The sequence below is a fragment of the Antarctobacter heliothermus genome (assembly GCF_002237555.1).
GTDB classification, from domain to species: domain Bacteria; phylum Pseudomonadota; class Alphaproteobacteria; order Rhodobacterales; family Rhodobacteraceae; genus Antarctobacter; species Antarctobacter heliothermus_B.
The window spans coordinates 2,485,001-2,541,541 of sequence record NZ_CP022540.1; the positions used below are offsets into that span (position 1 = coordinate 2,485,001).

Sequence of the window (56,541 nt, forward strand, 5' to 3'; positions counted from 1 at the left end):
TGAAGAGCAAACCCGGGGAACTGAAACATCTAAGTACCCGGAGGAAAGGAAATCAATTGATACTCCCCTAGTAGCGGCGAGCGAACGGGGATCAGCCGAGCCTTGAGAGTGACTAGAATGTGCTGGGAAGCACAGCCATAGCGGGTGATAGCCCCGTATAGGAAGCTCAATGGGACGTATTAAGTAGGGCGGAACACGTGAAATTCTGTCTGAAGATCGGAGGACCACCTTCGAAGGCTAAGTACTCCTTGCTGACCGATAGTGAACCAGTACCGTGAGGGAAAGGTGAAAAGCACCCCGACGAGGGGAGTGAAACAGTTCCTGAAACCGAACGCCTACAATCAGTCGGAGCTTGACTGGACTCTAATGACAATCTCAGCCATGTCAGCGCTTTATCGAAAGCGGTTATTGAGCGGCAATCGCCGTCAAGTCGCCGATAAGATAAGGCAAAAAACATGGCGGATGGAACCTTTGCAGTGCTACTGATCGTGCTCGGTCTGACCGACATGACACAGGATCACTGCGGAACGACAGATGGCTGCCTCGGGCAGTCGGATGTCACACCACGGCTGGCCGTCTCGGCTGGTGAAGTGGTGAAACGGCGGGCCAAACCTGCTGCTGAAACCTACATGCGCTACGATCTGGGGCACCGCAACGGTCCCTTCGGCCATGCGGTCGGGCTTTCAGTTGGCGAAAAGGGAGAGGCCTGGGTCGGCTACGGCGCGACCTACCGGATTGATCTGTGGCAGAGCGGCTTCTACGTCGAACTGCACACGATGCCGGGGCTGTACTTCGATAACGGCGGCTTTGATCTAGGTGGAATGCTTGCATTCCGGTCAGGGATCGAGCTGGGCTTTGAAACGTCCCGCGGCTGGCGCTTTGCGCTGAGCTATGACCATCGGTCAAACGCGGAGATCTACGAGGCCAATCCCGGTATCGAAACGGTGCAATACCGTGTCTCCATCCCGAGCAGATAAGGTTATCATTAGTGTCCAGTCTTGTGACGGCGTACCTTTTGTATAATGGGTCATCGACTTGGTCTATCTAGCAAGCTTAAGCCGATAGGTGTAGGCGCAGCGAAAGCGAGTCTTAATAGGGCGTCGAGTTAGATGGATCAGACCCGAAACCGAGTGATCTAGGCATGACCAGGATGAAGGTAAGGTAACACTTACTGGAGGTCCGAACCCACACCTGTTGAAAAAGGTCGGGATGAGTTGTGCCTAGGGGTGAAAGGCCAATCAAACTCGGAGATAGCTGGTTCTCCGCGAAATCTATTTAGGTAGAGCGTCATCCGAATACCCCCGGGGGTAGAGCACTGGATGGGTAATGGGGCCCCACAGGCTTACTGATCCTAACCAAACTCCGAATACCGGGGAGTACTAGATGGCAGACACACTGCGGATGCTAACGTCCGTAGTGGAGAGGGAAACAACCCTGACCTACAGCTAAGGCCCCCAATTCATGGCTAAGTGGGAAAGCAGGTGGGACGACCAAAACAACCAGGAGGTTGGCTTAGAAGCAGCCATCCTTTAAAGATAGCGTAACAGCTCACTGGTCTAAATAAGTTGTCCTGCGGCGAAGATGTAACGGGGCTCAAGCCATGAGCCGAAGCTTAGGATGCGTGAGCATGGTAGCGGAGCGTAGTGTGATATAGCTTCATGTCTCTTTATCCCTTCGGGGAGACCGGAGACACGAAGCTTTCGATGAAGCCGGCGCGTGAGCGATCCGGTGGAGAGATCACTAGTGAGAATGATGACATGAGTAGCGACAAAGAGTGTGAGAGACACTCTCGCCGAAAGTCCAAGGGTTCCTGCTTAAAGCTAATCTGAGCAGGGTAAGCCGACCCCTAAGGCGAGGCCGAAAGGCGTAGTCGATGGGAACCAGGTTAATATTCCTGGGCCAGGAGGATGTGACGGATTGTGGCGGCGTGCGTGCCTTATCGGATTGGCGCGTATCCAAGACAGTCCCTGGAAATAGCCCTCCATTAGATCGTACCCTAAACCGACACAGGTGGACTGGTAGAGAATACCAAGGCGCTTGAGAGAACGATGTTGAAGGAACTCGGCAAAATACCTCCGTAAGTTCGCGAGAAGGAGGCCCGGCGTAAGAGCGTCGGGGGCACAAACCAGGGGGTGGCGACTGTTTATTAAAAACACAGGGCTCTGCGAAGTCGCAAGACGACGTATAGGGTCTGACGCCTGCCCGGTGCCTGAAGGTTAAAAGGAGGGGTGCAAGCTCTGAATTGAAGCCCAGGTAAACGGCGGCCGTAACTATAACGGTCCTAAGGTAGCGAAATTCCTTGTCGGGTAAGTTCCGACCTGCACGAATGGCGTAACGACTTCCCCGCTGTCTCCAACATCGACTCAGCGAAATTGAATTGCCTGTCAAGATGCAGGCTACCCGCGGTTAGACGGAAAGACCCCGTGCACCTTCACTACAGCTTCGCACTGGCATCAGACACAACATGTGCAGGATAGGTGGTAGGCTTCGAAGCAGGGACGCCAGTCTCTGTGGAGCCTCCCTTGAGATACCACCCTTGTTTTGTTTGATGTCTAACCGCGGTCCGTTATCCGGATCCGGGACCCTGCGTGGTGGGTAGTTTGACTGGGGCGGTCGCCTCCTAAAGCGTAACGGAGGCGCGCGAAGGTTGGCTCAGAGCGGTCGGAAATCGCTCGTTGAGTGCAATGGCAGAAGCCAGCCTGACTGCAAGACTGACAAGTCGAGCAGAGTCGAAAGACGGCCATAGTGATCCGGTGGTCCCAAGTGGGAGGGCCATCGCTCAACGGATAAAAGGTACGCCGGGGATAACAGGCTGATACTGCCCAAGAGTCCATATCGACGGCAGTGTTTGGCACCTCGATGTCGGCTCATCTCATCCTGGGGCTGGAGCAGGTCCCAAGGGTATGGCTGTTCGCCATTTAAAGAGGTACGTGAGCTGGGTTTAGAACGTCGTGAGACAGTTCGGTCCCTATCTGCCGTGGGTGTAGGAGATTTGAGAAGAGTTGCCCCTAGTACGAGAGGACCGGGGTGAACGATCCACTGGTGGACCAGTTGTTATGCCAATAGCAGTGCTGGGTAGCTATGATCGGAAAGGATAACCGCTGAAGGCATCTAAGCGGGAAGCCCCCTTCAAAACAAGATCTCCCTGAGGACCGTGGAAGACCACCACGTCGATAGGCCAGAGGTGTAAGCACAGCAATGTGTTCAGCTGACTGGTACTAATGGTCCGATAGGCTTGATTTGATCCAGTAACAGCAAGGTTAATCACCGAGCTCTACGGACAAATAAGCATACTACACCGTAAACACAGTAAACTTCGACCTGGACAACGACCTCGCCCCAAAAGCGACGGTGTTGATTGATTGACGATGCATCACAAATGCATCGTCCTGGTTTTTCCTTGGTTTGGTGGTCATAGCACGAGCAAAACACCCGGCTCCATTCCGAACCCGGCCGTTAAGTGCCGTCGCGCCAATGGTACTGCGTCTTAAGACGTGGGAGAGTAGGTCGCCGCCAAACCTAGAAAAAACCAGATACTCTATACGACAACCAATACAAAAAGCCCCGTAGGTGAAAACCTGCGGGGCTTTTCTCATAAATCAAAAATGACGTGCCTATAACTTCGAAGAACAGTCGTGAACCAGGTCCAGAAAACGACCCTGAATCGCTGTCGGAAACCAACAGGAACGAAAAGTCAGACCAATCGGCCGCGCCGGTACGTCCGGTTGAACCACAAGTTTGACCATCAATCCTTGACGAATTTCCGCCGCGGCCTGGCCACCTGATACACACCCCAGCATATCGCTTTGTCTCAGGGTTTCTCGCATCAAGAGGACCGAACCGCTTTCGATAACGTTTCGGGGCGGTGCCATTCCACGATTCTGAAAGAAGGATTCAAACTGGTGCCGGGATGGCGCTTCCTGTCGAGGAACTATCCAAGTCTTCTGTGCCAGTGCGTCGATCGAGGGGGAAGGGCCTCGGGTCATTGGATGATCTGGGCCCGCCACGAAACATAAACGATCTTCGAAAAGCGGGCGTTGTTCTACCTCCGCCATGGGTGGCGGATCCCGTAGAGCGCCCAAAATCATGTCGATCTTGCCCGAAACCAACCCGGCCAGCAGATCATCGTAGCGACCGTCCAATACGGAAATAGGGATGCCTGGACGTTCCTTTTGAAAGGCTACCAAAACAGACGGCAGCAGGTTGGAGCGGCATAGTGGCAATGCGCCGACCACAATTCTTCCCCCAATGCGACCATCGAATTCGGCCAGATCTGCTTCGGCTTGATCCAACTCGGCAAAGGCAAGCCGGGCGGCACGGCACAGTGTGAGACATGCGCGACGCGGGACAAGCCCACTCGCCGCGCGGTCAAAAAGTGGTCGCGCGGCCGCCCGTTCAAGATCGGTGATTGCGCGTTGAACCGTTGGCTGGGACAACCCAAGTCGTCGAGCTGCCAATGTAACATTGCCGTTGTCCGCCGTCGCGATGAGCGCAATCAATTGGGACTGTGTGACCACACGCGAGAGGCCAGCAGCCATCGATTCTAGCGCCGGGTCCAATCGATCCAGTGCGCGGCGGACCCGGGCCAATAAGACCGCGCCGCGATCCGTGGGAAAGGCACCAGTGCTGCTGCGCTCGAACAAGGGGCTGCCCACTGCGGCCTCCAGCTTGTGAAGAGCATGAGTCACGGCGGTTTGGGACAGGCCGTGGAACTGCGCCGCTCCGGTTAGTGAGCGGGTGTCAGCAATCGCCGGAAGCAGGCGCAAGTGCCGGAGATTTCTGGGGATGACTTGTTTGGTTGGCATTCCTGCTCTGCTCCGACGCTCATCGATTTCGGCAGGATCAACGAAATCCGCGGAAATGCCACCAAGATGGCCAAGTTAGCCAACATTGCCAAGAAGCAGCGGAGGGATTCTTGGAACCTCAACTTCTTCCAAGTGTCGAGGGTACCTGGAACGAATACAGCCAAGGTCAGGACCAGCATGAGATATGCGCGAAAGTTGGTGATGCCCTGAGGGGCGACATATCATGGCGGTGTCGAAGCGCCGTCAATTCTCAACCGAGAAAGGGATATGCCACATGCAAGAGAATACCATCACCCAGCTATCTGATCCATCCGGGATTTCGCCGGACCCGCTGACCGACCTCATCCGGGACGGCGCGCGCAAGCTGATCGAGCAGGCGATTGAGGCGGAACTGTCCACGCTGCTTGGCGCCTTTGCCGATCACAAGCTTGAGGATGGTCGCGCAAGACTGGTTCGTCATGGGCACCTGCCCGAGCGTGAGATTTTGACCGGTGTCGGGCCTGTTGCCGTGACGGTGCCGCGTGTGCGGGACCGCAAGCCGGGCACGGACAAGATCGCGTTCACGCCCAGCATCCTGCCGCGGTATCTGCGCAAGGCAAAGTCGGTCGAAGAGCTGCTGCCCTGGCTTTACCTGAAGGGCGTGTCCACCGGCGATTTCAGTGAGGCGCTTGCCGCCCTGCTGGGGCCACACGCCAAGGGCCTCTCGGCCACTACGATCACGCGGCTGAAAGCGGACTGGTGGTCCGAGTACGAGGCCTGGGAAAAGCGTGACCTCGGCACCCGGCGGTTTCTCTACATCTGGGCCGACGGCGTCTATTTCAAGCCGCGAAGGGCCGAGGAAAAACAATGCGTTTTGGTGATCGTGGGTGCGGATGAATACGGCCGCAAGGAGCTGCTGGCCATGACCGACGGCTTCCGCGAAAGCACTCAGAGTTGGCGCGAGGTTCTGCTCGATCTCAAACGCCGCGGACTGAAGCAGGATCCCAAGCTCGCCATAGGCGACGGCGCCCTGGGGTTCTGGGCGGCACTGCGCGAGGTCTTCCCCTCGACACAGGAGCAGCGGTGCTGGCTCCACAAAACCATGAACGTGCTCAACGCGCTGCCGAAATCGGTGCAAGCCAAGGCCAAGGCGCACCTGCACGACATCTGGCAGGCCGAAACCCGAGCCGCGGCGTCGGCCGCCTTCGACTTCTTCGTCGATGCCTACGGCGTGAAATGGGACAAGGCAGTCGCCAAGTTGGTCAAGGATCGGGATGCACTACTGACCTTCTACGACTACCCGGCCGAACACTGGAAACACATCCGGACGTCAAATCCGATCGAGAGCACGTTCGCCACCGTCAGACACAGGACGAAACGCACCAAGGGCTGCCTCAGCCGCAAGACTGGGCTCGCCATGGCTTTCCGGCTGATGATGTCTGCTCAGACGAAATGGCGAAAACTCGACGGGCGGAATCGCCTCCCGGAGGTCATCAGCGGGGTTGAGTTCCGCGACGGCGTCCGCCAACTTCAAAACGCCGCCTGATCACGCGTCACCAACTTCTGCGCATATCTCGACCAGCATGGCGAAAACGTCGAGAAAATTAGTCTATGAAGTTCGAACCCGCCGTTCAGTTCACTGTCCAAGCTGATTTGTTTTTGGCGATGTCCTATCGGTGATTGCAGCAAGACAATCTGGTTCAGCTCACAGGGGTGGCGCGCGGCGGCGCGTTCTGGCTTTTCACGGGTCAGCTGCGTTCCTCATCGACCAATTTCTTGTAGGCCGCCCGGATTCGGTGAAACACCGGCCCGGCTTTCCCGCCGCCGATCACGCGTCCATCGATCATGAAAACAGGGGTCTGAGCTCCAAAGGTGCCGGTGAGAAAGGCCTCATCCGCACCGTAGGTGTCGACCAGTGAATAGTTCCGCTCAAACACAGGGATGTCCAAGGTCATACACAGGTCGATCACTTTTTGGCGGGTGATGCCGTTCATGCAATAGTCACCGGTTGATGTCCAAACGGCCCCGCCGCGAACGATAAAGAAGTTGCAGGCGTTGGTCGTGTTCACAAACCCGAAAGGGTCCAACATCAGCGCCTCATCCGCGCCTGCGCGGACTGCATGGTTCAGCGCAATGATGCAGTTGAGTTTGGAGTGTGAGTTCAGCTTGGCATCCTGCGTCAGTGGCAATCCTCGATGATGGGGTACAGTGAACAGAGAAATGCCGCGTTCAATAACACTATCATCGGGCTTCGAATGCTCGGCAATGATGACAATGGTGGGACCGTATATGCTCAGATGTGGGTGTTGGAATGGTTTCTTCTTGCGCCCGCGCGTGACCATTAGCCGGATATGCACATCTGTCGTCATGCCGTTGGCATCCAGCGTATCCCAGATGGCTTGTGTCAGGTCAGCTCGCGTTTTGCCGATGTCCAGATCCAGATACAGCGCCGCCTCATACAGGCGGTCCAGATGCGCGTCCAGAAAGGGGATATGGCCGTCATACAGGCGCAACCCCTCCCAGATGCCATCCCCAAGAAGAAAGCCGCTGTCGTACACCGATACCTGCGCCTCGTCTCGGTGCACAATCTCCCCGTTGACGTAAATTCGGATATCGTCATTGCGTGCATCGGGCGCGGCGTCATGAGTTGAAACATGGCTGTCGGTCATGGGGCTGTCCTGTTTGAAATCGTGCGAACCGTGGCATGGCCTACGCGTGGTGAAAAGGCCAACAGGCTTGTCGGGTTGAGATGGTCAGGCTATTTATCCGGTATGACGGATGATCCAGATGCCATTTTGGCCAAACTGCCGACCAGACTGAAAGATGCCCGCCGCGCGCAAGGGCTGTCACTGGATGCCGTGGCCAAATTGTCGGGCGTGTCCCGTAGCATGGTCAGTCAGATAGAGCGGGGGGAATCCTCGCCCACCATCGCGACGCTTTGGAATCTGACGCGCGCCCTGCAGGTCGATTTTGCCGGGCTACTGGAAGAGGCGCCTGCACGACAGATCGAAGTTTTGCGCGCCGATGATGTGCCCTCCATCGAGAACCGCGGTGCAGGCTGTACCATCCGTATTCTGTCTCCGCCCGAAGAGGCGGGGCGGCATGAGGTGTATGAGTTGCGGTTCTCGGCAGGCGGGATGCTCGATAGCCTGCCGCATACCCGCGGCGCCCGCGAACACCTCAGCGTGATCGAGGGTGAGATCGAAGTGACCAGCGCGGGCGGGGCCGAACGGCTCGGCCCCGGTGATACTGCACGCTACGCTGCCGACGTCGCACATCGCATCGCTGCTGTTGCGCCGGCACGGGCATTTCTGGTGGTTCAAGATGCGTGATTCTGCCGGTACGGCGGAAAAAAATCCGTAATACTGAAAATCCTCTATTTGGGATTTTAATCCGTTATGTTAGCGTTTCCGACAACGGAGGCTGACATGACAAAACGATTCCTGACCCATTTGACTGACACGCTAGCCCAGATCGATTCTGAGGGGCTGATGAAGCGCGAGCGCTTGATCAGTTCACCGCAGGGCGGTGAGATCGTGGTGGATGGCCAGAGTAAGATTTGTCTGTGCGCCAACAACTATCTGGGCCTTGCCAATCATCCGGATCTGATTTCTGCCGCGAAATCTGCAATGGACCCAAAGGGATACGGCATGGCCTCTGTTCGGTTCATTTGCGGGACGCAAGATCTGCACCGCGAACTGGAAACCCGGCTAGCGCGGTTTCTGGGCAAGGACGACTCGATCTTGTTTGCCGCTTGCTTCGACGCCAATGGCGGGCTCTTTGAGCCACTGCTGGGACCAGAGGATGCCATCATTTCGGATGCGTTGAACCATGCCTCTATTATCGACGGCATTCGCCTGTGCAAGGCGCGGCGATATCGTTACGCCAATTCCGACATGGCGGATCTGGAGGCGAAACTTCGGAAAGCCCGTGAAGAAGGTGCACGGTTTATCATGATCGCCACGGATGGTGTGTTCTCGATGGACGGGTATCTGGCGAAGCTGCCTGAAATCACTGCGCTGGCAGAGAAGTACGATGCGCTTGTCATGGTCGACGATTGTCACGCGACCGGTTTTATGGGGCAAAAGGGGCAGGGGACACCAGCGCATTTCGGCGTGGATGTGGACATCCTGACTGGCACGCTGGGAAAGGCTCTGGGCGGGGCCATTGGCGGCTATATTGCCGGGCCGCAGCCGGTGATCGACCTGCTGCGCCAGCGGGCGCGACCCTATCTGTTCTCCAACGCTTTGCCGCCTGCTGTTGTCGCGGCGGGAATTGCGGCGATCCGGTTGGTCGAAGAAAGCGATGACCTGCGCGCCAAGCTGTTCGAGAACGCCGCATATTGGCGCGCCGGGCTGACCGATCTGGGTTTTGACCTGTTGCCGGGGGAGCACCCGATCATTCCGGTCATGTTGGGGGAGGCGCAACTGGCGCAGGACATGGCGGCGCGGCTGTTCGACAGGGGTGTCTATGTTTCGGGTTTTTTCTTTCCGGTGGTGCCGCGCGGACAGGCCCGCATCCGCACACAGATGAGCGCGGCCCTGACGCGCGAACAGTTGGACCGCGCGCTGGCCGCCTTTAGCGAGGTCGGCCGAGAACTAAAGGTGATCTCATGAGCAATCAGATGAAGGCACTGGTCAAGGCCAAGCCCGAGGAAGGTTTATTGATGGAACGCGTTCCGGTGCCAGAGATTGGCCCGGATGATGTTCTGATCAAGATTAAAGCTACCGGCATCTGCGGAACGGATATCCACATCTGGAACTGGGATGATTGGGCGCAAAAGACGGTGCCGGTGCCGCTGGTCACAGGCCATGAGTTCGCCGGTGAGATTGTCGAAGTTGGCCGTAATGTGGACGACCTCAAGATTGGTCAACGATGCAGCGGTGAGGGCCACCTGATCGGCAAACATTCACGCCAGAGCCGCGCGGGCAAGTTCCACCTCGATCCTCAAACGCGGGGGATTGGCGTGAATGAACAGGGGGCCTTTGCCCAGTTTCTGCGCCTGCCTGCCTTCAACGTGGTGCCCTTGCCGGATGAGATCCCCGACGAGATCGGGGCCATTCTTGATCCGTTGGGAAATGCCGTCCATACGGCGCTCAGCTTTGATCTGGTGGGAGAGGACGTGCTGATCACTGGCGCGGGGCCTATCGGCATCATGGCGGCGGCGGTCGCGCGACACGTCGGCGCGCGGCATGTGGTGATCACGGATGTGAACCCGGACCGGCTGGCACTGGCGGAAAAGGTGACTGACGTGGTGCCCGTCAACGTGGCGACAGAGAATCTGCGTGACGTGACTGCGCGGCTCAAGATGCGCGAAGGATTCGATGTAGGGCTGGAGATGTCTGGCAACCAAGTCGCGCTGGACCAGATGGTCGAGACGCTGGTGATGGGCGGGCGGATTGCCCTTCTGGGCATTCCACCGGGGAAATCGCCGGTGGACTGGTCGCGGATCGTGTTCAAGGCGATCACGATCAAGGGTGTCTACGGCCGGGAGATCTTTGAAACCTGGTACAAGATGATCGCCATGCTGGAAAACGGGTTGGACGTATCCAAGGTGATCACACACCGCTTTGCCGTCGACCGCTTTCAAGAAGGCTTTGCAGCGATGAAATCGGGAAAGTCCGGCAAGGTGGTGCTGGACTGGGTTTGACGCCCTCGGACAGCCTTGAAATAGCGGCGCACGCCCCAAAGTCCATGACCTTGGGGCGTGGTCGTTCAGGCCTCGAGGCCCAGTTTGTAGACATGTATCTCAAACGTCGGATGCTGTTCCGCGCCGATGACGCCCGGTCGGGCATGGCGGTAGGTCGCGCGCCAGTAGGGTTGGATGACGACCCCTTCGTCCTGCATAATCTTTTGCAGCTTGGCTGACTGCTCGCGCCGGACGTCGGCATCTGCGATGGCCATAGCCTGCTTCAGCGTCTCATCGAATTCGGCATTGGCAAAGCCGGTTTCGTTCCACGCCTCGCCTGACCGATAGGCAAGCGCCAGAACCTGCACGCCAAGGGGGCGTTGCGCCCAATCGGTTGCCGAGAACGGGTAGTCGGCCCAATCGTTCCAGAAAGTGTTGCCGGGAATGATCGTGCGCCGAACCTTGATCCCCGCATCGCGCAACTGCGCGGCAACGGCATCACAGGTGTCGCGCCTCCAGTTATCGTCAATCGAAATCAGTTCATGCTCAAAATCCGCAAGTCCAGCTTCGGCCATCAGTTCTGCGGCCTTGGCCGGATCATGCTCTGGCGCGGGCAGTTCAGCGTATTCCGGGTGGATCGGGCAGACATGGTGGTTTTCCGCCAACTCTCCCTGATCGGCATAGCCAAGTTCAAGGCAGACGGCGTTCGACACTGCCAGCGCCAGTGCACGCCGCACGCGAACGTCCGCATAAGGCGTCTGGCCGTCGATAACCGCGTTCTGATTGCTGCGGATCACAACCGTGTTGGCTGTGAGGGTTTCGGATTTCTCCCAACCGATGGTGTCGAACAGTTCGACAAATTCGCCCAGCGACTCATACAGCATGTCCACTTCGTCCGCTTCGGCGGCGGAGAAATGCGTCACTTGATCGGTGCCGAAGTCGATGTATTCAATCCGGTCCAGATAAGGCCCCCGAAGACGTCAGCGCCCCACCATGTGTGATCCTCATTGCGGACCATGACCGACTTAACCCCGACCTCCAGTTCCACCGGGATAAAGGGGCCGGTGCCCTTGCGGTCGGCCATTGGGTCGCCGCTGAAGTCCTGCGGTACGATTGCGGCGGGATAGTCCGAAAACCCGGCAATCAACGTGATGTCCGGTGTCGGCAGGTTCAGTGTCACGGTCAATTCGTCCGTGGCGACGATCGCGCCCTCAATAGCCAGTTTGGTTTCCGGGTCGACCAGTGTGGCCATGCGGGATGCCATCGAGTTACCTTCGACCGTCTGATCGCACCAGCGTGTGATGTTGAAGGCGACGTCGGCGGCGGTAAAGGGCGTGCCATCGTTCCAGGTGACACCGGGGCGTACATTCAGGGTGTATTGCGTGGCATCCGCGTTGACCTCCCAGCTCTCCAACAGCATTGGCTTGAAACTGCCGTCGCGCTGATACTCGACGAGGTATTCCAACCAGCCGCGAGAAAAATTGGACATTTGCGGCCAGTCGTAGGTGCGCGGGTCCTTGAGTGCGCGTACGTCGGACTGGATGCGCAATGTGCCGCCCTGTGCGGGCTGGGCGTGGGCTTCGGTCGGCATGGCAACACCGATCAGGCTGTAGGCGGCAGCGGTTGTCAGACCAAGAGATGTGGCGCGCGTCAGAAATTCACGTCGCGACACGTCTCCCCGTTGATGTTCGATGGCAAGGGATTGCGCGGCAGGGTGAAGAGAGGGAGTAACCATGAGGGCTCCAATCGGTATTTGGCGTGATTTCGGCGCAAGATGCACCGAACAGGGGACGGCGGTCTGTCAGGCCTGAACCGAGTCCAAAAACATGTCACCCCGGTTCGGGCTATCAGTATAGGTAGATAGCTCTGCGGCTGGAGGGTCAAGCAACCAAGCCGGATGCCCAGCCCGACAAAAGTCGCGCCAATAGGGCATATCGGATCGCGCCGCGGCAGTTTTCATCAGCCGGGTCGAACAAGGCAACCGCGTTGAACCGTTTTGGGGCGTTGCCCACCTTGTCGATCCGCAGCAAAAACAGCGGCTCACCCTGTGCGCCACTGCGTTGTAGCGAGCCTGCCCATTGGCATCTGTCAGCCCCCTGCGTTCGAGGATCTTGTCATGCCCGTCTTAGTGTTCTTGCAGACCGGCCACATGCACCAATTGATACACCCGGTTGGGCTGGTCCAGCGCCTCTGACAACTGCACCACATGGCGGTCTTCAACATATTCAGGCAGCGATTGCGCTAAGTCGGCGACGGGCGCAATTCGCACCGGCAAGTTCCGACGGTGTTTCAGCCGCAGTTCTAACTCCGAGTAGATATCGTCCGGGTCCAGGGTTTCAACAACCGAGAACCCTTCCACCACCTCTTGAAGTGCCTCGAAGCGGTTGCGATTGCTTCGGAAAAATTTGTGTACCACAGAATCGGAGATCATCGGAAAAACCCGGTTGCCGTCGTCTCCGGTACTGGCGGCGCTCCGCAACTGGTTATCGGTGGACAGATTAGCCCGGTGCAGTTTCAGGAACTAGTTGGCAAGATCGGGGCTGTGCACCAGCGCCGCGCGAAGCTGCGGCAGCCTGAAGAGTATGCGACATGGCCATTTTGATTGATGAAAACTCCAAGGTCGTTGTGTAAGGGCTTTCGGGCCGCATTGACCAGTTCTATGCGCAAGAGATGATCGCATCCGGCGCCGGGGTCGTCGCGGGCGTCACCCCGGAAAACGGCGGCAGCGCGGTACTGAACCGACCTGTTTTTCAATACCGTGCGCGAGGCGGTGGAGGCGCCCGGGGCTGAAGCCTCGCTGCTTTCTTTGTGCCGCTCTTCTCCGCCTATGCAATGATGGAGGCGGTGGACGCGAGCCATGCGCTGTCTGGCGCGAATGATCAGTGTTTCGCAGCTGTGCTCAGGCATTGCACGAAGGCCCGGATCTATCGACCGCGAACCCGATCTTTGCCGAGATCGATCACCCGGAAATCGGCCGTTACCTGACGCCGGGAACACCGTTTTCGTTCGAGGGGGTTGTCCCGGACACACCGCGACCTGCGCCGCGATTGAGGCAGCATACTGAAGAGGGGCTGGCCGATGTGGCGGACCTGTTGTCGGGAGTGGTCGGCAAACTGATGGGTGATGGGTGATGGGGTGGTGATGCAGCCGTGTGGAGATTCTCGCATGGCTTTATAAGTTCGCCTCATGAATTTCCCTAAGTGGGCCATGCCCAAAAGATGCAAAGTAATGGGCGTCCGGTCAGGCGCGGGCGGCGGCGGCCCGGCGTACCGTATCGGCGAGGCGCTGAAATTGGTCTGACAGTGGGCTGGACCTGCGCCAGACCATGCCGATGGTCCGGGCCGGTTCGGGGGCGGCGAACCGGGCAACCGCCACCCGCGCCGAAGGTGTTTCCACCGGTACGGCCATTTCCGGGATCAGCGTCACCCCCAGCCCGGCGCCGACCATCTGCACGAGCGTCGTCAGGGAGGAGCCGTCCAGCCCGTCGCGCGGCGTTGTCGCGTTCAACTTGCAGAAACTTAGCGCCTGATCGCGAAAGCAGTGCCCCTCTTCCAGCAGCAACAGGCGCATCTTTTGCAACGCCTCGCCGTCTGGAACCGGGTGATCCGTCTCGGCCTCGGGGCGGACAAAGACGAATGCCTCATCAAACAGCGCCACCTCGTCCAGCCCTGGTTCTCCCACCGGTAGGGCGAGAATGGCGCAGTCGATCCGGCCCTCGTGCAGTTCACCTAACAGGCGCGGGGTCATGGTTTCACGGATATGCAGGTCCAGCCCCGCATGGCTTTGCGCAAGTTCCGCAAAAAGGGCGGGCAGCAGATAGGGCGCCACTGTTGGGATCACGCCCAGTCGCAGCCGTCCGACAAGATCGCCCTGAGCCGCGCGGGCAAGATCCTCTAGTTCATCCACCGCGCGCAGAATTTTAATGGCGCGCTCCAGACAGGCCTCGCCGAGCGCCGTCAGCCGCACCTGCCGCGCGCCGCGTTCGAACAGTGGCGCGCCAAGGTCTGTCTCAAGATCACGGATCTGTACTGACAGGGCGGGTTGGGAAATAGAGCAGGCCGCCGCCGCGCGTCCGAAATGGCCGTGCCGGGAAAGAGCCTCAAAATATCTCAGTTGGCGCAGGGTCAGATTTTTCATAGGAAAAACTTATAGAGGTGATGAGAAAATACAACTTAAAGATATGGCTGTGCCTTGTTAGAAGCATTCTAGAGTAAGAGGGGGCGAGTCGCCAAACCCGGGCGTCCTGCCCGGATTCCGTCGGCCCTTCTATCAAAGATCGAGAGACCGGGGCTGGCATGGACCTGCACCGGGGTTTTAGACCAAGGGAGACCATCATGGACGGCAATGATATCGGAGCGGGCAAATGCCCAGTCATGCACGGCGCAATTACGGAGACGGGCACAACCGTTACAGATTGGTGGCCAAAGTCGCTGAACCTGGACATCTTGCATCAGCATGACACCAAGACCAATCCGCTGGGTCAGGATTTTGATTACCGGACCGAGGTCAAATCGCTGGACTTCGACGCGATCAAGGCGGACGTCAAGGCGCTGATGACCGAGAGCCAGGATTGGTGGCCTGCGGACTATGGCCACTATGGCGGCCTCATGATCCGTTTGGCGTGGCACTCTGCCGGGTCGTACCGTCTGGCCGATGGTCGTGGCGGCGGCGGTGCTGGCAACATCCGGTTCGCGCCGCTCAACAGCTGGCCGGACAACGGCAACCTGGACAAGGCGCGCCGCCTGCTGTGGCCGGTCAAGAAGAAGTACGGCAACAAGGTGAGCTGGGCCGACCTGATCCTGCTGGCGGGCACCATGGCCTATGAGTCGATGGGTCTGAAGACCTTTGGGTTCTCTTTTGGCCGCGAAGACATCTGGGCGCCGGAAAAGGATGTCTACTGGGGTGCAGAGCGTGAGTGGCTGGCGCCGTCGGATGAGCGGTATGCCGACGTGGGCAAGCCCGACACGATGGACAACCCGCTGGCCGCTGTCCAGATGGGCCTGATCTATGTAAACCCCGAGGGCGTGAACGGCGTGCCTGATCCTTTCAAGACTGCGGCCCAGGTGCGTGAAACCTTTGCCCGGATGGCGATGAATGATGAGGAAACCGCAGCGTTGACCTGTGGTGGCCATACTGTCGGCAAGGCGCACGGCAACGGTGACGCGGGTGCGCTGGGCGCGGAGCCCGAAGGTGCGGACGTCGAGGCGCAGGGCTTTGGTTGGATCAACACCAACCTTGGCGGCAAAGCAGCCAATGCGGTCACGTCTGGTATCGAAGGGGCTTGGACCACAGAGCCGACCAAATGGGACATGGGCTATTTCAAGCTGTTGTTCGGCTATGAGTGGGAACTGACAAAATCGCCCGCCGGGGCCAACCAGTGGCGTCCCGTCAACATCAAGGAAGAAGACATGCCGGTCGATCCGTCGGATGCGACCAAGCGCGTCATGCCGATGATGACCGACGCCGACATGGCGATGAAGATGGACCCGACGTATAACGCGATCTGTCAGAAGTTCATGGCCGATCCGGCCTATTTCGACGACACGTTTGCCCGCGCCTGGTTCAAGCTGACCCACCGCGACATGGGAACGCGTGACCGCTACATCGGTCCGGATGCACCCTCCGAAGATCTGATCTGGCAGGATCCGATTCCGGCGGGATCGACCGGCTATGATGTGGACGCGGTCAAGGCCAAGATCGCGGACAGCGGCTTGTCCGTGGCCGAGATGGTGTCGACAGCCTGGGACAGCGCGCGGACCTTCCGCCAGTCGGACCTGCGCGGTGGTGCCAATGGCGCGCGCATTCGTCTGGCCCCGCAAAAGGACTGGGAGGGCAATGAGCCCGCGCGTCTGGCCAAGGTGCTGTCGGTGCTGGAGCCGATTGCAGCGGCGGCAGATGCGTCGGTTGCGGATGTGATCGTGCTGGCGGGCAATGTCGGTGTCGAGAAGGCCGCCAAGGCGGCGGGTTTTGACGTCAAGGTGCCCTTTACGCCGGGTCGGGGCGACGCGACGCAAGAGATGACTGACGCCGATAGCTTTGACGTGCTGGAACCGGTCGCCGACGGGTTCCGCAACTGGCTGAAGAAGGACTATGTGGTCAGCCCAGAGGAACTGATGCTGGACCGTGCCCAGCTGATGGGGCTTTCGGCACCAGAAATGACCGTTCTGCTGGGCGGCATGCGCGCGATGGGCACCAATTACGGCGGTACGGCGCATGGCGTGTTCACGGACCGCTCCGGGGCATTGACCACCGACTTTTTCGTCAACCTGACGGATATGGGGTTCAAGTGGGTTCTGGGCGACGATGGCATCTATTCGATCCAGGACCGCGCGTCGGGCGCACCTCGCTGGACCGCAACCCGTGTCGATCTGGTTTTCGGCTCAAACTCGATCTTGCGTTCCTACGCAGAGGTCTACGCCCAGGACGACAACGCTGGAAAGTTCGTGGCGGACTTTGTGGCAACCTGGACCAAGGTGATGAACGCGGATCGCGTCGACGCCTGATCTGTTAATATTGTATTGAAAAGGGGCGTTCCGGGAAACCGGGGCGCCCTTTTTTGATGGCGGGTAGGCGGGATGGGACTCGGGCCACAGGGGCCCATCGCCCACCCACCAACCCTTGGCTTGCGGGCCTTACGGCGCGGGTCGCGTTGCTGGATATGTTACGAGATTCTCGACGTGGGGATATTCTGTAACTTTTTCTTGCGCGAATCTCTGCGCTGGATTAATCCGACCATGTGGTCGATTAATGGGAGGGTCGTCTGACATGGACGCGTTCATCTGCGACGGAGTGCGTACGCCGATCGGGCGATACGGCGGGGCATTGTCTTCGGTTCGGGCCGACGATCTGGCGGCGCTGCCGATCAAGGCGCTGATGGCGCGCAACCCTTCGGTGAACTGGAGCGCGGTGGATGAAGTCATCTACGGCTCTGCCAATCAGGCTGGTGAAGACAACCGCAACGTGGCCCGCATGGCGGGGCTGTTGGCGGGGCTGCCAGAGGATGTTCCGGGCACCACTGTGAACCGGCTTTGCGCCAGCGGCATGGACGCGGTGGGTTTCGCGGCACGCGGGATCAAGTCGGGCGATTATACGCTGTGCATTGCGGGCGGTGTGGAGAGTATGAGCCGCGCGCCCTTTGTGATGCCCAAGGCCACCGCCGCCTTTACCCGTGCTAATGAAGTTTATGACACCACCATTGGCTGGCGTTTTGTGAACCCCAAGATGAAGGCGATGTACGGCACGGATTCCATGCCGCAGACCGCCGACAACGTCGCATCTGACTATGGCATCAGCCGTGCCGATCAGGACGCTTTTGCCGCGCGGTCGCAGGCGCGGTGGGCCGCGGCGCAAGAGGCGGGGTTGTTCGCGGATGAGATCGTCCCGGTCGAGGTGCCGCAGCGCAAGGGCGATCCGGTCGTTGTCGACACTGATGAACATCCGCGCCCCGGCACCACGGCCGATAAGCTGTCCAAGCTGAAGGGCGTGAACGGCCCGGATCTGAGCGTGACGGCGGGCAATGCCAGCGGCGTGAACGACGGGTCGGCGGCCTTGTTGCTGGCCTCTGAAATTGCTGCCCGTGCGAATGGTCTGACGCCGATGGCGCGGGTTCTGGGCATGGCCTCTGCCGGAGTGGCGCCGCGTGTCATGGGGATCGGTCCGGTGCCGGCCAGCCGCAAGGTGCTGGAGCGATTGAACCTCACTATAGACCAGATGGATGTGATAGAATTGAATGAGGCCTTTGCGGCGCAGGGGCTGGCCACGTTGCGTGAATTGGGCGTGGCGGACGATGATCCACGTGTGAACGCGCAGGGTGGGGCGATTGCGCTAGGCCATCCGCTGGGCATGTCCGGCGCGCGTCTGGTGCTGACTGCAGCGCACCAGTTGCGGCGCAACGGCGGGCGTTATGCGCTCTGCACCATGTGTGTGGGCGTCGGCCAGGGGGCGGCGATCGTCCTCGAACGGGTATGAAGATACGAGCAGGGAGGCTCAGATGTACGCACAGATGATCAAGTCGGAAGCGTCTCGGGAAGACCCGGAGAAGCTCGCCGAATTTCAGGCCCGCATCGACGCGGGCGACAAGATCGAGCCCAAGGACTGGATGCCGCTGGGCTATCGCAAGACGCTGATCCGGCAGATCGGCCAGCACGCGCATTCCGAGATCGTCGGCCAACTGCCCGAAGGCAACTGGATCACCCGTGCGCCGACGCTGGAACGTAAGGCGATCCTGCTGGCCAAGGTGCAGGATGAGGCGGGGCATGGTCTGTACCTCTATTGCGCGGCCGAAACGCTGGGTGTGACCCGCGATGAGCTGACAGAGATGCTGTTGGACGGGCGGATGAAATATTCGTCCATCTTCAACTATCCGACGCTGACATGGGCCGACATGGGCGCGGTTGGCTGGCTCGTGGATGGTGCGGCAATCATGAACCAGGTGCCGCTGCAGCGGACGTCCTTTGGCCCGTATTCGCGCGCCATGATCCGCATCTGCAAGGAAGAGTCGTTCCACCAGCGGCAGGGCTACGACATCATGATGAAGATGGCGAACGGCACGCCCGCGCAGAAGAAGATGGCACAGGATGCGCTGAACCGCTTTTGGTATCCGTCGCTGATGATGTTCGGCCCCTCGGACAAGGAATCCGTGCATTCGGAACAGTCGATGGCGTGGAAGATCAAGATGAACACCAATGACGAGCTGCGTCAGAAGTTCGTCGATCAGACCGTGCCGCAGGCGGAATACCTTGACCTGACCGTTCCGGACGAAAACCTGAAATGGAACGAGGACACCGGGCATTACGAGTTTTCGCAGCCCGACTGGTCCGAATTCTTTGACGTGCTCAAGGGCAACGGCCCGTGCAACCGCGAACGTCTGGCGGCGCGGAACAAGGCCTGGGACGATGGAAAATGGGTGCGCGATGGGCTGCTGGCCCACGCCGAGAAGAAAGCCGCAAGAAAGGTGGCCGCAGAATGAGCTCTCCGAATTCCGCATATCCCGACACGCCCGAAGCCACCAAACCCAAGTGCCACGAATGGCCGCTGTGGGAGGTGTTTATCCGCGGTCAGCACGGCATGAGCCATCGCCACGTTGGCAGCCTGCATGCGCCTGACGCCGAGATGGCGGTCAAGAACGCGCGCGACGTCTATACCCGCCGCAACGAAGGGGTTTCGATCTGGGTGGTCGAGGCGCGCCATATCGCGGCCTCGTCGCCCTCGGACAAGGGGCCGCTCTATGAGCCGTCCGAAAGCAAGGTCTATCGTCACCCGACCTTTTTCGATATTCCCGACGAAGTGGGGGCCATGTGATGAACCGCGAAGAGGCGTTTTTCGAATTCCTCTGCCGGATGGGGGACAATCCCCTGATCCTTGGCCACCGGGTCAGCGAATGGTGCGGTCTGGCGCCTGTTCTGGAAGAGGACATTGCGCTGGCCAATACCGCGCTGGACCTGATCGGCCAGACGCAGATGTGGCTGGGCCTTGCCGGAGAGGTCGAGGGGGCGGGGCGCTCTGCCGATGATCTGGCGATGCTGCGCGACGTCTGGGATTTCCGCAACGTGCTGCTGGCGGAACAGCCGAACGGGGATTTCGGCCAGACCATGATGCGGCAGTACCTGTTCGACCAGTTCCATGTGCTGTTGTTGCAGCGGCTGGCAGAGTCGTCGGACGAACGGGTGGCCGGGATCGCGGCGAAGTCCGTCAAGGAGGTGGCCTATCACGTCGAACGCTCGCGCGACACGGTGATCGGGCTTGGCGACGGCACCTCGGAAAGCCACCGCAGGATGCAGGCGGCGCTGGACCTGCTCTGGCCCTTTGCCGGTGAGATGTTCACCGATGACGCGGTCAGCGGCCAGATGGCAGAGGCCGGGATCGCGCCGCAACCGTCGACATTGCGCGCCGATTGGGATGCGGCAGTACGGGACACGATGGCAGAGGCCACGCTGGTCATTCCTGAAAGTGATTTTGCCCATGCCGGCGGCAAGACCGGCACCCGGCACACCGAACATCTGGGCCACCTGCTGACGCAGATGCAGTGGTTGCAGCGGGCCTATCACGGCGCGACCTGGTAGGCGGCCATGACAGCGACAGTGGATCAGATCTGGGGCTGGCTGGACGAGGTGCCGGACCCCGAGATCCCCGTGATCTCGGTCGTCGATCTGGGCATCGTGCGCGAGGTCACGCTGGAGGGCGATACCGTCAAGGTGGCGGTGACGCCGACCTATTCGGGCTGTCCGGCGACGCGCGTGATCTCGATGGATATCGAGACGGCGCTGCGCGATCACGGGCTGGACAAGATCCAGATCGAGACGCGCATCGCGCCGCCCTGGACCACCGACTGGCTGTCCGACAAGGGCCGCGCCAAGCTGGAGGATTATGGCATTGCGCCGCCGTCGCCTGCGGGTGGCCCGGACCATTGCCCGCGTTGCGGGTCAAAGAATGTCACCCGTGTGAGCCAGTTCGGCTCTACCCCCTGCAAGGCGCATTGGCGGTGTAGCGACTGCCTTGAGCCTTTCGATTATTTCAAATGCATCTGAGGAGGGTGGCCGATGCCGCGCTTTCATGAGCTGACCGTGCGGGACGTCAAAAAGACGATCCGCGACGCTGTTGTGGTGACGCTGGAGCCGAAGAACGGCGAGGCGTTCGATTTTATCCAAGGCCAGTACCTGACCTTTCGGCAGGAGATCGAGGGCGTGGAACTGCGCCGCTCCTATTCGATCTGCGCCGGGCGTGGTGAGGGGGTGCTGCAAGTCGGCATCAAAAAGGTCGAGGGCGGCGCCTTTTCCACATGGGCCAACGATGTGCTGCAACCCGGCATGGTGGTCGAGGCGATGGAACCGATGGGATCGTTCCACACGCCCCTCGATGCCGCAGCACGGCGCAGCTATTTGGGTTTTGCCGGCGGGTCGGGGATCACCCCGGTGCTGTCGATCCTAAAGACCGTGTTGGCCACGGAACCGCGGTCGGATTTCACGCTGGTCTATGCCAACCGGGGCGTGAACACGATCATGTTCCGCGAGGAATTGGAGGATCTGAAAAACCTCTACATGGGGCGGCTGAACGTGATCCATGTACTGGAATCCGACGCACAGGACATCGAGCTTTTTCAGGGCCGGGTGGACGCGGAAAAATGCGCGGCTTTGTTCGAACACTGGATCGACGTGCAAAACGTCGACACGGCGTTTATCTGCGGGCCGGAACCGATGATGCTGGGCATTGCCAAGGCGCTGAAGGAACACGGGCTGGCGGATGCGCAGATCAAGTTTGAACTGTTCGCCAGCGCCCAGCCCGGTCGGCTGGAACGCAAGGCGCGTGACGTCGACGCCGGAACTCAGGCGGCGCGGACGCAGGCGACCGTGACGTTGGACGGCACCGCGCGCAGCTTTGAGATGGACAAGGACATCTCGATCCTCGACGCGGCGCTGCAAAACGCGATGGACGCGCCCTATGCCTGCAAGGCCGGGGTCTGCTCCACTTGCAAATGCAAGGTGTTGGAAGGCGAGGTCGAGATGGTCGCCAACCACGCGCTGGAGGATTACGAGGTGGAACGCGGCTATGTTCTGTCCTGCCAATCCTTCCCGCTGACCGACCGTGTGGTCGTCGATTACGACCAGTAAGGGAGAGGGACATGACGGACGAGATGAACATTGCCGACTACCTGTCTCAGGGCGGCAAGCTGACCAACCCTGCCAATGTGCCGCCGCGCTACCGAGCTGAACTGATGAAGCTGATGAGCATCTTCGTCGACAGCGAACTGGCGGGGGCGGCAGGCTTTGCCGATGTGATCAACGACGGTCCCGGAATCAAGGAACGCATCGCCGCTGCGCGGATCGTTCTGGAAAAGACCGATCACGCCGATAAGGTGCTGCGCCTGATGGGCGAGTTCGGGGCCAATACCGACCGCTATGTCGGCCACCACCCCTGGACGGACCGCCTGCCGCGCGACACCGCGCCGGGCAGCGCACGGTCGGCCCATGACATGCGGCTGTCGGTCTTCAACTATCCGCTGGCGGGCTGGGCCGATGCGGTGGTGATGAACCTGTGTATGGGCCACGCGGTGGCGGTGCAACTGGACGACATGATGCGCGCCTCGTACCAGCCGCTGGCCGAGGCGATCCGTGAGGTTGCCCCGCGAGAACGGCGGCACACGGAGCTGGCCGAAGAGGGGCTGGCGCGATTGGCCGAGCAGGGGCAGAGCGCGGCGATTGCCGACAGTCTGGCCTATTGGCGTCCGCGCGTAGCAGCGATCTATGGCGATCCGTCTGACGACCGCATGGCGCAGCTACAGGCGTGGGGGCTGCGGCACGCCACGGCCGCTGAGATGCGGGATGCTTGGGAAACGCGGCTGGGCGCGGGATTGGACCGGCTGGGCCTGACACAGGCCGCCTGAACACACACAGCAGACAATGACCGGCCAAGGCTGGCAGCACAGGGGGGAAGGATGAGCCTTCTACAGATCAATAGTTTCGCGGCTGGCCAATGGGTTGCGCCCGGTTCCGGCGCGCGTGAGATCGAAAATGCGGTGACAGGCGCGGTGATGGCGCAAGCGGGCAATGACGCGCTCGACGTGGTCGCCATGCTGGACTACGCGCGGACCACCGGCGGACCGGCTTTGCGGGCGATGACGTTTCACGAGCGGGCCAAGATGCTCAAGGCGTTGGCGCAGCATTTGGGTCAGCACAAACAGGCGCTGTATGACCTGTCGTTCAACACCGGGGCCACGGCCAAGGACCACCTGATCGACATCGACGGCGGCATCGGCACGATGTTTGTCTTTGCCTCCAAGGGGCGGCGCGAAATGCCGGACGGGCATGTCTATCTGGACGGTGAGGTCGAACAATTGTCCCGTTCGGGACAGTTTGTCGGTCATCATATCTGCACGCCGTTGCAGGGGATTGCTGTCCATATCAACGCTTTCAACTTTCCCGTCTGGGGGATGTTGGAGAAACTGGCGCCGACCCTCCTGGCCGGAGTGCCGGCCATCGTCAAACCGGCAACGGCAACTTGTTATGTTACCGAATTGGCGGTGCGGCTGATGCTGGACAGCGGCATCCTGCCTGCGGGTGCACTGCAACTGGTTTCGGGCGGATTGGGCGACATGCTGGACCGGCTGACCTGTCAGGATGTTGTCAGCTTTACTGGCTCAGCCGATACAGCGTTCAAGCTGCGCTCTGCGCCACATATTCTGCGCAACTCGATCCGGTTTGTCGCCGAACAGGACAGCCTGAACGCCTCGATCCTTGGGCCGGATGCGACGCCCGGCACGCCCGAGTTCGACCTCTTCGTCAAAGAGGTCCACCGCGAGATGACCGCCAAGGCGGGGCAGAAATGCACCGCGATCCGGCGGATCATCGCGCCCGACGCGCAAGTCCCGGCGTTGATCGAGGCATTGTCAGACCGTTTGTCAAAGACCTTGATCGGCGACCCGCGCAATGAGGCGACTCGCATGGGGGCGCTGGTGTCGAACAGCCAGAAACGCGACGTGCTGGCCAAGGCCGCGCTGATCGGCGCAGAGGCAGAGCGTGTCTATGGCGATCCAGACAGCTTTGACGTGGTCGGGGCCGACGGCGGCAAAGGCGCGTTTCTGCCGCCGATGTTGTATCACTGTGTCGACCCGGATGGTGCGCAACGAGTGCATGACACAGAGGCGTTCGGCCCCGTGTCCACTATCCTTGGCTATCGCGACATCGACCATGCCGTGCAGCTGGCAAATCGCGGCGGCGGGTCGCTGGTGGCATCGGTCATCACCCATGACCCAGCGGTCGCGCGTGAGGTCGCGCTGGGCGCAGGCGCGTTCCACGGTCGGATCTACATCAACGATCGCACCAGCATGAAGGAAAGTACCGGCCACGGATCGCCGCTGCCGCATCTGGTCCACGGCGGCCCCGGTCGTGCGGGCGGGGGCGAGGAAATGGGCGGTGTGCGCGGCGTGATGCATTACATGCAGCGAACCTCTGTTCAGGGGAGCCCCGAGATGCTGGCCGCCATCGGTGGCCGCTGGATCCCCGGCGCGCCCGAGATTGCGGCGCAAGCGCATCCTTTCACCCGTGGCTTTGATGATCTCGAGATTGGTGAGACGCTGAAGGCCGGTCCGCGCGTCATCACGCTGGACGACATCGAACACTTCGCCGAATTCACCGGCGACACGTTCTACGCCCACATGAACGATGAGGCCGCCGCGCGGAACCCGTTTTTTCCCGGACGTGTGGCGCATGGTTACCTGCTGCTCAGCTTTGCGGCGGGCATGTTTGTCGAGCCGAATGAAGGGCCCGTGCTGGCCAATACCGGCCTTGACGGGCTACGTTTCATGAAACCGGTCGTGGCGGGCGACGCGCTGAACGTTCGATTGTCCGTCAAGCAAAAGACTCGTCGGACAGATGAATACGGCGAAGTGCGTTGGCATGTGACGCTGACCAATCAGGCCGGCGAGGCGGTGGCAGAATACGAACTGCTGACCATGAACGCCTACAGCGCCTGAGCGCGGACGGAGGACGATGGAGGTAGAGACGTTTGCGGCGGCGGTGGCCGATTTGCGGGGGGATGTGTCCCCGCGCGTCTGGTCACTGCTTGTCACTGTCTTTGGCGATCTGGCCCGCGACGGCGCGGCCATCCCAGCCGCGGTTCTGGGGGAAATCACCACGCGCATCGGCATTCGGCCAGAGGCCATGCGCGTTGCCCTGCACCGGCTGCGCAAGGACGGCTGGATCGACAGCACCCGACAGGGCCGCAGCAGCCTGTACCGGCTGACGGCGGAGGGGCGGGCGCAGACGGTGGCGGCCAGCCCCCGCATCTACGCGGTGGACCCGCCATCCGAGACGGCGTTCCTCGTGCTAACTGATCCGTTGTCGCCTCTGGTCTGGTCGGACAAGGACGTCTGGGTCACGCCCCACGCGGTGCTGACGGCGCGTCCGCCGCAAGGGGCTGAGACCTTTGCCACACCTCTGAGCGCCTCACAGCCGTTGCCATGCTGGATAAGGGCGAAAACCTGTGACGAGGCCACGGTGGCGTTGTCAGCAGACTTGGCGGCGAGGCTGGGACGGCTAGAAGACGCGCTGAACCGTGCAGATTTTCTTGATCCGATGCAGACAGCGGCCTTGCGGGTGCTGATTGTCCACAGTTGGCGCCGCATTGTCCTGAAGGCACCGGACCTGCCGGATTTCGTTTTGCCCGACACTTGGGCCGGTCCGGACTGCCGCGCGCGGATGAACAGGTTACTTTGCCGCCTGGCCCGCCCCACGCCCGAGACATTGGCGCAGGTCACATAAGTCAGGCGGATTGGCTTGTCGTGTTGTCACTGACCAATCGGTCAGTTAATTTGTGCTCAAAGCCGCGGGATCGCGCCGGGGCAGGCAGCGAGGAGACACCGTGGCACGCCCCATCGCCAAGGACCACGACGAAAAGCGCGCGCAGATCCTGAACACGGCGGCGCATGTCTTTGCTGTCGAAGGCTATGACCGCGCCTCGATGAACCAGATCGCCGCTGCCTGCGGCATCTCCAAGGCCAATATCTATCACTATTACGCCGGCAAGGACGCGATGCTCTTTGACCTGCTGGACAACTACCTGTCCGAGCTACGCAACCGGGTCTGCGCCCCGCCAGAGGCGGGAACCACGCCAGAGGACCGGCTGTTGCAGACCGTGCGCGCCGTGTTGCGGGCCTATCAGGGGGCGGATGACCATCATAAGGTGCAGGTCTCGGCGCTGGATGCGCTGCCGGAGGACAAACAAAAGGTGTTGCGCGCCTATCAGCGCGACATGGTGGCCCACCTGTCTGGCATTCTGTCGGAGGTGTCGCCAGACGATCTGGGCCGTGATGCGCGCAAACTGCGCTCTGTTACCATGTCAGTATTCGGGATGCTGAACTGGTACTACATGTGGAATTCTGGCGCGGGCAGCGAGGCCCGTGAAGACTACGCGCAGCTTGTCACCAACCTGGCGCTCAAGGGGTTGCATGGGTTGTAAGGGCCAAGCGGGGGCGTTCAGGCTTCTCGGTCTCTGTATGTGTCAAACCGCAAAGGCAACGCGAAACGCCTCCAGCGCCGTTTCGGGATCGCCTTTGGCATAGCCTTCGAAACCGACCGGTCCGTCATAGCCCATATCGTGCAGGGCACGGGCAATAACCGGCCAGTTCATTTCTCCCGTGCCCGGCTCGAACCGGCCGGGGTTATCGGCGACCTGCACCTCACCGATCCACGGCAGGCAGGCCTCGGCCCAGCGGATCACGTCGCCTTCGCCGATCTGTGTATGATAAAGATCAAGGTTGATCCGCAGCTGCGGCCGGTTGACGGTCGAGACCAGCGATAACACGTCACCTGTTGTGTTGAACGGACAGCCGGGGTGTTCCCTCAGGTTGAGGTTTTCCAGCGTAAACGTGACACCCTCTTCCTCGGCCATGTCGCAGATCCGGTGCAGCGTGTCACGCGCGCGCAGCCACATGCCGGGCGCAACGTGGTCCCTGTGCTGAACCGGAAGACCCATGTCGCCCAGCCCGGTGCCGTGCAGGTTCAGCCGATCAACGCCCAGCCGTTTGCCCACCTGCGCCGTCTCACGCGCGGATGTCAGCAACAGGTCGGCGCCCTCGGCATCTGCCAACCGCCCCTCCAGATATCCGTTCATGATGGTGAAATGCGCGCCGGTCTTTGCCAGCGCGTCCAGATCCCATTCAGGCCAGTTCCAAAGGCCGACGCCAAAGCCCATTTCGTGCAGACGCGCGGCGCGCCAGGCGATGGGTTTGTCCTGCCATAGCATTTCGGCGCATGCCGCAAGTTGAAAGCTCATCTCAGTTGTCCTGTGGTTTCAAGTCAGCCGGGGAGACCGGCAAGTCGTGTTGCGGCAAGGCGACAGATTTTTTCAGCCATTTGCACGCGGTCAGCATCATGTCCTCATGTTGGGTCGACGGTCGTCCGCAGACGATTGCAGTATTGTCGGTTCCGCTGCTTACCATGGTCGATCCCAAGGGTGATGCACACAGTCGAGGGTTTTGATCACAGCGGTCCTCACTCTTGTCCTCAGGGTGTTCTGTTGCAAAGGGCTGCTGGCAAGATGCCAGCGGTAGGCGTCAGGTCAAATGTCTCGACAGGTCATTCTTGATGTGAAACGCCTCAGCTTTACATGACGGGACAGGCCTTACCTGTCGGATCGGGATGTCGTTGGGGCGGCGGCGGCTATGATAGCCGTACGTCAAAATCCGCCGTTTTATTGCCAATCTGTTCTTTCCTTGCGAAGAAAGGTGGAGCCTTTGCAGGTGGTCCTTCGCCTTGAGTTTGTGGGTTCGAAACGGTTTGTGTGTCCAAAACCCCCATGGTCAGTGCCGATCTGCGCATTGCCTCTTGAATTGATCATGATGAATTGGTTGCATCGGTGGGATGCCGACACACCGCAGTTTCTCATGACGAATCTCAAGGGCCCGGGGCCCCTGACACAGGGCCGTGCCCGCCGGTCGCGCCCCGTTCTGGTGGCGGACGCGATCAAGGACTGGGTGGTGGAGCGTGGGTTACAGCCGGGCGACCGATTGCCCGGTGAGGCCGATCTGATCGCCCGGTTCGCCATGTCCAAAGGGACAATCCGCGAAGCGATGCGCCTGTTGCAGGCGCAAGGGTTGGTAGTGACCAAGACCGGGCCGGGCGGCGGCAGCTTTGTCGGTGAGGTCGGCAAGGACCGCGCCCATGCGTTGCTGGGCAACTACTTCTACTTCCGAAATATTTCCATTGATGACATCTATCAGGTGCGGATTGCGTTGGAACCCGACCTCGCCGCATCATTGGCCGGGCGGCTGAGCGTGGACCAACTGGCGGAACTGGACCAGATCATGACCGCCTATGCTGCCCCCGCCGCTGACGCCGAAGAAGAACGCGCCCAGCATGTTGCCTCACTGAAATTTCATGCGCGGTTGGCAGAGTTTGCGGACAATGCGTTGTTGGGGTTCATCATCGGTTTCATGGCGCAGATTCTTGCGGATTTGACAGTCTACAAACGCTTGTATTCCAAACCGAACCATGAGTTGTGGAAGCAAGGACGTGACCATCAGGCCGGGCTGGTGTCCGCGCTCCGTGACGGCGATGCCGAGGCCGCGCGCGCAATCATGCGCGAGCACATGCAGATGGCCCGCCGCCTGATGGAAGATCAGGAGGCGGTGGTCATGAAACGCTTCATGGCGGAATAGCGGTGCAGGGGCTGGCAGAGGAACTACGGCGTCTGGTGGCCGAGGCGCGAACAGCGCAGGACTGGGGTGCGCCTGCGGACTACATCCCGGAACTGGCCAAGGTGGACCCAGAGCAGGTGGGTGTTGCGGTCTGTCTGGCCGATGGGCAAGAGATCGGGGCAGGGGACGCGGACGTGCCCTTTTCGATCCAGAGTATCTCAAAGGTGTTCTCATTGGCTGCCGTGCTGGGCCGTCTGGGCGATGACCTTTGGCGGCGGGTCGGGCGCGAGCCGTCGGGCACCGCCTTTGACAGCATCTTTCTGCTGGAGCAGGAACAGGGGCGGCCGCGTAATCCGTTCATCAATGCGGGGGCCTTGGTGACGACCGATGCGCTGCTGGGGGGACGTGAGCCGCGTCAGGCGCTGTCAGAGATCATGTATCTGGTGCGCGCGGCGGCAGAGGATGACGACATCCATATCGACAAGGCGGTGGCAGAGTCAGAAAAGGCCACGGCGAGCCGCAATACGTCCTTGCTCTACTACCTGAAATCTCACGACAATCTGAGATGTCCGCCAGAGATGGTTCTGGGCACCTACGCCCATCAATGCGCTATTGAGATGACCTGCCACCAGTTGGCGCGGTCGGGTCGGATGTTGGCTATGATACCGGGGGCTCCGGCGATGATCTCGTCACACAGGGCGCGGCGTATCAATGCCCTGATGATGACCTGCGGGCAGTATGATGGATCGGGAAACTTTGCTTTTCGCGTCGGTCTTCCGGGAAAAAGCGGGGTAGGGGGCGGCATTCTGCTGGTTGCGCCGGGGCGGGCCTCGATCGCGGTATGGTCGCCGGGGTTGGACGGCTACGGCAATTCCAAGGTTGGAACCTGGCTGGCCGAAAGGATCGCAGATTACACAGGCTGGTCGGTTTTTGCCCCATAAGGCGCGGCGCGCTCTGGCTCGTTCAGGGTCGGGACAAGAACCGCCCAGTCGGCATAGTCGCCGGTCGTGGCGCGGTCATGTAGCGCGCGCAGATCATCCAGCGGGGTTGGTGAATAATCGATCCGTAGCGTCAACGGAGCCATGTCGCGGCCCACGATCAATAAAGCCGCCGACAGTAGACCCCGGCTGTCGCCGCCCGCCGCAAATGCGGCGTCCAGCGCCGCCATCAGGCGCAGGTCCAACGATCCCTGCGCGTCCTGATAGCCCGCTAGGGCGGCATCCAGAACCGCCTCAGAAGACAGCAAGTTGCCGGTAACGATCACTCCGTCGCCCTGACGTGCGCCCGCTGTCGCGATGCTGTCCGCGCCGGTGAAATGACCCACACCACCCTTTGGGTCCAGCGTCGCCAACTGGCGATGCCCGCGCCCGCTGTCGACCTTTGTCACCTGATCCGCAGCGTCTTGCGCGCTGGTTCCGGCCTTCATCAGCGCCAGTGTGTCGGTCCCCCACATGGTCGATGGCAGCGATCCTTGCGAGGCGGACATCCCCGATTCGGCATCGCCGTGCAGCACCCAGCCCCCGACGCACAGACTGCCGGTTGTGGCAGCACCGCCGTAAAGGCCTGATTTTTCATCGTAGGCCATGATCGAAATCGTCATGTGCGGGCCTCCTGATCATGAGACTTGAATTTATCATGAAAATTTGGCCTGATGCAATTTATCATGAAAAATAAAAATCAAAGACAACAGCGGAGGTAACGCAATGTCGCTCATTTCAATTACGCGTCGCGGGGTGTTGGCCGCCGGGACGGCGCTTGCGCTTTCCATCGGCGCGATGTCGGGCGCACTGGCGCAGTCGCCGCCGGGGGTTCTGATTGTCGGCCAGATCGCCGAACCCAAGTCACTTGACCCATCGGCCATCACCGCACTCAATGATTTCCGGATCGCCTTCAACGTCTATGACGGTCTGGTGCGCTACAAGGACGGCACGCTGGAAGTGGAACCGGCGCTGGCGACCGATTGGACCATCTCCGAGGACGGCACCGAATACACTTTTAACCTGCGCGAGGGCGTCAGCTTTCACGATGGCAGCCCCTTCACTGCCGAGGCGGTGAAATTCACGTTCGACCGGATGTTGAAGGAAGATCATCCCTATTACGACACCGGGCCATTCCCGCTGAGCTTTATGATGGGCGCGATCAGCGCGGTCGACGTGGTGGATGATCTGACGGTGAAATTCACTCTGAACGAACCCTACGCGCCGTTCCTGTCCAACCTCGCCTATTCGCCCGGTCTGATCGTGTCGATGGAAGGTGTGAAACAACACGGGGCGGAATTCGGTCGCAACCCCGCCGGCACCGGCCCGTTCAAATTTGCCGAATGGCGCTCGAACGAGGCGGTGGTGGTCGAGGCCAACGCCGATTACTGGGACGGCGCGCCGGAATTGCAGGCGATTGTCTTCCGCCCCATCACCGACGCCAACACCCGCACCGCCGAGATGCTGGCCGGTGGGATCGACCTGATGGTCGAAGTGCCGCCCGTAGCGCTGTCGGAGTTTCAGGGCGACGCCTATACCGTGCATGAGCAGGCCGGGCCGCACGTCTGGTTCCTGATCCTGAACGCCAAAGAAGGCCCCTTTGCGGACAAGCTGGTTCGGCAGGCGGCAAACTATGCGATCAACAAGACCGCGCTGGTGGATGAGGTGCTGGAAGGTACTGCCGCCGTCGCCGCAGGGCCGACGCCGCCGGCCTTTGCCTGGGCCTATAACGAGGATCTGGAGCCCTATCCCTACGACCCGGAAAAGGCCAGGGAACTGCTGGCTGAGGCCGGTGTCGAGGGCGCGGAACTGACGTTCTATGTGACCGAAGGCGGATCGGGCATGTTGGACCCGATTGCGATGGGCACGGCCATTCAGGCGGATCTTGAGGCCGTGGGGTTCGACGTCAAGATCGAGACCTACGAGTGGAACACCTTCCTTGGTAACGTGAACCCGGGGCTGGAAGGCAAGGCAGACATGGCCGAGATGGCCTGGATGACCAATGACCCCGATACGTTGCCTTTCCTCGCCCTGCGGACCGAGGCGTGGCCGGACAAGGGCGGGTTCAACTCTGGTTATTATTCCAACCCGAAGGTTGACGAATTGCTGGAGGCTGCCCGTGTCGCCACCGATCAGGACGAACGCGCGCGTCTTTATAAGGAAATGCAGGTGATTGTGCAGGAAGATGCGCCTTGGGTCTTTGTCGCGAACTGGAAACAGAACGCGGTGACCAGTGACAAGGTCGAAGGGTTCTCTTTGCAGCCGTCGTTCTTTTTGCTGCTGGATGACGTTGTGAAAAACTGATCGCATTGCGGTCCGGGCCGGGCATCGAGCCCGGCCCGGACCGGCGGGGGCTCTGCCCCCGAAGCGCGCCTTGGGGCGCGCACCCCCGGGATATTTCTGGACAGAAGAAGGCCGGGGCAGTGGGTTTCGAAGTGGAGGGCGCGCATGGGGCGCTATATCCTGCGGCGACTGATATCGGCAGTGCCGGTGCTTTTGGGCATCACGGTGATCGTTTTTGCGATCATGGCGCTGATCCCGGGTGATCCGGCAACGGCGATCCTCGGCAGCTACGCCACGCCTGAGAATGTCGAAAAGCTGAACCGGGATCTGGGGTTGGACAAGCCTTTGGTCGCGCAGTATTTCATTTGGCTGGGCAATATGGTGCAGGGTGATTTCGGCACCAGTTTTTCTTTGAACCGTCCGGTGATCGACGAAGTGCTAGAGCGGTTCAACGCGACGCTGATTTTGGCTGGAACCGCCTTTGTGATTTGTTCCGTGCTGGGGATCGCGGCGGGCGTGGTCTCGGCGGCCAACCAGTATGGCTGGGGTGACAAGGCGATCACCTTTGTGGTGTTGCTGGGCATTTCGATCCCGTCATTTTTCCTTGGCATGATGATGATCCTCTATTTTGCTGTGAACCTGCGGCTGTTCCCGGTGTCGGGCATGTGGCCGATTTATGGGACGCGGGACATCTGGGCCTTGTTGGATCACCTTGTGTTGCCGGCCAGTGCGCTGGCGGTGGTGGCGACCGGTGTGATTGCGCGCCTGTCACGCTCTGCCATGCTGGAGGTGTTGCGGCAGGATTTCATCCGCACCGCGCGCGCCAAGGGCGTGCATGAGCGTGGGGTGATCTGGCGGCATGCCTTGCGGGCGGCGATGGTGTCGATCATTCCGGTTCTGGGCATTCAGGCGGGCTTTGTTCTGTCGGGGGCGGTTTACATCGAGATCGTCTTTCAGTGGCCCGGAGTGGGGCGGATGCTGGTCGATGCGATCCTCAAGCGGGACATCCTGTTGGTGCAGGGCGGCGTGGTCTTTGTTGCGGCCTGCTATGTGATGTTCAACATTCTCGTAGACGTGGCGCAAAGCCTGCTGGACCCGAGGATCAAGACATGACCGGGTTTCTCAAGCTGTTGGCGCGCAACCGCTTGGCGCTGGCGGGTGGGATCGTTCTGTTACTGGTTGTGCTGCTGGCGCTGGTGACACCGCTGTTGCCGCTGGCAGAGCCGAATGTCACCAATACCTCGGCGCGGTTTCAGCGGCCGTTTTCCGATGGCGCACTGTTGGGCACCGATCACCTTGGCCGCGATCTGCTCTCGCGGCTGTTGTGGGGGACGCGGCTGTCTCTGGCGGTGGGTTTTGCCGCTGCTGTCGTCGCGGCTACGTTGGGGGCCGCTATCGGCATCATCGCGGGGTACTATGGCGGGCGGACCGACAACCTGATCATGCGCGGTGTCGATATGCTGATGGCTTTCCCCTATATCCTGCTGGCGCTGGCGATTGTGGCGGCTCTTGGCCCCGGTCTGTTCAATGCACTGATTGCGGTGGCGGCGGTCAATGTGCCGTTCTTTGCCCGCAACATTCGCGGCATTACCGTGGGCATCGCCCATAAGGAGTTTGTGGACGCCGCGCGTCTGGCGGGGCTGTCGAACACCAAGATTATCCTGACGGAAATCCTGCCCAACGTGGTGCCGGTGATCGTGATTGCCATGTCCACCACTATCGGCTGGATGATCCTTGAAACCGCCGGGCTGTCGTTCCTGGGCCTTGGTTCGCAGCCACCGCAGGCGGATCTGGGGTCGATGCTGGGAGAGGCGCGCTCTGCCCTGATCACCAACCCGCATACATCCGTGGTGCCGGGGGTGATGATCCTGATCATCGTCATGGCGATCAACTTGTTGGGGGACGGGGTGCGGGATGCTCTGGACCCAAGGTTGAAAAGCGGCGCGCTGTCTCGGCCCATGGCCTCGACCATGGTCAGGCGGCGTGATCCTGTGCCCGCACCGGAGGGTAAAGGCCTGCTGGAGGTGCAGGCGTTACAGACCCAGTTCCATGTTCGCGACCGGATTTATCGCGCGGTGGGCGGCGTGTCGCTGCATGTCAAACCGGGCGAGTGCCTAGGCATCATTGGCGAAAGTGGATCGGGGAAATCGGTCACCGCGCTGTCTGTCATGGGGTTGGTGGCCTCACCCCCCGGTGTGATCACCGGCGGGTCGGTGCGCTATGACGGTGAGGATCTGATTGGCGCGCCTTATCGCAAGTTGCGCGATATGCGCGGGCGCAACGTCGCCTACATCTTTCAGGACCCGCAAGCCACGCTGCACCCGCTCTACCGTATCGGCGACCAGTTGATAGAGGCGATCCGGGCGCATCATGGCATCGGGCGGTCCGAGGGGCAGGCGCGCGCAATCGAGTTGCTTAAGGCGGTGCGCATTCCGAATGCCGAACAGCGGCTGACCGATTTTCCGCATGAGATGTCGGGCGGCATGCGGCAGCGTGTTGGCATCGCTATGGCACTGGCCAATGATCCCGACATCATCATTGCGGATGAGCCGACGACCGCGTTGGACGTGACCGTTCAGGCGCAGATCCTGTCGCTGCTGGACGATCTGCGCCGCTCACGCGGGCTGGCCATCATCTTTATCACCCATGATTTTGGCGTGGTCGGGCAGCTTTGCGATCGAGTCGCGGTCATGTATGCCGGGCGGATCGTCGAAGAGGGGCCGACGCAATCGGTGCTGGAAACCCCGACCCACCCCTATACTACGCGGCTCATGGCATGCGTCCCGGAACTGGGCGGCGGCAGGCGGCGGCTGGAGGCGATCCCGGGCTTGCCTCCGGTGGTCGACAAACTGCCCGAGGGCTGTGCCTTTGCCGATCGCTGTGACCGGGTGCAGGCCGACTGTCGCGCGGGCGAAATTGTGTTGGAACGCCAAGGGACGCGTGCCGTGCGCTGCCTGCATCCCGTGACCCCGCTGACGGAGGCCGCCGAATGACGGATGCGCTGACACTGACCGACCTGTCCAAAAGTTTCCCCGTGGGGCGCGGGCTTTTCGGTGCGCCCAAGGCCTCGGTCAAGGCGGTGCACCCGATCACGCTGACCGTAGCGCAGGGCGAGACGCTGGGCATCGTGGGAGAGTCGGGCTGTGGCAAGTCCACGCTGGCGCGGATGCTGGTGGGGCTACTGGAGCCGACAACTGGCACGATCGAAATCGACGGCGCGGCGCTGGACAATGCCGATCCGGCGCTGTTCGGAAAACGCATTCAGTATGTGTTTCAGGACCCGATCTCATCGCTGAACCCGCGCAAGACCATCCGCCAGATCATCGAGGCGCCTCTGATCCATCTGTATGGCATGGACAAGGCGCAGCGGGCGCGGCGCATCGCCGAGATTTTCGCCAGCGTGAACCTGCGCGAAGAGTTCCTTGACCGCTATCCGCATGAGTTTTCGGGCGGGCAGGCACAGCGGATCGGCATTGCCCGCGCGCTGGCGGCGCAGGCCAACATCTTGATCCTCGATGAACCCGTTTCGGCACTGGATGTATCGGTGCAAGCACAGGTGTTGAACCTGCTGGCGGATCTGAAACGCGAATTCGGCCTGACCTATCTGTTCATCAGCCATGACCTTGCGGTGGTTGAGGCGGTGAGCGACCGGATCGCGGTGCTGTATTTTGGGTCCGTTGTGGAACTTGGCCCGGCAGAGGATATCTTTCGCGCGCCGCGTCATCCTTATACGAAACTGCTGGCCGACAGTGCGCCGGTGGTTGGCCGTCCTCTGACGGCGCCCGAAGGGCGTGAGACCGAACTGCCCGATCCGTTGAACCCGCCCAAGGGCTGTGCCTTTGCGGCCCGTTGCCCGCGTGCCAGCGACCGGTGCCGATCAGAGGTGCCGGTGCTGGAAGGGCAGGGCGCTGTGCAAGCGGCTTGCTTTCATCCGTTAGTCACCGACTAGACGTGATGCCGCCAGGGCGTTGCCCGGCAACGGTGCGCTGACCTCACGCACATTCCAAATTTGCGCCAAACGGAAGGGGCAGTTACAAAAGGCACATGACGCTTGCCCACACAAAACGCGGTCCCGGACGTCCGCGCAGCTTTGACAATGGCGCCGCATTGGAGGCCGCGATGCGGTGCTTTTGGTCGCGGGGCTATGCCCGCGCAACCATGGGCGTGCTCAGCCGTGAAATGTCCGTGCCGCGCGCCAGCCTCTATGCCCATTTCGGCGATAAGAACGGGCTGTTTCTGTTGGCAATTGACCACTATGCGCGCTCGCGAAGCTCCAAGGCGTTGGCGCACCTGACCGGGCAGGGCAATGCCTTTGCCGAGATTACCGGTTTTTTCGAGGCCGCGATCACCTTGGTGTCTTCGGATCCCGAAACACCGGGTTGTCTGATTGCCTGCGTCCTGTCCGAAGCCGCAACTGTCGATAACCGGTTCCAAGAGGTGCTGGCGGGCAAAACGCATACATTGGAACAGTGGCTGGCGCACTGCCTTCGGGCCTCGGGTGGCGGCCTGCCGGAAGAGGATATTCGCGCGCGCGCCGGAGTTCTGGCCGCCACGGTGCGCGGGCTTGCGATCAGCGCCCGGTCGGGCACCCCGGCGGATAAATTGCGGGCGACAGCGCGCATGGCCACCCGTCTGGCGTGTGGATCTGCGCCACGCGATTGATCACGCTGCTGTCAGCGCGGACCGGTCGGTGCTTGACCCTGAGCGGCACGGCTGGTCTGAAGGAGTTTCAGAACGCTCGGACAAAAAACAACAGGGACACCCTCATGACACCCTTTTCTCTTTGGCGCACCAGCGCCCTTGTCGGCACTCTGCTGCTGGGTACACATGCCGCGCAAGCCGAAACCTTTCGCTGGGCCTCGGCCACCGATCCGCAAACGATGGACCCGCATGCGGTCAGTTCTGCCCCGGTGCTGTCCTTTCTGAACAATGTCTACGAAGGTCTGGTGCGCAGGGACCGCGACATGTCTATCGAGGGCTCACTGGCCGAAAGCTGGGAACCGCTGGCAGATGAGGACGGCTGGCGTTTCAAGCTGCGTCAGGGCGTAACCTTTGCCGATGGGGCGGAGTTTACCGCCGAAGACGTGCTGTTCAGCTATCAGCGCGCCTCCAGTGAAGAGTCAGATGTCCGGTCGTGGTTTGCGCCTGTGACAGAGGTTCGCGTAGTTGACGATTTCACCGTCGATTTCATCACCAGCGCGCCGAACCCGCTTTTCCCCGACAGCATCGCCAACTTTATGATCCTCGACAAAGGCTGGGCCGAGGCGAATGACGCCGCGCTGCCCGCCCGCGACGCTGAGAATTTCGCCACGATCAACGTGAACGGCACCGGCCCGTTTATGGTGCAGTCGCGTGACCCGGGGGTGCAGACCGTTCTGGTGCCCAACCCGAATTGGTGGGGTGAGGTCGAACACAATGTCACCGAAGGCATCTTTACCCCCATCGGCAACCCGGCCACCGGCCTTGCGGCGTTGCTGTCGGGGGAGATCGACTTTATCCAGCCAATCCCGCTGCAGGACGCCGTTCAGGTCGAAGAGCGCGACGGCTACAAGGTGCTAGAGGGTGAAGAAACCCGCGTGATTATGTTCGGCTTTGGCCATGAACATGACACGCTGCTGTATTCCTCGGATGTGACCGATGCCAATCCGTTCAGCGACGTGCGTGTCCGGCAGGCCGCCGCCCATGCGATCAACATGGACGCCATCGACCGTGTGCTGTTCCGGGGTAAGATCGAAGCCGCAAGCCAGTTGGTGCCCGCAGGCATCTCTGGCTATTCGGACGCTCACGCCGATGGCATTCCCTACAACCCGGAACGCGCCAAGGAACTGCTGACAGAGGCGGGCTATCCTGACGGGTTCTCCTTTGGTCTGAAGTGCACCAATGACCGCTACATCAACGACGAGGCGCTGTGCCGCGCCGCCGCGTCGATGTTTGCCGCGGTGGGGCTGGATGCGCAACTCAGCACCGGACCGGTGCGGGACTACTGGCCGCAGCTGCGCGAGGACGATTTCGACATGTTCCTGCTGGGCTGGTCGCCAGGCACCTTTGACGTGGAACACCCGGTCCGCTTTCTGCTGCACAGCCAAGATGATGAGAAAAAACTTGGCTCGTGGAACTTTGGCAACTATTCGAACGCCCGCATTGATGAACTGCTGCCGATGATCCAACAGGAAATCGACCCGGCAAAGCGTCAGGCGATGGTCGATGAGATCGTTCAGATCAGCCAGGATGAGGTCGCCTATATCCCGCTGTACACCCAGCCGTTGATCTGGGCGGCCAAGCAGGGGGTGGACCTGACGCAACGCGCCGACAACTTCTTCCTATTGCGTTGGGTCACGGTCAACTGATCGGGACATAGGCAGGACTTCGGGCGATGGCGCATTTCATTCTGAAACGGCTGATACAGTCGGTTTTTGTTATGCTCGCCGTCGCCTTTCTGGCCTTTTCACTGTTCCGCTTTGTGGGCGACCCGATCAGCCAAATGACCGGGGTGGAAACCTCGGTTCAGGATCAGGACCGCTTGCGCGAGGAATTGGGCCTGAACGATCCCTTTGTCGTCCAGTTCTACCGGTTCACCACCGACATGCTGCGCGGTGATTTCGGATATTCCTATCGCACGCGGCAGCCTGTGGGCGACATGATCGCCAGCCGCATTCCCGCGACGCTGGAACTGGGGATTGTGGCGCTGCTGATCTCTCTGATCGTGGGCATCCCGTCGGGGGTCTATACCGCGCTGCGGCCAAGGGGGATCGCCACGCAGGCGATCCTGATGACCACGCTAGTCGGTGTGTCGATCCCGACCTTTGTCATCGGCATTGCGCTGATCTTTCTTTTTGGGGTGCAACTGGGCTGGCTGCCCACCTTCGGGCGCGGCGGCACAGTCGATCTGGGCGGCTGGACCACCAGTTTCCTGACCGTCGATGGCTGGCGCGCGCTGATCCTGCCGGCCATCACGCTGGGCGTCTACCAGCTGACCCTGACCATGCGCCTTGTCCGGGCCGAGATGATGGAGGTCATGCGCTCTGACTATATCCGTTTTGCGACGGCGCGTGGTATCCCCTATCGGTCATTGCACTACCGCCATGCGCTGGCCAATACGATGGTGCCGGTGATTACCATCATCGGGCTGCAATTTGGCGGCGTTATCGCCTTTTCCATCGTCACCGAAAGCGTCTTTCAATGGCCGGGCATGGGCCTTTTGTTCCTTGAATCGATCCGTTTCGTCGATATCCCGGTCATGGGGGTTTACCTCGTCGTTATCGCCTTTTTCTTTGTGCTGGTGAACATGGCAGTGGACTTGCTGTATCTTGCCATCGACCCGCGCCTGCGCGTCAAGGAAGCCGCCTAATGCTGGCACGCCTACTAAGGTCCGATGGGATCTACCTGTTCCTGCGCTCGCCCGCTGCCATCGTGGCGGCCATTGTCGCGGTTCTCGTCGTCGGTGGCGCCTTTGCCGCGCCGTGGATTGCGACGTCGAACCCCTATGACCTTGCCAGCTTTTCGCTGATGGACGGGCTGTTGCCACCGGTCTGGCAGGGCGGTGATCCGCGGTTCCTGCTGGGGACGGATGATCAGGGACGCGACATGGTGTCGTCCATCCTGTACGGCGCGCGCCTGTCGCTGACGATTGCGATTATGGCCATGATCATCGCCACAGTGCTGGGTGTCGGCCTGGGCCTTGCCGCCGGGTATTTCGGCGGGCGGTTCGATGCCATCGTCATGCGGATCGCCGATGTCCAACTGGCGCTGCCCGCCATCCTGACGGCCCTGCTGATCGACGGAATCTCTCGCGGGCTGCTGCCTGCCGCGATGCAGGACGACCTGCGCGTTGCAGTCCTGACCCTAGCCATTGCGCTGTCGCTATGGGTGAACTTTGCGCGCACCGCCCGCGCCAGCGTCTTTGTCGAGCGTAACAAGGACTATGTGCAGGCTGCGATGATCATGGGTCAGCACCCGCTGCGCGTGATGCTGCGCCATATCCTGCCCAACATCTTAGGCCCGCTGCTGGTGATCATGACGGTCGATCTAGCCTCTGCCATCCTGCTGGAGGCAACGCTGAGCTTTCTGGGTATCGGTCTGCCTGCGGACAGTCCGTCTTTGGGGACGTTGATCCGTATCGGGATGCAATTCCTGCTGTCGGGCGAATGGTGGATCCTGTGGGTACCTACGCTGTTCCTTGTGGCGCTGGTGGTGTCGATCAATGTGCTGGGTGACTTCCTGCGCGACGTCTTTAACCCGAGGTTGCGTTGATGCTGACCGTTGAAAACCTCACCGTCCAGTTCCCTGGTCGTCATGGCACGTTTACAGCTGTCGAAGATGTGTCGCTGTCCATTGCCCCCGGCGAAATTCACGGGTTGGTCGGCGAAAGCGGCGCGGGAAAATCCACCATCGGCGCGGCAATCATCGGGCTGCTGCAACCGCCGGGATTTGTCGCTGGAGGTTTGATGCAACTGGGCGACACCGACCTGCGCAGCCTGACACCTTCACAGGCACACGCGATGCGTGGGGCGCGTATTTCGATGATCTTTCAGGATCCGCAAACCAGCCTCAATCCGCTGATGACCATCGAGGACCAACTGATCGAGACGATTCAGGCGCATGAGGACATCACCTCGGCCAAGGCCCTCGAACGTGCGGTCGATCTGCTGGAAGAGATCGGCATCGAGGGCGCCGCCAAGCGCATCAAGGCCTATCCGCACCAGTTTTCCGGCGGGATGCGGCAGCGTGTGGTGATCGCGCTGGCGCTGTGCACCAACCCGGAACTGATCATCGCGGACGAACCCACCACCGCGCTGGACGTGGCGGTGCAATCGCAGGTGCTGGACCTGATCCGGCGGTTGGCGCTGACCCGCGACATCGGCTTTCTGCTGATCACCCATGACATCGGCGTGATTGCCCAGATCACCGACAACGTCACGGTCCTGCGCGGGGGCAAGGTGATGGAGACGGGACCAACCGAAAAGGTGCTGCAAGCGCCCGATCACCCCTACACCCAATCGTTGATGGCCGCTGTTCCCCGGCTGGATCGCAAGTTGGACCGCTTTCTGGTTCCCGACAGCGACAAGCCCGCGATGGCCGCGCCGGCCGGAAAATCCGCCGCAGATGCGGAACGCTGGCTGCGTGGCGGTGAACAGGCGCTGGGCGAGGGGCTGGGGATGCATGGGGTCACCGTGCGCTTTACCGGCCCGCGCGAAAGCCTGCTGCGCAAGCCAGACGCCTTTGTCGCACTAGATGACGTGACCATGCAGGTGCGCCCCGGCTCGGTCATGGGGTTAGTGGGCGAAAGCGGATCAGGCAAATCGACTATGGCAAAGGTCCTGACGGGCCTTGTGCAGCCGAGCGAGGGCCGTTTGACGTTGGGCGAAACGCCCTTGCCGTTGGCGCGCCAGCGCGGGCGCAAGGACCCGTCGCGACGCCTGATCCAGATGGTGTTCCAAGACCCGTTCAGCAGCCTGAATTCACGCCACCGGATTGGCGACATCCTGTCGGAACCTCTTTGGCTGTATGGATTGGAGCCGGACAAGGGCAATCGCCGCGACATCGCGGCCGCGATGCTGGACCTGGTCGGCCTTTCTGCGGATGCCATCGACCGTTATCCACACCAATTTTCCGGCGGCCAGCGCCAACGCATTGCCGTGGCGCGGTCGCTGCTGGCACGCCCGCGCGTGCTGATCTGCGATGAGCCGACCAGCGCGCTGGATGTTTCCATTCAGGCGCAGGTGCTGAACCTGTTGAAAGACCTTCAATCCCAGTTTGGCCTGACCATCCTGTTCATCAGTCACAACTTGGCGGTTGTGCGGCAAATGAGCGACGACATCACCGTGCTGAAATCAGGCAAGGTGATCGAGGCGGGCGGATCGGAGGGGTTCTTCACCGCGCCGCAGGCCGACTACAGCCGTGCGCTTTTGGCGCTGACCCCCGGCGTCGCGGCCTGAGCGACGCGCGCGCTATTCCTGAAACAACGAATTTTGCCAGTTGCGCAAAAAGTTCTTGCGCCGCAACTGGTCGAGAAAGACCAGCAAACCCGGACCAAAACGGATGGGTCGCAGAGCGGTGTTTTCACGCAATGCGGTCTGGTCGATGGCGGCAAGCCCTGTGGCTGCAACCAGATCGGGACGCGTCCCGAGGGTGTTGAGAAAATCGATCATCTTTTGCGCGTCCGGCACGTTGCGTGCCGTCACTGGGATCAGAGCAGTGCGCATCATGACATTGGCATAATCCTCCAGCACGACGATCTGGATGCCGACGCCCAAGGCCTGCTGCGAGGCGGCATATGTGCCCAGAACATTGTAGGCCAGCGCCAACTCTCCACTGGCAACGTCGCGGATCATGTCGCCGGAACAGCAGTACAGTTTCGCCTCCAGTCGGCCCATGACCTCCATCAGGCGCCAAAATGCCTGACTGTTGCGGCTGTCTTGCGTCGCCATGAGATAGCCAAAGCCGGAATTGCGGATGTCATAGGTGCCGACCCGCCCCTGAAAACGGTCGGGGTCGGCGCGCAACAGGTCGATCAGGTCATCGCGGGTGCGCGGCGCTGTGCCCGGCGCGAAAAACCTGTCAGACACGACCAGTACGGCCGGTTCCTGCGTGAAGGCAAAAACCTGTTTCCGCCAGTTGGCCCAGTCCGGCAACGCTCCGGGGTTTGCGGCGCTGTAGGTCAGGGCAAAGCCGTCATTGGCCAGTTTGGTTTGCAGATCCATCGCCGAGGATATTGCCAGATCAAAGACCGCGCCTTCGTCTTGCAGGGCGGTCATCAGCTCGGTGGTGCTGGCGATGGTATAGTCAATCGTTATGCCGGGATGGGCCGACTGAAACGCCAGAATGATCGGTTCAAACGCCGCGCGGTCCGTGGTCGAAAGGATGTGCAACTGGCGGATTGCAGGGTCGGCAGGGTAGATAACCCTGTCCTCAACCTCAAACGCGCGCGCGGGCACGACCAGACACGTCCAGATCAGCGCGGCAAGAAAAGCGAGACGCATGCGCCTTGTCCTTTCGGGTTCTCGGTGATTGACAATCTGCCGCCATGGGCGAGCGCGACCTCGTCGGCGATGGTCAGCCCAAGGCCGGAACCGACGATATCGCCCACGTTGGACCCGCGTTGATAGCGTTCTGTCAGGCGCGATATGTCTACACCGCCAAAGCCGCGGCCTTCATCGGTGATCGACAGACAAATCTCATCGCCCTCGGTAACACTGACAAGCACATCACTGTCTGCGGGAGAGTACTTGATGGCGTTGTCCAGAATGTTCAGCAAGGCGGCCTGAAGCAGGATGCCGTCGCCATGAAAGGTCACGGGATGGCCGGGCAGGCTGCGCAGGATCGTGGTGTCCTTCAACTCTGCCGTTGGTGATAGGCGATTGCAGGCCTCCGTGGTCAATTGCACCAGATCCAGCGCATCCCTGGCAAGACTGTCGGCGCGGAATGTCACCATTGCATGGTCCAACATCTGCCCCGCCGAACGGGCGCTTTCGTCGATGGCGCGGATCATCTCGCGGATGGCGGCCTTATGCTCGGGCTTGGTCAGTTTGTGGTGGGTCACCTCGGCCTGCGTGCGGACGGTCGCCAACGGCGTGCGCACGCGATGGGCAGCCTCGGCGATGAAATCCTCTGTCCGCAAGAGCGAAGCGCGCAGCCGCGACATGAAATTGTTGAGCGCGTCGACCAAAGGCACCAGTTCCGTGGGGGTGTCTGTTGTCACCGGGCGCAGATCCTTTGGCCCGCGCCGGGTGACTGCGGCGGTCATTCGGTCGATGGGGGACAGGGCGGATTGTGCGGCCCAGAGGCTAAGCAGCGTGGCCAGAACAAAGAACCCGGCGCCGACCCCTGTGGCAATCGCGGTAATCCGGCGCGACGTTGCGGCCAGCGCTTCACGGGTCTGGGCGACAGCCACATCCGCCCGGATCAGGCTGCCCAGACTGCCAATGGTGCGGCTGACAACGGCCACCCGCACCGTGTCGCCGCGAAAGGTCAAGGTGTCGAACTTTGGTTCCCCGTTGGAGGGGATGTCCGGCGGCAGCGGCAGATCATCGTATCCGGTCAGGGTCTGGCCATCCACGACCACGCGGTAGAACACCCGGTCCTGTCCGACAGACCCAAGCATCGACAACGCCGAATAGGGCAGGTCCAGCGTGACGCCGTCGGCCACGCTTCGCAGGCTGTCCGCCATCGCGGTGGCAGAGGCCGACAGAATGCCGTCCTGCGTGCCTTCGGCGGCACGCTCTGCCACGCTGCGCAGCACCAGAAAAAAGGCCAGCGACAATAGCGCGGCCACACCCGCGAGTTGGAAAAACAACCGACGGCGGATCGACCGGCGTGCCGTCACGCCGCGACCATGCGATAGCCCAACCCGCGCACGGTTTCGATGACCGTACCCGACCCCTCCAGCCGCTTGCGCAGCCTGCCGACGTACACCTCTATCGCGTTTTCGCTGGCCTCATCCGTCAATGAGAACAGTCGGTCCAGCAAATAGGCCTTGGAAAACACCTGACCGGGAGCGTTGAAGAACACCTCAAGCAGTCGTAGTTCACGGTTGCGGAGGGGGATGGAGATACCGGAAAATTGCAGCTCTGCGGTGCTCGAATCAAGGACCGTGCCGGCAAAGCTCTTGCGGTTGTCCGCAGGGCCGCCATGACGCCGCACAACGGCTCGACAGCGGGCTTCGAGTTCGGCGAAATCAAACGGTTTGGTGATGTAATCATCCGCGCCAAGGTCCAGCAGGCCGACTCTGTCTGACACCGCAGACCGGGCCGTGATGACAATGACCGGCGTTTTGTTGGCCGCCTCTCGGTGCTGTTGCAAGAAGTCCCGGCCATCGCCGTCGGGCAACATGATGTCCAGCAAAATCAGATCATATTTCGCCACGGCAATGCAGGCGCTGGCCGCGTCCAGCGTTTCGGCATGATCCACGGCATGGCCATCCAGTTGCAGTCGTTCCATCACCGCGCGCGCCAGCTTGGGACTGTCTTCGATCAGCAGAAACCGCATGTGTGACCTTTTTATGAACGTGACAGGTTGTTGTCAGGTTCAAGTTTTTCTTTAAGCATGTTGGACACGACACAAAGTGTCAAACGGGAGGAGAAAATATGAATAATCACATACTCAAGGCGCTGGTGACCAGCGCCGTAGTTGGCTTTGGCGCGACAGCCGCATATGCGGCAGAGTGCATTGCCCCGGCAAACCCCGGCGGCGGCTGGGATTTCACTTGCCGTCAAATCGGTAAGATCATGTATGACATCGGCGCGGTCGACAAACCCGTTCAGGTCACCAACATGGCTGGCGCCGGTGGCGGTCTTGCGTTTACCCATGTGGTCAGCGAGCGCGGCGATGATGCCGACCTGATCATTGCGGCTTCGTCGGCAACGTCGACCCGGCTGGCGCAGAACGCCTATGCCGGCATGACCGCAGACCAGGTCCGCTTTGTCGGCTCAATCGGTGCCGATCCGGGTGTGATCGTGGTGGCCAAAGACAGCCCCTATCAGTCGCTGACCGATCTGGTCGATGCCATCAAGGCCGAGCCGGGCAAGATCGCCTTTGCGGGCGGCTCTGCCGTTGGGGGCTTTGACCATCTCAAGCCGCTGATGATCCTGCAACGCGCCGGTGTGACCGACGTGCGCGCGATCAAGTATATCGGTGTCGACGGTGGTGCGGATGCCATCACCCAGACCGTGGGGGGCTTTACTCAGGCGATGACGGGCGACATGTCCGAAATCGTCGGCTTTCTGAAGTCGGGCGATGTGCGTGCCATTGCCGTGCTGACCGAAGAACGGGTTCCCGGCTTTGAGGACATCCCGACCGCCAAGGAGCAGGGCATCGACGTGGTCGCTGTGAACTGGCGCGGGCTCTATGTTCCCAAAGACATCAGCGACGAGGACTTCAACAAGTGGGCCGATCGTTTGCAGCAAGTTGCTGACAGCGATGAATGGGCAGAGGCTATGGCGGCCAACGGTCTTGCGCCGTTCACCAAGGTTGGTGCTGATTTCCAGAATTATGTCGATGGTGTCGTGGCTGAAATCCGCACCCTGTCGAAAGAGATCGGGGTGATTCAGTAATGGTTTCAGACCGCATCTTCGGAGCGGTCGTGACCCTGTTGGCGTTGGCATACATTGCCAGCGCCACACAGATTCAGACCAGCTTTCTGGCCGATCCGGTCGGCCCGCGCGTGTTCCCCTATATTGTTGGTGGCGTGGCGGCTATCTGCGGTATCATCGTGGTGCTGCGCCCGAACGAAGACCCTGCATGGCCTGTCCTGCGGACCATGGGCGCGTTGCTTGTCGCTGTGGTGGTTCTGGTGGGCTACGCCTATGCCTTGAAACCGCTGGGCTTTCTGCTGCCAACCGCGATCACGGCGGCGATCCTGAGCTATCAGATCAGCCCGCGCCCCCGCGCTGCAGCGCTGGCCGGTGTCGGCCTGTCGGTCGGGTTGTTCATCATTTTCAAATTCGCGCTGGGTCTTGGCCTGGTTGCGCTGCCGGCCGTCCTGCACGGCTGAGGAATTCGACATGGACCTGTTTGCGAACCTCGCGATCGGCTTTGGCATCGCGCTAAGCCCGTTCACCCTGATGCTGGCCGTCTTTGGCTGTTTCATCGGCACGATCATCGGCGCGCTGCCGGGCCTTGGCCCGTCAAACGGCGTGGCGATCCTGATACCGTTGACCTTTTCGATGGGGCTGGACGCGACCAGCGCGCTGGTGCTGATGACGGCCGTTTACTACGGCGCGATGTATGGCGGGCGGATCAGTTCCATCCTGCTGAACATTCCGGGCGATGAACCGGCGCTGATGACCACACTGGACGGCTATCCCATGGCCAAGGCAGGCCGGGCGGGTGATGCGCTGGTGATCTCTGGCGTGGCCTCGTTCACGGGCGCATTTTTGTCGACCATCGGCCTGATGTTGCTGGCTCCCCTGTTGGCTCGGATCGCGTTTCAGTTTGGACCGGCGGAATACTTTGCACTTTACCTGCTGGCCTTTGCCACGCTGGGCGGGATTGCCTCGAACAATCAGGCCAAGGCGGCGATTGCGTCGTGTATCGGTCTGGGGATCGCGATGGTCGGGGTGGACAACAACTCTGGCATGCCGCGTCTGACTTTTGGCAACATGCACCTGTTTGACGGGATCGATTTCCTTGTCGCCATCGTGGGCCTGTTCGCCATCGCCGAGGTGTTCTTTTTCATCGAGAGCCACGGCAAGAACACCTCGATCGGGGTCAAGCTGGACAAGGTCACCGTGCCGTGGCACGACATCTGGGACACCAAATGGACGCAGCTGCGCAGTTCCTTGATCGGGTTTGTCGCCGGGGTGCTGCCGGGGGCAGGGGCTTCGCTGGGGTCGTTCCTGGCCTATATGTCGGAAAAATCCATTGCTGGGGAAAAGGGCAAGTTTGGCACTGGCGTCGCGCGGGGCGTCGCCGCCCCCGAGGCGGGTAACAACGCCGCCGCGGGCGGCGCGTTGGTGCCTATGTTGACGCTGGGCGTGCCCGGATCGGGCACCACCGCCGTTCTGCTGGCGCTGCTGATGACGTTGAACATCACCCCCGGCCCGACGTTGTTCACCGAACGGCCCGAGGTGGTCTGGGGCCTGATCGCCTCTCTGCTGATCGCCAACTTCGTTCTGCTGCTGATGAACGTCCCGATGGTCAAGATCTTCGTAAAAATCCTTAGCGTTCCGCCTTGGGTTTTGCTGCCCGGTGTGACGATGATTTCTTTCGTGGGCATCTATTCGCTGTCGGGGTCGTACTTTGACTTGCTGCTGATGGTAGGCTTTGGCGCGCTGGGCTGGGTGCTGCGCAAACTGGACGTGCCCACGGTGCCGATCATCCTTGGCATCCTGCTGGGCGGTCATATGGAGGACAGCCTGCGCCGCGCAATGGTGTTGTCGGATGGTGACTGGACCTATCTGTTCAGCTCAGGCATCGCCATTTCGCTCTGGGTTGTCGCCGTGGCCGGGTTCGTCGCGCCGATGTTCCTACGGGGACTGATGAAAAAACCGCAAAGGATCACAGATTGATGATCAAAGTTCTCATCCCGTCCGGTGCTTTGGGGTTGGGGTACGACCGTGCCGCGCTGGCCCGTGGTATTGCCGCCAAGCCCGACATTATCGCCATTGACGGCGGATCGACTGACAGCGGGCCGCACTACCTTGGAACAGGCACCTCCAAGTATTCACGCGGTTCGACCAAGGCCGAGTGGCGCGAATTGATGGCCGCACGGGCAGAGGCGGGCGTGCCGCTGATTATTGGCACGGCAGGCACCTGTGGTGCGGATGATGCTGTCGACTGGCTGGTCGAGATCACCCGCGAGATCGCCGCCGAAACTGGTGCGTCGCTGAAGTTGGCGGTGCTGAAAAGCGGTCAGACGCCCGAGGCTATGTCAGACGCGTTTGAGGCGGGGCGCATCACGCCTCTGGCTGCGGCCCCCGAGATCACTGCGCAGACCTTTCGTGACTGCACAAACATCGTGGCACTGGCCGGGGCGGAGCAGATTCAGGCGGCACTGGACACGGGCGCGGATATCGTCATTGCCGGTCGCACCACAGATACGGCGATCATCTCGGCCCTGCCGCTTGCGCGCGGCTGTCACGCGGGCGGCGCGTGGCACGGTGCCAAGATCGGCGAATGCGGCGCACTGGCCACCACCAGCCCCAATTCCGGCACCATCCTGATCGAGTTTGACGAAACCGGGTTCACCATGACCCCAATGGGCGCAGAGGCGCGCGCCACGCCCCACACTGTGTCTGCCCATATGCTGTACGAAAATTCAGACCCCTATATTCTGTATGAACCCGGCGGGCATCTGGATGTGCGCGGGGCCACCTATACGGCTCTGGACGATAGGCGGGTGCGGGTCGAGGGCAGTGAATGGGTACCCTCCGACACCTACACCGTAAAACTGGAAGGCGCGCGCCTTGCCGGGTTCCAGACCGTCTCTCTCGCGCTGGTGCGTGATCCGCATTATGTGGCCCATGTCCGCGAATGGTGTGATGATATTCACGCCAAATGCAGCGCCAAGGCCCAGGAGCGTGTCGGCGGAGAGTTTACATTGGAACTGCGCCTGATCGGTGTGGATGCCACCCTTGGTCCGCTAGACAGCGAACCCGCGGTCGGCAGTGAGGTTGGCGTGCTGGGAATTGTGACCGCCCCCACAGAGGCGCAAAGCCGCGAGGTGGCCAAGATGCTGAACCCCTACCTGCTGCACCACCCGCTGACCGAACAGGAAGAAATGCCGACTTTCGCCTTTCCCTTTTCGCCGGCTGAAATGTCGCGCGGAGCGATCTACGAATTTTGTCTGAACCATGTGCTGGTTTTGGATGATCCGATGGCGGCCTTCACTTTGACCACGCAGGAGTTGGGCGCATGAGCAGGCTTGTCGATCTGGCCCCCAAGGTGCGGTCCAAGAATGCCGGCCCGTTCTGGCTGACGGTCGATGTGTTTTGCGGCACACCAGAGGTTTTTGCCCTCGTATCTGGCGGGCTGGACACCGAACGCGTTGCCAAGGCATTCCAGACCGACCCGGGCGTGATAAAACGGTTCGATATTCCAGACCTGAATGTCGTCAAGTTCAGCCTGCCGCGCCCCGAAATCCAGGGAACCATCTTTGATCGAGACATGCATGGCGCCTCGTTCGCGCAAATCCTTAGTGATCTTGACGTCTGACAGGCAAAGGGGGGGGCGGGACGATTGGCCGTTCCGGCAATGATTCTTTGGTCCCGGCCAAGGCGCGGTTTACCTGTTGGGCGTCATTGCTGAAGAATTGAACCGTCTCAGGTCGGCACTTGTCGCGCTACTTTCCTGCACTGCCCAGCGATGAGCAACGTGAAAGGCTGATCTGCGGGGTAGCTTGGGGCTAAAGCCGGAGATCGGGTCTATGTTGTTTCGATGGCATGGGACCGGCCAGTTTAGCCCTATATCCATCCGCCGAACGAACGACATCTCGTCTCTTTGATTTCTGCTTCATGCGCAGTTTCTTTCGGTTGCGCTGTGCCTCTATCCGCCGACGGACAGGACCGACACCCAGACATTTTCGGGCCGCATGTCCATTTAACGGTTTCTTTTGGGGATGGATGTTGCCGAACAACTGGATCACTTGCGCCCTTTCGTTTTGGGTCAATGATTGCAGCGCCATCGGCCCTAGCAACAGCGACTCTGAGATGCAGCCGTTCGCAACAACCACCTCGTGATGGGCGCAGGCGAAATGAACCCATGTGATTTCCCGTTTTCCATTCATGAAACGAATGCCTGGTAAACCCGTCAGTGCCTTGGCCGGGGCGAGGCATTCGCGCCCGAAAACCGTTTCGACCTGACCGTGCCCGCCGACAAGGATACGGTGCATCGGCGAGACGATCAGATCCCGGGTCGGGCGGTTGTTGCCCAATGCGCCGGCGCCAATCAGTACCGGCTTTGACTGAAGGTCGGCATCCCCAAGCGGTTGATCGCCAACGTGCGTCCACAGAATTTCTTGCGGGCCGTGGTCCAGCGTAAGCACAAAATCGCCCGCGCGCAGGGTTTCCACCAAACGCGGACCATCGGGCGTTTCGATCATTGTTCCCTTGCCGTAACAGGCAAATTGAAAGTCATCGCCGTCCTGATTGGAGGTCCAGAATCCGGGTTGATTGTAAGTGTCTCCGCCATTGCTGTGGTACCAGGACTCTAGATCGACGGACGGTGTCCAGACAATGTGAGCGATCGCGCCCGTAGCGCTGTTCGTCCCTTCGAACACAATGATTCCCTGTTCGGAACCAAGGTAGTCAGACCGGATGACTACCGCATCTTCGATGGCGCCGCCGCCATCGCCTTCCCATTTGAGATCATAGGTCTCACCGGTTTCAAAGGTGTTAGGATCTAAATCACCTTCGTTAGAGGTGATGGTAAGGTTCGATGTATTGCTGGGCGCTCCGTCAAACCGGCTCCAATCTGAATTGTAGTTCAGATTTGCGCCGCTTGCCGTGGCAAATTCATTGTCGCTTGCGGTGTAGGTTGATGGCATTGCCGAGACTCCAGGATCGGCACCTAGTCTGGTGGAAAATGTTTTGGATTCGGTAAAACTCCGACTTTGCCACGTCCGCGCTGATGTCGCGTTTGGCACAGCGCTCTGGTTGCCAACGGGATAAGCCTAATCTAGTATGCCAGATTGGGATACTAGTAATCCACATCGGCGAGAGGCACATGGACCGTAAACTGAAAGTCTTGATATCCGGCACTGGTTTCGCGGGACAGGGTCATGCAGACGCGTTTCGGGCGGCAGGGGCCGAGGTGGTCGGGATCGTGGGCCGGACAGAGCAAGTCACCCGTGACGTGGCTGAAAAGATGTCCATCGCCCATTTTGGCACTGATTGGGCAGCGGCGCTGGAGACCTGCAAACCAGACATCGTTTCCATCGCCACACCGGGCGGGGCGCATTTCGATCCGATCCGACAGGCCATCGAAGCCGGCTGTCACGTCTTTTGCGACAAGCCGATGACCGATAACGCCGATACGGCGGTCCAGCTGTTCAAACTGGCGCAGGACAAGGGCGTCAAGACGGCCTATGCCGCCAGCTTTCGCTATACGCCCAGCGTCCTGCATGCGCGGCATCTGGTGACGTCTGGCGTCATTGGCGAACCTACCGAGATCGAATGTATCTCACACTTTAATCTAGAACGTGAAATTCCCTTTGGCTGGTCCCATCGCAAGAAGGACGGCGGTGGGCGGCTCAACAACAACTTTACCCACACACTGTCCATCGTGGCCTCAGTCGTCGGTGACAAGATCCTGTCGATCAGCGGCGACGTGCGCTACGATCTTGGCCGCGCGCCCATTGTTGACGGAGTGCACAACTTTGCCACGCGGCGCGATTTCATTCCGAAAGACCTGAACGACCCCGCGCTGAAATGGGGGCAAAGCGATGTGGAATGGTCCTATACCGTGCTGGCGCGGATCAAGAGCCCGTTGGCGGAAAACCCGGTGTCGGTGCTGTTCAAACATGGCGTTCTGGTGCCGCGGTTCAGCGACGATCACATTGTGTTTTACGGCACCAAGGGCGCGATCTACCTCAAAGGCCACTATGGCAGCGGCCAGTTGTACCTGTACGGCGCGGACAGGACATGGACCGCTTTGCCGGTGCCGCCGGAGATTGCCAAGACCGTTCCGGACGTCAAAGGCGAGACGGAACAATGCTGGCACTATCTGGCGCGGGAATTTGTGCGCGACATCCAAGGGGCCACGGTTGCGCCCTATCCGACCTTCAGGGAAGGCTGCCAATACCAGCAGATCATCGGCCTGATCCGCAAGAATGACGCCTGGTCCGACGTGTCCCACCTGGCCTGATCGGCCCTGCCTCTGGAGATCATCGCATGAAGATCATTGATGCCAAAGTTTTTGTCGGCGGCCCCGCCAAGAACTATGTGACGCTGAAGATTATGACCGATCAGGGCGTTTACGGTCTGGGCGACGCGACGCTGAACAATCGCGAAACTCTGCCTGCCAAGTATCTTCAGGATTACCTTATTCCCAACCTGATCGGGATGGACCCGCGCAACAGCGAGGACATCTGGCAGATGTTCTATCGCGGGGCCTATTTCCGGCGCGGCCCCATTGCGATGGCTGCATATGGTGCCATCGACATGGCGCTGTGGGACATCAAGGGCAAGCTGGCGAACATGCCGCTTTACCAGCTGTTCGGAGGTAAGAGCCGCGAGGGCGCGCTGGTTTACGGTCACGCCACTGGAACAAATCTAGAAGACCTCATGGACAGCATCGCCCACTATGTCGAACAAGGCTACAGGGCTGTGCGGGTGCAATGCGGCATTCCGGGCATGCCGACCGCCAGTTACGCGGTTCCGGAAACCCAAGGCGAAAGCAAACATTACATCAGCGATTTCAGCGGCATTCGTCCCAAGGTCGAGATTTAGGACACCGGACGCTACATGCGATATATGCCGGGCGCGCTGGCCGAGATCCGCGCCCGTTTCGGCCCGGATCTGAAGATCCTACACGACGTCCATCACCGCTTGACGCCACGCGAAGCCGCCGAATTTGCCAAGGCGGTCGAACCCGTGGGCCTGTTCTGGTTGGAGGATCCGACACTAGCCGAAGATCAGGATGCGCTGCGCCTGTTGCGACAACATTCCACTGTGCCGATTGCCATCGGAGAGGTGTTCAACTCGATCTACGATTGCAACAAGCTGATCGAGAATGAGTTGATCGATTTCATCCGCGTTGCCGTCACCTATGCGGGCGGCATCACCCCGGTGAAACGCATCGTCGATCCGGCCGGGCTGCACCATGTGCGCACGGGGTTCCACGGCGCGCCCAGCCATTCGCCGCTGTGCATGGCGGCGCAGGCGCATCTGAACGCTTGGGCGCCGAACTTTGGCATTCAGGAGTATCTGGTGCTGGGCACGCCGGAATGCGACGCGCTGTTCCCGGCTGATCACCGGATGGAAAACGGCATGGTCCATGTCAGCGATGCGCCCGGTCTGGGCGTCGATTTCGATGAGAAAGAGGTCGAGCGATACGAATATCAGCCCGGCAGCCACCCGATTGTCCGTCTGGAAGACGGGACCATGTGGAATTACTGATCCAATCCGCCTTGTCTGGCTCACTGCGCAATGCCCGGTGTACCTGAGAGGTCCGGTGATGCACACCTGTCGCGGCAATCGCAAAACATTTTCCCCGCGTGCCGTTGTTCCGTACACACCTTAGTCAAAACCAAGGCAGGGGGGATGCGACTGCCCGTATGGGTGCAAAACACCGCAGCACAGGTCGCGCATGACGCCATGGCCAAAGCCAAGAATATCCGTTCGACCAGCTGCGCTCGGACTACCTCAGTTGCTACGGTCACAAGGCCCTGCACACGCCCCACATCGACCGGCTGGCGGAAACGCTCCGGGACTCCGCGATTTGCGAATACGACAATTCCGCTTCGCCGGTGGCAGCGCAGATGAACGCCTCTGTGCGCGATGCCGTCATGCTCTGCGCGATCGACAAAAAGCGGAAGCTGATCCATTTCGAGGGCGGCTTTCGCCCACTGCTGTACGATTTGCAGACCGGCCCGTTGGAACTGGTCGATCTGGAGGCGCGGACGGATCACGCCGAGATCATCGCCGACAAGTATCACAAGCTTTTCACATGGACCCGGCGACAATCGCAACGCACCACACGCAGCGAGGCGCAACTGGTCGAATTGCAGACCAAATCAGGGCGGCGCGGTATCGTTCTGGGGGGTACGATGGGAATGACACCCCACTTGAACTGACCATCCACGACCGAGGCCGCCAAGCAACGAATATGAAGGCGGGCCCGAAGGACGGATGTCAGGACACTCCGGGACACTCGGTAGTGGTCCGGGTCGGGCGATCCTGAGACGCAGCAGCTCTGCCAAGACGGGGCAGATGTCGACTCCGAAATCGGCGACATGCTGGTCTCTTGCGGCCTTGGCATCCTGACGGGATATGGCATTCTGCACGGCGTTGTCATCGACGCGGGGCCACGGCCCGCAAGCGGAGCGCCGGAATGGACAAGCTGTCGGTCATGAATGCCTATTGCCGCATTGTCGAACGCGGCAGCCTTGTCCGGGCGGCAGAGGATCTGGGCGTGTCCTCAGCCCTGCTGAGCCGTGAACTCAAACTGCTGGAAGAAAGCCTTGGCTGCCTACTGCTGACACGGACTACGCGGGCGATGTCGCTGACCGATCAGGGTCGACACTATTACGAAGAGGCAAGCGCGCTCTTGCAGGCCGTGAATGAGGTCGAGGATCGCATTCGCGCGGGCACGGGCAGCGTGCGGGGGCATCTCAGGATCAATGTGCCGGCGTCGTTCGGACAGATGGTGATTGCGCCGATGCTGCCGGGGTTCTTGGACCGGTTTCCGGATCTGCGGATCACCATGTCGCTGGACGACCGGGTGGTGGATATGGTCGAGGGCGGGTTTGATCTGTCGATCCGCATTCGCCCGACCCTGCCGGATTCGGCACTGATCGTGCGGCGCATCGGCCACGTCCGGCAGCGGATATTTGGCGCACCTGCTTATCTCGACCGGGCCGGGACGCCGCAGGCGCCGCAGGATCTGACCCGGCACCGGGTGCTGGGGTTTCTGATGGCGGACCATTTGACCCGCTGGACCGTGACCGGTCCTGACGGCACGGTGCCGGTTGACATTGACCCTGCGGTTCGCGTCGGAAGCAGCCTTGTGCTGCGCGATCTGCTGATTGCCGGACAGGGGATTGGCACACTGCCGAATTTTGTGTCTGACGTGCCAGAAGGGCGCGGCGATCTGGTGCGGGTTCTGCCCGACCATGAATTGCCGGGGCCAGAGATCTTTGCCGTTACCGCGTCACGCCTTGGTATGGACGCACGGGTAAATGCCTTTTTAGAGCATTTGCAAAAGGCGCTGGGCAGCTGAGACGGCGCATCGCGTGTGAACTGCTGGATTGATCCGCGTCGCGGCCCTTGCCGTTCCAAGAGATCAGGGGACGGCACTGGCGGGTTGGGCGATCTTTGCCTAAGACTACCCAAACGTATACCCAAGGAGTGCGCCCATGTCCCCCTCAGTCCGCCCCGCCGCCATGGCCGATCTGGACGTTCTGACTGATCTGCTGATGCGTGATGCAGAGCAAAGGCAGATGACGGACCCCGACTTGTGGACGCTCAAGGCGGATGCCCGCGCCCAAATCTCCGCTGCGATCGAGCAGGCGATGGAAAGTGAAAACCCGCCGTTCCGGCAACGATGGCTATTGGCTGAGGCAGGTGGGGCGGTGGTCGGGGTGATCCATAACATCCTGTTGCCGGTGCCGCCGATCTACGCAGGGGACTTTGGTGCGCCGGGATTGATCATGGAAGACAGCTTTGTGTCCGACAGCGCGCCGGATGACACGCGGGCAATCCTGTTCGCGGCGGCAGAGGACGACTTGATAGAGGCGGGCGCCAAGGTTCTCGTGGCCTCGTCCATCGTCGACGGGCCATGGGCGTCGGTTCAGACGGATCGGAACTATGCCCCCCTGACACTGTATCTGGCGCGTACGGGTCTGCGCACGCAGGCAGCGGCGGCGTCTGTGCGCAAGGCCACAGAGGCGGATGTGCCCGCCATCGTAGGGCTGAGCGCCGAACACCGGCAAATCCTGTTGGATCTGAATGTCTTCTGGAAACCCCATCCCGATGCGGATGCCCGGTTTGGCAGTTGGATGGCCCGCAGCCTGACCTTGCCAGATCGCGACATGTTTGTGGCCGCCCCGGAGGGAGAGGTTGAGGGATATGTGATCTCACAGCCCGCCACCGCCCTGCATTTCCCGCCCGCCCATGACATTGCCGCAACCGGGTTCATCGACGATTTCCACCACGAGGATTTGCAAGATCCGGATCACATCGAGGGGGCCGGCAAGGGCGCGCATGATCTTTTCGCGGCCGCAGAGGCGGCGCTGGCCCAACGGCAGAACGATGCTGCGCTTGTGGTGTGCCCGGCGGCCTGGCGGTCCAAGAAGGCGATGCTGGAGGCGGCCGGGTACGAAACCGCACTCGTCTGGCGCATCAAGCGCTAGGCAACGCCCGAATCCCGTGGTGGCCCCGCATTCTTCAATCTGCGTAAAGAATGACTTGCAAACGGGCGGGTTATTCCCGGCCCGCGTCTGACCGATCTTCTGCGCATCGCAATCCTACGCAGGAGAAACATCATGACCCGCATTCTTATTCTCTACTATTCCAGCTACGGCCACGTCCGCGATCTTGCCCGCGCCGAGGCCGAAGGCGCGCTGAGTGTGCCCGGCACCACCGT

50 protein-coding genes, 2 rRNA genes and 1 pseudogene (2 of these 53 only partly in view) are annotated in these 56,541 nt (G+C 60.7%); 41 read left to right on the forward strand and 12 right to left on the reverse strand.

Annotation, left to right across the window (positions count from 1 at the left end):
- Positions 1-3,243 (forward strand): 23S ribosomal RNA (locus tag ANTHELSMS3_RS11885) (it extends 208 nt beyond the left edge of the window).
- A 161-nt stretch (positions 3,244-3,404) separates the two neighbouring features.
- Positions 3,405-3,519 (forward strand): 5S ribosomal RNA (gene rrf, locus ANTHELSMS3_RS11890).
- 95 nt (positions 3,520-3,614) lie between these two features.
- Here the strand turns inward: rrf and ANTHELSMS3_RS11895 are convergent.
- A complete protein-coding gene (locus ANTHELSMS3_RS11895; RefSeq protein ID WP_094035046.1) occupies positions 3,615-4,805 on the reverse strand; it encodes a LysR family transcriptional regulator in 1,191 nt (396 codons plus the stop codon).
- Between the two features lie 274 nt (positions 4,806-5,079).
- On the opposite strand from ANTHELSMS3_RS11895, the gene ANTHELSMS3_RS11905 reads away from it, so the two are divergent.
- Positions 5,080-6,330: an IS256 family transposase gene (locus ANTHELSMS3_RS11905; RefSeq protein ID WP_094033518.1), complete on the forward strand. Its 1,251-nt coding sequence runs from the start codon at positions 5,080-5,082 to the stop codon at positions 6,328-6,330.
- Positions 6,331-6,532: 202 nt separating this feature from the next.
- On the opposite strand, the gene ANTHELSMS3_RS11910 is transcribed toward ANTHELSMS3_RS11905, so the two are convergent.
- Positions 6,533-7,453 carry an aminotransferase class IV gene (locus ANTHELSMS3_RS11910; RefSeq protein WP_094035048.1) on the reverse strand — a complete coding sequence of 307 codons (921 nt, stop codon included), beginning with the start codon at positions 7,451-7,453 and terminating at the stop codon, positions 6,533-6,535.
- A 102-nt stretch (positions 7,454-7,555) separates the two neighbouring features.
- On the opposite strand from ANTHELSMS3_RS11910, the gene ANTHELSMS3_RS11915 reads away from it, so the two are divergent.
- From ANTHELSMS3_RS11915 to tdh, 3 genes are all read left to right on the forward strand, one after another.
- Positions 7,556-8,116, forward strand: a complete 561-nt coding sequence (locus tag ANTHELSMS3_RS11915) for a helix-turn-helix domain-containing protein (protein WP_094037086.1) — start codon at positions 7,556-7,558, stop codon at positions 8,114-8,116.
- Positions 8,117-8,212: 96 nt separating this feature from the next.
- On the forward strand, positions 8,213-9,400 hold the full coding sequence (locus ANTHELSMS3_RS11920; RefSeq protein WP_094035049.1) for a glycine C-acetyltransferase: 1,188 nt from the start codon (positions 8,213-8,215) through the stop codon (positions 9,398-9,400).
- On the forward strand, positions 9,397-10,434 hold the full coding sequence (tdh, locus tag ANTHELSMS3_RS11925; RefSeq protein ID WP_094035050.1) for an L-threonine 3-dehydrogenase: 1,038 nt from the start codon (positions 9,397-9,399) through the stop codon (positions 10,432-10,434). The genes ANTHELSMS3_RS11920 and tdh overlap by 4 nt, the downstream gene beginning before the upstream one ends.
- A 65-nt stretch (positions 10,435-10,499) precedes the next feature.
- On the opposite strand, the pseudogene ANTHELSMS3_RS11930 reads toward tdh, so the two are convergent.
- The 3 genes and pseudogenes from ANTHELSMS3_RS11930 to ANTHELSMS3_RS11940 form a co-directional block, all read right to left on the reverse strand.
- Positions 10,500-12,148 (reverse strand): annotated as a pseudogene (locus ANTHELSMS3_RS11930) (ABC transporter substrate-binding protein).
- 145 nt (positions 12,149-12,293) lie between these two features.
- On the reverse strand, positions 12,294-12,443 hold the full coding sequence (locus ANTHELSMS3_RS26480) for a hypothetical protein (protein WP_368074419.1): 150 nt from the start codon (positions 12,441-12,443) through the stop codon (positions 12,294-12,296).
- 95 nt (positions 12,444-12,538) lie between these two features.
- Positions 12,539-12,844 (reverse strand): hypothetical protein, encoded by a 306-nt coding sequence (locus ANTHELSMS3_RS11940; protein WP_094035052.1) that lies wholly within the window; start codon positions 12,842-12,844, stop codon positions 12,539-12,541.
- Between the two features lie 451 nt (positions 12,845-13,295).
- Between ANTHELSMS3_RS11940 and ANTHELSMS3_RS25535 the strand changes: the two genes are divergently transcribed.
- Positions 13,296-13,544 carry a hypothetical protein gene (locus ANTHELSMS3_RS25535; protein WP_157733490.1) on the forward strand — a complete coding sequence of 83 codons (249 nt, stop codon included), beginning with the start codon at positions 13,296-13,298 and terminating at the stop codon, positions 13,542-13,544.
- A 109-nt stretch (positions 13,545-13,653) separates the two neighbouring features.
- Here ANTHELSMS3_RS25535 and ANTHELSMS3_RS11950 read toward each other — a convergent pair whose 3' ends face one another.
- Entirely contained in the window at positions 13,654-14,550 is an 897-nt protein-coding gene (locus ANTHELSMS3_RS11950) for a hydrogen peroxide-inducible genes activator (RefSeq protein WP_094035053.1), read from the reverse strand.
- Positions 14,551-14,747: 197 nt separating this feature from the next.
- Between ANTHELSMS3_RS11950 and katG the strand changes: the two genes are divergently transcribed.
- The 11 genes from katG (at position 14,748) to ANTHELSMS3_RS12005 (ending at position 26,364) form a co-directional block, all read left to right on the forward strand.
- Positions 14,748-16,916 carry a catalase/peroxidase HPI gene (gene katG, locus ANTHELSMS3_RS11955; protein WP_094035054.1) on the forward strand — a complete coding sequence of 723 codons (2,169 nt, stop codon included), beginning with the start codon at positions 14,748-14,750 and terminating at the stop codon, positions 16,914-16,916.
- 262 nt (positions 16,917-17,178) lie between these two features.
- Positions 17,179-18,381, forward strand: coding sequence for a 3-oxoadipyl-CoA thiolase (gene pcaF / locus ANTHELSMS3_RS11960; RefSeq protein ID WP_094035055.1), 1,203 nt, complete (start codon positions 17,179-17,181; stop codon positions 18,379-18,381).
- A gap of 22 nt (positions 18,382-18,403) precedes the next feature.
- On the forward strand, positions 18,404-19,381 hold the full coding sequence (gene paaA, locus ANTHELSMS3_RS11965; protein WP_094035056.1) for a 1,2-phenylacetyl-CoA epoxidase subunit PaaA: 978 nt from the start codon (positions 18,404-18,406) through the stop codon (positions 19,379-19,381).
- The gene (gene paaB / locus ANTHELSMS3_RS11970; RefSeq protein WP_094035057.1) at positions 19,378-19,713 is read left to right on the forward strand and encodes a 1,2-phenylacetyl-CoA epoxidase subunit PaaB; all 336 of its coding nucleotides are present in this window, start codon (positions 19,378-19,380) and stop codon (positions 19,711-19,713) included. The genes paaA and paaB overlap by 4 nt, the downstream gene beginning before the upstream one ends.
- Positions 19,713-20,474: a 1,2-phenylacetyl-CoA epoxidase subunit PaaC gene (paaC, locus tag ANTHELSMS3_RS11975; protein WP_094035058.1), complete on the forward strand. Its 762-nt coding sequence runs from the start codon at positions 19,713-19,715 to the stop codon at positions 20,472-20,474. Before paaB ends, paaC begins: the two co-directional genes overlap by 1 nt.
- A gap of 6 nt (positions 20,475-20,480) precedes the next feature.
- The gene (gene paaD, locus ANTHELSMS3_RS11980; protein WP_094035059.1) at positions 20,481-20,939 is read left to right on the forward strand and encodes a 1,2-phenylacetyl-CoA epoxidase subunit PaaD; all 459 of its coding nucleotides are present in this window, start codon (positions 20,481-20,483) and stop codon (positions 20,937-20,939) included.
- 12 nt (positions 20,940-20,951) lie between these two features.
- On the forward strand, positions 20,952-22,019 hold the full coding sequence (gene paaE / locus ANTHELSMS3_RS11985; RefSeq protein WP_094035060.1) for a 1,2-phenylacetyl-CoA epoxidase subunit PaaE: 1,068 nt from the start codon (positions 20,952-20,954) through the stop codon (positions 22,017-22,019).
- Positions 22,020-22,030: 11 nt separating this feature from the next.
- On the forward strand, positions 22,031-22,792 hold the full coding sequence (locus tag ANTHELSMS3_RS11990; protein ID WP_094035061.1) for a Phenylacetic acid catabolic protein: 762 nt from the start codon (positions 22,031-22,033) through the stop codon (positions 22,790-22,792).
- A gap of 51 nt (positions 22,793-22,843) precedes the next feature.
- On the forward strand, positions 22,844-24,880 hold the full coding sequence (gene paaZ, locus ANTHELSMS3_RS11995) for a phenylacetic acid degradation bifunctional protein PaaZ (RefSeq protein ID WP_094035062.1): 2,037 nt from the start codon (positions 22,844-22,846) through the stop codon (positions 24,878-24,880).
- A gap of 16 nt (positions 24,881-24,896) precedes the next feature.
- Positions 24,897-25,667: a PaaX family transcriptional regulator C-terminal domain-containing protein gene (locus ANTHELSMS3_RS12000; protein ID WP_094035063.1), complete on the forward strand. Its 771-nt coding sequence runs from the start codon at positions 24,897-24,899 to the stop codon at positions 25,665-25,667.
- Between the two features lie 100 nt (positions 25,668-25,767).
- Positions 25,768-26,364, forward strand: coding sequence for a TetR/AcrR family transcriptional regulator (locus ANTHELSMS3_RS12005; protein ID WP_094035064.1), 597 nt, complete (start codon positions 25,768-25,770; stop codon positions 26,362-26,364).
- A 42-nt stretch (positions 26,365-26,406) separates the two neighbouring features.
- Here ANTHELSMS3_RS12005 and ANTHELSMS3_RS12010 read toward each other — a convergent pair whose 3' ends face one another.
- Complete coding sequence (locus ANTHELSMS3_RS12010; RefSeq protein WP_094035065.1) at positions 26,407-27,180, reverse strand: TIM barrel protein; 774 nt, start codon at positions 27,178-27,180, stop codon at positions 26,407-26,409.
- A gap of 610 nt (positions 27,181-27,790) precedes the next feature.
- Here ANTHELSMS3_RS12010 and ANTHELSMS3_RS12015 point away from each other — a divergent pair.
- Together ANTHELSMS3_RS12015 and ANTHELSMS3_RS12020 are read left to right on the forward strand one after the other, a co-directional pair.
- Complete coding sequence (locus ANTHELSMS3_RS12015) at positions 27,791-28,564, forward strand: FadR/GntR family transcriptional regulator (protein WP_094037087.1); 774 nt, start codon at positions 27,791-27,793, stop codon at positions 28,562-28,564.
- A gap of 11 nt (positions 28,565-28,575) precedes the next feature.
- A complete protein-coding gene (locus ANTHELSMS3_RS12020) occupies positions 28,576-29,484 on the forward strand; it encodes a glutaminase (protein ID WP_198319946.1) in 909 nt (302 codons plus the stop codon).
- On the opposite strand, the gene ANTHELSMS3_RS12025 is transcribed toward ANTHELSMS3_RS12020, so the two are convergent.
- Entirely contained in the window at positions 29,454-30,143 is a 690-nt protein-coding gene (locus tag ANTHELSMS3_RS12025) for a DUF1028 domain-containing protein (RefSeq protein WP_094035067.1), read from the reverse strand. The genes ANTHELSMS3_RS12020 and ANTHELSMS3_RS12025 overlap by 31 nt on opposite strands.
- Before the next feature lie 103 nt (positions 30,144-30,246).
- On the opposite strand from ANTHELSMS3_RS12025, the gene ANTHELSMS3_RS12030 reads away from it, so the two are divergent.
- The 9 genes from ANTHELSMS3_RS12030 (at position 30,247) to ANTHELSMS3_RS12070 (ending at position 41,738) form a co-directional block, all read left to right on the forward strand.
- Positions 30,247-31,824 (forward strand): ABC transporter substrate-binding protein, encoded by a 1,578-nt coding sequence (locus ANTHELSMS3_RS12030; protein ID WP_094035068.1) that lies wholly within the window; start codon positions 30,247-30,249, stop codon positions 31,822-31,824.
- A 144-nt stretch (positions 31,825-31,968) separates the two neighbouring features.
- Entirely contained in the window at positions 31,969-32,916 is a 948-nt protein-coding gene (locus tag ANTHELSMS3_RS12035) for an ABC transporter permease (RefSeq protein WP_094035069.1), read from the forward strand.
- Entirely contained in the window at positions 32,913-34,796 is a 1,884-nt protein-coding gene (locus tag ANTHELSMS3_RS12040; RefSeq protein ID WP_094035070.1) for a dipeptide/oligopeptide/nickel ABC transporter permease/ATP-binding protein, read from the forward strand. The genes ANTHELSMS3_RS12035 and ANTHELSMS3_RS12040 overlap by 4 nt, the downstream gene beginning before the upstream one ends.
- Positions 34,793-35,752: an ABC transporter ATP-binding protein gene (locus ANTHELSMS3_RS12045; RefSeq protein ID WP_094035071.1), complete on the forward strand. Its 960-nt coding sequence runs from the start codon at positions 34,793-34,795 to the stop codon at positions 35,750-35,752. The genes ANTHELSMS3_RS12040 and ANTHELSMS3_RS12045 overlap by 4 nt, the downstream gene beginning before the upstream one ends.
- A gap of 95 nt (positions 35,753-35,847) precedes the next feature.
- Positions 35,848-36,465, forward strand: coding sequence for a TetR/AcrR family transcriptional regulator (locus tag ANTHELSMS3_RS12050; RefSeq protein WP_094035072.1), 618 nt, complete (start codon positions 35,848-35,850; stop codon positions 36,463-36,465).
- A 104-nt stretch (positions 36,466-36,569) separates the two neighbouring features.
- Entirely contained in the window at positions 36,570-38,150 is a 1,581-nt protein-coding gene (locus ANTHELSMS3_RS12055; RefSeq protein WP_094037088.1) for an ABC transporter substrate-binding protein, read from the forward strand.
- A gap of 26 nt (positions 38,151-38,176) precedes the next feature.
- The gene (locus ANTHELSMS3_RS12060; protein ID WP_094035073.1) at positions 38,177-39,151 is read left to right on the forward strand and encodes an ABC transporter permease; all 975 of its coding nucleotides are present in this window, start codon (positions 38,177-38,179) and stop codon (positions 39,149-39,151) included.
- Complete coding sequence (locus ANTHELSMS3_RS12065) at positions 39,151-40,053, forward strand: ABC transporter permease (RefSeq protein WP_094035074.1); 903 nt, start codon at positions 39,151-39,153, stop codon at positions 40,051-40,053. Before ANTHELSMS3_RS12060 ends, ANTHELSMS3_RS12065 begins: the two co-directional genes overlap by 1 nt.
- Positions 40,053-41,738 (forward strand): dipeptide ABC transporter ATP-binding protein, encoded by a 1,686-nt coding sequence (locus ANTHELSMS3_RS12070; RefSeq protein WP_094035075.1) that lies wholly within the window; start codon positions 40,053-40,055, stop codon positions 41,736-41,738. The genes ANTHELSMS3_RS12065 and ANTHELSMS3_RS12070 overlap by 1 nt, the downstream gene beginning before the upstream one ends.
- 12 nt (positions 41,739-41,750) lie before the next feature.
- On the opposite strand, the gene ANTHELSMS3_RS12075 is transcribed toward ANTHELSMS3_RS12070, so the two are convergent.
- Genes ANTHELSMS3_RS12075 through ANTHELSMS3_RS12085 form a run of 3 tightly spaced genes read right to left on the reverse strand, consistent with a single transcriptional unit; the run spans position 41,751 to position 44,787 of the window.
- Positions 41,751-42,782 (reverse strand): ABC transporter substrate-binding protein, encoded by a 1,032-nt coding sequence (locus ANTHELSMS3_RS12075; protein ID WP_094035076.1) that lies wholly within the window; start codon positions 42,780-42,782, stop codon positions 41,751-41,753.
- Positions 42,755-44,125, reverse strand: coding sequence for a sensor histidine kinase (locus tag ANTHELSMS3_RS12080; RefSeq protein ID WP_094035077.1), 1,371 nt, complete (start codon positions 44,123-44,125; stop codon positions 42,755-42,757). The genes ANTHELSMS3_RS12075 and ANTHELSMS3_RS12080 overlap by 28 nt, the downstream gene beginning before the upstream one ends.
- On the reverse strand, positions 44,122-44,787 hold the full coding sequence (locus ANTHELSMS3_RS12085; RefSeq protein ID WP_094035078.1) for a response regulator transcription factor: 666 nt from the start codon (positions 44,785-44,787) through the stop codon (positions 44,122-44,124). The genes ANTHELSMS3_RS12080 and ANTHELSMS3_RS12085 overlap by 4 nt, the downstream gene beginning before the upstream one ends.
- A 98-nt stretch (positions 44,788-44,885) precedes the next feature.
- On the opposite strand from ANTHELSMS3_RS12085, the gene ANTHELSMS3_RS12090 reads away from it, so the two are divergent.
- Genes ANTHELSMS3_RS12090 through ANTHELSMS3_RS12110 form a run of 5 tightly spaced genes read left to right on the forward strand, consistent with a single transcriptional unit; the run spans position 44,886 to position 49,452 of the window.
- A complete protein-coding gene (locus tag ANTHELSMS3_RS12090) occupies positions 44,886-45,851 on the forward strand; it encodes a Bug family tripartite tricarboxylate transporter substrate binding protein (protein WP_094035079.1) in 966 nt (321 codons plus the stop codon).
- Positions 45,851-46,291: a tripartite tricarboxylate transporter TctB family protein gene (locus tag ANTHELSMS3_RS12095; protein ID WP_094035080.1), complete on the forward strand. Its 441-nt coding sequence runs from the start codon at positions 45,851-45,853 to the stop codon at positions 46,289-46,291. Before ANTHELSMS3_RS12090 ends, ANTHELSMS3_RS12095 begins: the two co-directional genes overlap by 1 nt.
- A 10-nt stretch (positions 46,292-46,301) precedes the next feature.
- A complete protein-coding gene (locus ANTHELSMS3_RS12100; RefSeq protein WP_094037089.1) occupies positions 46,302-47,807 on the forward strand; it encodes a tripartite tricarboxylate transporter permease in 1,506 nt (501 codons plus the stop codon).
- Complete coding sequence (locus ANTHELSMS3_RS12105) at positions 47,807-49,156, forward strand: acyclic terpene utilization AtuA family protein (RefSeq protein ID WP_094035081.1); 1,350 nt, start codon at positions 47,807-47,809, stop codon at positions 49,154-49,156. The genes ANTHELSMS3_RS12100 and ANTHELSMS3_RS12105 overlap by 1 nt, the downstream gene beginning before the upstream one ends.
- Positions 49,153-49,452 (forward strand): DUF4387 family protein, encoded by a 300-nt coding sequence (locus ANTHELSMS3_RS12110; RefSeq protein WP_094035082.1) that lies wholly within the window; start codon positions 49,153-49,155, stop codon positions 49,450-49,452. Before ANTHELSMS3_RS12105 ends, ANTHELSMS3_RS12110 begins: the two co-directional genes overlap by 4 nt.
- 190 nt (positions 49,453-49,642) lie before the next feature.
- Here ANTHELSMS3_RS12110 and ANTHELSMS3_RS12115 read toward each other — a convergent pair whose 3' ends face one another.
- On the reverse strand, positions 49,643-50,782 hold the full coding sequence (locus ANTHELSMS3_RS12115) for a Hint domain-containing protein (RefSeq protein WP_094035083.1): 1,140 nt from the start codon (positions 50,780-50,782) through the stop codon (positions 49,643-49,645).
- A gap of 179 nt (positions 50,783-50,961) precedes the next feature.
- On the opposite strand from ANTHELSMS3_RS12115, the gene ANTHELSMS3_RS12120 reads away from it, so the two are divergent.
- The 7 genes from ANTHELSMS3_RS12120 to wrbA form a co-directional block, all read left to right on the forward strand.
- Positions 50,962-52,101, forward strand: a complete 1,140-nt coding sequence (locus ANTHELSMS3_RS12120; protein ID WP_094035084.1) for a Gfo/Idh/MocA family protein — start codon at positions 50,962-50,964, stop codon at positions 52,099-52,101.
- 26 nt (positions 52,102-52,127) lie between these two features.
- Positions 52,128-52,685: a hypothetical protein gene (locus ANTHELSMS3_RS26340; protein WP_302630571.1), complete on the forward strand. Its 558-nt coding sequence runs from the start codon at positions 52,128-52,130 to the stop codon at positions 52,683-52,685.
- Between the two features lie 15 nt (positions 52,686-52,700).
- On the forward strand, positions 52,701-53,354 hold the full coding sequence (locus ANTHELSMS3_RS26345) for an enolase C-terminal domain-like protein (RefSeq protein ID WP_302630572.1): 654 nt from the start codon (positions 52,701-52,703) through the stop codon (positions 53,352-53,354).
- 362 nt (positions 53,355-53,716) lie between these two features.
- On the forward strand, positions 53,717-54,031 hold the full coding sequence (locus tag ANTHELSMS3_RS12130) for a hypothetical protein (RefSeq protein WP_094035085.1): 315 nt from the start codon (positions 53,717-53,719) through the stop codon (positions 54,029-54,031).
- A 257-nt stretch (positions 54,032-54,288) separates the two neighbouring features.
- Positions 54,289-55,176: a LysR family transcriptional regulator gene (locus tag ANTHELSMS3_RS12135; RefSeq protein WP_094035086.1), complete on the forward strand. Its 888-nt coding sequence runs from the start codon at positions 54,289-54,291 to the stop codon at positions 55,174-55,176.
- A 136-nt stretch (positions 55,177-55,312) separates the two neighbouring features.
- Positions 55,313-56,308: a hypothetical protein gene (locus ANTHELSMS3_RS12140; protein WP_157733491.1), complete on the forward strand. Its 996-nt coding sequence runs from the start codon at positions 55,313-55,315 to the stop codon at positions 56,306-56,308.
- A gap of 132 nt (positions 56,309-56,440) precedes the next feature.
- A protein-coding gene (wrbA, locus tag ANTHELSMS3_RS12145) for an NAD(P)H:quinone oxidoreductase (protein ID WP_094035088.1) crosses the window boundary here: on the forward strand, positions 56,441-56,541 show its start. The gene runs 520 nt beyond the window's last position; only the first 101 of its 621 coding nucleotides appear in the window; it begins with the start codon at positions 56,441-56,443; the stop codon falls past the right edge of the window.

What these genes read in the sequence shown, in the direction of transcription:
- ANTHELSMS3_RS11895 (WP_094035046.1), bottom strand. Translation starts at nt 4,805, where the DNA reads ATGCCAACCAAACAAGTCATCCCCAGAAATCTCCGGCACTTGCGCCTG.
- ANTHELSMS3_RS11905 (WP_094033518.1), top strand. Translation starts at nt 5,080, where the DNA reads ATGCAAGAGAATACCATCACCCAGCTATCTGATCCATCCGGGATTTCG.
- ANTHELSMS3_RS11910 (WP_094035048.1), bottom strand. Translation starts at nt 7,453, where the DNA reads ATGACCGACAGCCATGTTTCAACTCATGACGCCGCGCCCGATGCACGC.
- ANTHELSMS3_RS11915 (WP_094037086.1), top strand. Translation starts at nt 7,556, where the DNA reads ATGACGGATGATCCAGATGCCATTTTGGCCAAACTGCCGACCAGACTG.
- ANTHELSMS3_RS11920 (WP_094035049.1), top strand. Translation starts at nt 8,213, where the DNA reads ATGACAAAACGATTCCTGACCCATTTGACTGACACGCTAGCCCAGATC.
- tdh (WP_094035050.1), top strand. Translation starts at nt 9,397, where the DNA reads ATGAGCAATCAGATGAAGGCACTGGTCAAGGCCAAGCCCGAGGAAGGT.
- ANTHELSMS3_RS11940 (WP_094035052.1), bottom strand. Translation starts at nt 12,844, where the DNA reads ATGATCTCCGATTCTGTGGTACACAAATTTTTCCGAAGCAATCGCAAC.
- ANTHELSMS3_RS11950 (WP_094035053.1), bottom strand. Translation starts at nt 14,550, where the DNA reads ATGAAAAATCTGACCCTGCGCCAACTGAGATATTTTGAGGCTCTTTCC.
- katG (WP_094035054.1), top strand. Translation starts at nt 14,748, where the DNA reads ATGGACGGCAATGATATCGGAGCGGGCAAATGCCCAGTCATGCACGGC.
- pcaF (WP_094035055.1), top strand. Translation starts at nt 17,179, where the DNA reads ATGGACGCGTTCATCTGCGACGGAGTGCGTACGCCGATCGGGCGATAC.
- paaA (WP_094035056.1), top strand. Translation starts at nt 18,404, where the DNA reads ATGTACGCACAGATGATCAAGTCGGAAGCGTCTCGGGAAGACCCGGAG.
- paaB (WP_094035057.1), top strand. Translation starts at nt 19,378, where the DNA reads ATGAGCTCTCCGAATTCCGCATATCCCGACACGCCCGAAGCCACCAAA.
- paaC (WP_094035058.1), top strand. Translation starts at nt 19,713, where the DNA reads ATGAACCGCGAAGAGGCGTTTTTCGAATTCCTCTGCCGGATGGGGGAC.
- paaD (WP_094035059.1), top strand. Translation starts at nt 20,481, where the DNA reads ATGACAGCGACAGTGGATCAGATCTGGGGCTGGCTGGACGAGGTGCCG.
- paaE (WP_094035060.1), top strand. Translation starts at nt 20,952, where the DNA reads ATGCCGCGCTTTCATGAGCTGACCGTGCGGGACGTCAAAAAGACGATC.
- ANTHELSMS3_RS11990 (WP_094035061.1), top strand. Translation starts at nt 22,031, where the DNA reads ATGACGGACGAGATGAACATTGCCGACTACCTGTCTCAGGGCGGCAAG.
- paaZ (WP_094035062.1), top strand. Translation starts at nt 22,844, where the DNA reads ATGAGCCTTCTACAGATCAATAGTTTCGCGGCTGGCCAATGGGTTGCG.
- ANTHELSMS3_RS12000 (WP_094035063.1), top strand. Translation starts at nt 24,897, where the DNA reads ATGGAGGTAGAGACGTTTGCGGCGGCGGTGGCCGATTTGCGGGGGGAT.
- ANTHELSMS3_RS12010 (WP_094035065.1), bottom strand. Translation starts at nt 27,180, where the DNA reads ATGAGCTTTCAACTTGCGGCATGCGCCGAAATGCTATGGCAGGACAAA.
- ANTHELSMS3_RS12015 (WP_094037087.1), top strand. Translation starts at nt 27,791, where the DNA reads ATGACGAATCTCAAGGGCCCGGGGCCCCTGACACAGGGCCGTGCCCGC.
- ANTHELSMS3_RS12025 (WP_094035067.1), bottom strand. Translation starts at nt 30,143, where the DNA reads ATGACGATTTCGATCATGGCCTACGATGAAAAATCAGGCCTTTACGGC.
- ANTHELSMS3_RS12030 (WP_094035068.1), top strand. Translation starts at nt 30,247, where the DNA reads ATGTCGCTCATTTCAATTACGCGTCGCGGGGTGTTGGCCGCCGGGACG.
- ANTHELSMS3_RS12035 (WP_094035069.1), top strand. Translation starts at nt 31,969, where the DNA reads ATGGGGCGCTATATCCTGCGGCGACTGATATCGGCAGTGCCGGTGCTT.
- ANTHELSMS3_RS12040 (WP_094035070.1), top strand. Translation starts at nt 32,913, where the DNA reads ATGACCGGGTTTCTCAAGCTGTTGGCGCGCAACCGCTTGGCGCTGGCG.
- ANTHELSMS3_RS12045 (WP_094035071.1), top strand. Translation starts at nt 34,793, where the DNA reads ATGACGGATGCGCTGACACTGACCGACCTGTCCAAAAGTTTCCCCGTG.
- ANTHELSMS3_RS12050 (WP_094035072.1), top strand. Translation starts at nt 35,848, where the DNA reads ATGACGCTTGCCCACACAAAACGCGGTCCCGGACGTCCGCGCAGCTTT.
- ANTHELSMS3_RS12055 (WP_094037088.1), top strand. Translation starts at nt 36,570, where the DNA reads ATGACACCCTTTTCTCTTTGGCGCACCAGCGCCCTTGTCGGCACTCTG.
- ANTHELSMS3_RS12060 (WP_094035073.1), top strand. Translation starts at nt 38,177, where the DNA reads ATGGCGCATTTCATTCTGAAACGGCTGATACAGTCGGTTTTTGTTATG.
- ANTHELSMS3_RS12065 (WP_094035074.1), top strand. Translation starts at nt 39,151, where the DNA reads ATGCTGGCACGCCTACTAAGGTCCGATGGGATCTACCTGTTCCTGCGC.
- ANTHELSMS3_RS12070 (WP_094035075.1), top strand. Translation starts at nt 40,053, where the DNA reads ATGCTGACCGTTGAAAACCTCACCGTCCAGTTCCCTGGTCGTCATGGC.
- ANTHELSMS3_RS12075 (WP_094035076.1), bottom strand. Translation starts at nt 42,782, where the DNA reads ATGCGTCTCGCTTTTCTTGCCGCGCTGATCTGGACGTGTCTGGTCGTG.
- ANTHELSMS3_RS12085 (WP_094035078.1), bottom strand. Translation starts at nt 44,787, where the DNA reads ATGCGGTTTCTGCTGATCGAAGACAGTCCCAAGCTGGCGCGCGCGGTG.
- ANTHELSMS3_RS12090 (WP_094035079.1), top strand. Translation starts at nt 44,886, where the DNA reads ATGAATAATCACATACTCAAGGCGCTGGTGACCAGCGCCGTAGTTGGC.
- ANTHELSMS3_RS12095 (WP_094035080.1), top strand. Translation starts at nt 45,851, where the DNA reads ATGGTTTCAGACCGCATCTTCGGAGCGGTCGTGACCCTGTTGGCGTTG.
- ANTHELSMS3_RS12100 (WP_094037089.1), top strand. Translation starts at nt 46,302, where the DNA reads ATGGACCTGTTTGCGAACCTCGCGATCGGCTTTGGCATCGCGCTAAGC.
- ANTHELSMS3_RS12105 (WP_094035081.1), top strand. Translation starts at nt 47,807, where the DNA reads ATGATCAAAGTTCTCATCCCGTCCGGTGCTTTGGGGTTGGGGTACGAC.
- ANTHELSMS3_RS12110 (WP_094035082.1), top strand. Translation starts at nt 49,153, where the DNA reads ATGAGCAGGCTTGTCGATCTGGCCCCCAAGGTGCGGTCCAAGAATGCC.
- ANTHELSMS3_RS12115 (WP_094035083.1), bottom strand. Translation starts at nt 50,782, where the DNA reads ATGCCATCAACCTACACCGCAAGCGACAATGAATTTGCCACGGCAAGC.
- ANTHELSMS3_RS12120 (WP_094035084.1), top strand. Translation starts at nt 50,962, where the DNA reads ATGGACCGTAAACTGAAAGTCTTGATATCCGGCACTGGTTTCGCGGGA.
- ANTHELSMS3_RS26340 (WP_302630571.1), top strand. Translation starts at nt 52,128, where the DNA reads ATGAAGATCATTGATGCCAAAGTTTTTGTCGGCGGCCCCGCCAAGAAC.
- ANTHELSMS3_RS26345 (WP_302630572.1), top strand. Translation starts at nt 52,701, where the DNA reads ATGCGATATATGCCGGGCGCGCTGGCCGAGATCCGCGCCCGTTTCGGC.
- ANTHELSMS3_RS12130 (WP_094035085.1), top strand. Translation starts at nt 53,717, where the DNA reads ATGAACGCCTCTGTGCGCGATGCCGTCATGCTCTGCGCGATCGACAAA.
- ANTHELSMS3_RS12135 (WP_094035086.1), top strand. Translation starts at nt 54,289, where the DNA reads ATGGACAAGCTGTCGGTCATGAATGCCTATTGCCGCATTGTCGAACGC.
- ANTHELSMS3_RS12140 (WP_157733491.1), top strand. Translation starts at nt 55,313, where the DNA reads ATGTCCCCCTCAGTCCGCCCCGCCGCCATGGCCGATCTGGACGTTCTG.